Below are 53548 nucleotides of genomic sequence, written 5' to 3' on the forward strand. Positions count from 1 at the left end.
GCTTCTCGCGCAGTTCCCCGCGCCCCTGAAGCATGCGCTGCGCGCAGCTTCCCCTGGAGCGAGCGGAGCTCGCTTTCAGGGGCGCGGGGAACTGCGCGAGAAGCCACGACGCACCCGCAGCCCGCATCGCAAGGGAGCCACCTCATGACCCCACCGATCACCGACATCGAAGCGAGCAGCACCGACAGCACGGCCTCCTGCGCCGTCACCGGCCTGCGCGTGGTGCTCGGCCGCACCGGCCCCGACGTCGTCGACGACATCGCCTTCGACGTCGCCGCCGGCGAGATCCTGGCCCTGGTCGGCGAGTCCGGCAGCGGCAAGACCACCATCGCCACGGCCCTGCTCGCCCACACCCGCCGCGGCGCCCGCGTCGACGCCGGAGAGGTCGTCCTCGACGGACGCGAACTGCTCGGCGCCCCGCCCGCGGAGGCCCGCAGGCGCCGCGGCTCCGAGGTCGCCTACGTCCCCCAGGACCCGGCCGCCTCCCTCAACCCCGTGATGCGCATCGGTAGCCAGATCCGCGAAGTGCTCGACGTCCACCACGCGGGCACCCCGCCCGAGCGCGACGCCCGCGTCCGCGAGGTCCTCGCCGAGGTCGCGCTGCCCGACGACGACGCCTTCCTGCGCCGCTACCCGCACCAGCTCTCCGGCGGGCAACTGCAGCGCGTCGGCATCGCCATGGCGTTCGCGCTGCGCCCCAAGGTCCTCGTCCTGGACGAGCCGACGACCGGCCTCGACGTCACCACGCAGGCCCATGTCCTCGCCACGGTGCGGGAGTTGTGCGCCCGGCACGACGTGGCGGCCGTCTACGTCACCCACGACCTGGCCGTCGTCGGCGAGTTCGCGCACCGCGTCGCGGTGATGTACGCGGGCCGCATCGTCGAGATCGGCCCGCGCGAGACCGTCTTCGCGACGCCCTCGCACCCGTACACCCGCGCCCTGCTCACCGCCGTGCCCAGCGTCAACGAGGCGCGCGTGCTCACCGGCATCCCCGGCAGCACGCCCTCGCCGGGCCGCCGCCCCACCGGCTGCCGGTTCCGCGACCGCTGCGACTTCGCCGAGGAGGCGTGCGCGGAACGGGAGCCGGAGCTGACCGCCGTCACCGGCGGCGACGTGCGCGCCCGCTGCCGCCGGGTGGACCACGTCCGCGCCCGCCCGCTCACGTTCACCGTCGCCCCGTCGGCCGGCACCGAGCGCCCCGCCCCCGTCCTCACCGTCGAGGGACTGACGGCCCACTACGGCTCCCGGCAGATCCTCCACGGCATCGACCTGACCGTCGGCCGCAACGAATGCGTGGCCGTCGTCGGCCAGTCCGGCAGCGGCAAGTCGACCCTGTCGCGGGCCGTCGGCGGACTGCACGACGAGTGGACGGGCACCGTCACCTTCCAGGACGAGCAGATGCCGCCCGGCGCCCGGCAGCGCGGCCGCGAGCTGCGCAAGGCCGTCCAGTACGTGTTCCAGAACCCGTATCTCGCCCTGAACCCCCGGATGACGGTCGGCAAGATCATCCGACGGCCGCTGGAACTGTTCGGCCTCGCCCGCGGCGCGGCCGCCACCGAGCGCGTGCACGAACTCCTCGCCCAGGTCATGCTCTCGCCCGGCGTCGCCGACCTGCGCCCCGACCGGCTCTCCGGCGGTGAGCGCCAGCGCGTCGCGATCGCCCGCGCGCTCGCCTGCGAGCCCGAGCTGCTGATCTGCGACGAGGTGACCTCCGCGCTCGACGTCTCCGTGCAGGCGTCGATCGTGACCCTGCTCGACGAACTGCGCACCAGCCGCGGCCTGTCGATGCTGTTCGTCACCCACAACCTCGCCCTCGTCCGCTCCCTCGCCACCCGGGTCGCCGTCCTCTCCGACGGCCGGATCGTGGAGGAGGGCCCGACCGCCGAGGTCCTGGACCGCCCCTCGCACCCGTACACCCGGCAACTGCTCGCCGACACCCCCGGCAGGGAATCCGACGACACCCTTGAACCCGTAGGAGAAGGCGCCTGATGGCCACCGCACCCGCGGGCCCCCGGCCCCGCCCCGACGTCGAGTCGCTGCGCGAACCGCAGCGGCTGATCCCCTGCACCACCGAGATCGCCCGGGCCGACGACCCGCAGCCCTGGCCCCGGGCAGAGCGCCCGCTCTCCGCCCGGATCGCGGGCGCCGGCCGGACCATGGACCTCGACGAGTTCCTCGACCTCACCTGCACCACCTCGCTCGTCGTGATCGTCGACGGCACCCTGGTGCACGAGCGCTACTTCCACGGCGTCACCCCCGAGGACCGGCTGCTCGGCAACTCCGCCACCAAGTCGGCGCTCGCCCTCCTGGTCGGGAACATCCCGGACCTGGACATCGACGCGCCCGCGCGGTCGTACGTCCCCGAACTCGACGATCCGGCGTGCGGCTACCGCGATGTGACGATCCGTCACCTCCTGGCGATGACCACCGGCGTGGACTGGGCGGAGGACCACCGCGACCCGGCCTCGCCCGCCGCCCGCCTGGTCGCCCCGGTCCGCGAGGGCAAGGGCGGTCTGCGCGCGCAGCTCACGTCCGTCCCGCCCGGCAGGGCACCGGGCACCGCCTTCACGTACTGCACCGCCGACTCCCTCGTCCTCGACTGGGTCCGCGAGCGCGCCACCGGCCTCGACTTCGCCACCCATCTCTCCCGCCTGTGGAACGCCGTCGGCGCCGAACACCCCGCGGTCGTCGGCCACGACCCGCACGGCGTCGCCATGGCCGGCGGCTCGCTCGCGGCGACGGCCCGCGACTGGGCCCGCATCGGACAGCTCCAGCTGGACGGCAGTTGGGGCGGCCACGCCGTCGTCCCGCGGGAGTGGACCGACACGTCGAGCCGCCCCGGAGCGCCGTTCCTGCACCCGGGCCGGCTGCCGGTCACGATCACCGCGCACGCCGGGTTCGGCCACCACTGGTGGCCCCTGGACGCGACGGGACGCCGCGTCACCGCGGACGGCATGCGCGGCCAGTTCGTGTACGCCGACCGGGACCGCCGCGTGGTCGTCGTCAAGACCTCGGCCTGGCCGCACGGGGACGCCTGGGCCGACATGCAGTACCGCGACCTGTGCTACCTGGCGCTCCCGGCCATCGCGGAGGCGGCGCTGCGGGCCTGACCCCGAGACGCTCTTGCCGGTGCTAGCGCACCGGCGCTAGCGTGAAGGCATGCCGAAGACGCAGCTGAACGTGCGGGTGGACGCGGACACCGCGCGCGCCGCCCGGGAGCGGGCGCTGGCCCGTGGGATGAGCGTGAACCGCTACATCGAGGAGCTCGTCCGGCGGGACGCGGGCGAGCAGGGCCGCATGTTCGTCGACGCCGCCGCCGACTTCATGCAGCGGTACGAGTCGGTCTTCGCCGAGGAGTTCGGCCCGGACACCGAAGGCCGGCGCCGCCCCGTTGAGTGACGCGAGCGGCCCTCCGCACTTCACGGTCGACCTCGCCTGGCTGCTGATGGTCGCCGAACAGAAGACCCCCGGCGACCCGCAGGTCACCGACTGGGGCGCCCTCGTGGCGGCGGTGTCCCGCCACTCCGCGCGCATCCTCGACCTCCCGGTCTACGACAGCCCGCAGGCGCGCGCCGCCGCACTGCTGCAACTCCTCATCCACGTACCGGCGTTGGAGCGGTCGAACGCGATGTACGCCACCGCCGTCGCGTACGCCTATCTGGTCGCCAGCGGCGTGCCGGTGACCACCTCCCCGGAGCAGGTCAGGGAACTCGCCCGCCTGGTGAAGCACGACGGCGCGAGCGTCCACGACATCGAGAAGGAACTGCACGGCTGGAGCCGGTGAGCCCTGCCTCAGGGGAGCCGGGCCGTGCCGAGCACGCAGTACGAGGTGGGCAGCCGCGGCCCGCGATCCGGCACGATCAGCTCCCGGTGCTGCCCGATCTCGAACCCGGCGTCGCGCAGCTCCGCCACCGTGTCGCGCCCGGTGTGACAGCCGCCGAAGAGCAGCGGCCACACCGTCCGGTCGAGTCCCGTCTGCACCCCGCGCATCGCCCGCCCCGGTGCCCGCCCGTGCTCGAAGAACCGCACCTCGCCGCCGGGCCGCAGCACCCGCCGCGCCTCACCCAGCGCCCGCGCCACATCGCGGACACTGCACAGCACGATGCAGAGCACGACGGCGTCGTACCCCTCGCTCTTGACCGGCAGCGCCTCCGCGGCCCCCGGCGCCACATCCACCGGAACCTCCGCCCGCCGTGCCGCCTCGACGGCCAGCCGGCGCAGCCCCCGCTCCGGCTCGATCGCGACGACCTCGGAGACGGCGGCGGGATAGTGGCCGAAGTTCAGCCCGTTCCCCGCCCCGACCTCGAGCACCCGGCCCGAGAGCCCGGCGAGCAGCTCGCTCCGGACCGGGCCCATGAACGGCTCGGCCCGCTCACTGAGCCCGGCGTAGAACCGGGCGAACACCGGGTGCCGTACGGTGTCCCCCGCCGCTTTCCGAGGCCGATCCGTCATCGCGCGCCTCCTGTCGTGTCGTGACGGGAGTCTTCCCCGACGGAGCCGCGCGCCAACGCGCCGCGCGGTTTCGCCCGGTGGCGCGCGCAGCGCATGCCTTCAGGGGCGCGGGGAACCGCGCGACCAGCCACGACGAGAGGCGCGCTCTCAGAACCGGCCCGCGGAACCCCAACGGCGAGCGAACGCGGCCCCGTCCCACACCCCGCCCAACTCAGGCGCCAGCCAGCCCTCGGCCGCCCCCCGGAACTCCGCGACCCCAAGCACCCCGGACGCCTCAGGCACCGCTCCGAGCAGCGCGGCCCCGGCGACCTTCGGCAGGTCCGCCACATTGCAGCGCTCGGCGAGGTCCGGCTCCCGGGGCCAGCTGCCGATGACCACCCCGGCCTGCGTCAGCCCGCGCGCCCGCAGAGCCTCCGCGGTCAGCTGCACCGAGTTCAGCGTTCCCAGCCCGGCCCGCGCCACGACCAGGACCGGCGCCCCGATCAGCCGCGCGGCGTCCGCGAGCGTGGCCCCCTGCCCGTCCAGGTGCACGAGCAGCCCGCCCGCGCCCTCGACCAGCACCAGATCGTGCGACGCCGCCAGCTTCCCGGCCGCCTCGGCGATCTCGGCGGGCCGCACCGGCGGCAGCCCGGCCCGGGCCGCGGCCGTCCCCGGCGCCAGCGGCTCCGGATACCGGGCCAGCTCCATCCCGGTCACCCGGTCACCGGCCAGCCGCACCACCTCGGCGACATCGCCCGGCTCGTCCGGCGCGACCCCGGTCTGGGCGGGCTTGAGCACCGCCACCGAACGCCCGGCCCGCACGGCGACCGCCGCCAGCGCCGCCGTCGTCACGGTCTTGCCGATCTCGGTCCCCGTCCCGGTGACCACCCATACGGTCATGCCCGCTCACCCTTCCCGCGCGGCGGCGCACACCGCACGCGTGATCCGCGCCAGATCCTCGTCGTCCGTGACGTACGGCGGCATGGTGTAGACGAGGTCCCGGAACGGCCGCACCCACACCCCCTCCGCGACCGCGGCGCGCGTGGCCGCGGCGACATCCACCTCGTGGTCCAGCTGTACGACACCGATCGCGCCGAGCACCCGCACGTCCCGGACCCCCGGCACGTCCCACGCCGCCGACAGCCCCTCACGCAGCCCGGCCTCGATCCGCTTCACCTCGGCGAGCCAGTCCTGCCCGAGCAGCAGATCGATCGAGGCGCAGGCCACGGCGGCGGCCAGCGGATTGCCCATGAACGTGGGCCCGTGCGCGAGCACCGGCACCTCGCCGCGCGAGATGCCCTGAGCCACCCGCGCCGTGCACAGCGTCGCGGCCAGCGTCAGATACCCGCCGGTCAACGCCTTGCCGACACACATCACGTCGGGGGTGAGCGCGGCGTGCTCCGCCGCGAACAGCGCGCCGGTGCGCCCGAAGCCCGTAGCGATCTCGTCGAACACCAGCAGCACGTCGTGCGCGTCGCACGCCTCCCGCAGCACCCGCAGATAGGCGGGGGAGTGGAACCGCATCCCGCCGGCCCCCTGGACCACGGGCTCCACGATGACGGCGGCCAGCTCGTGCGCGTGCTCCGCGACGGTCCGCCGCAGCTGCTCCGCGTACGACTCCTCGTACGCGCTCGGCGGCGCGTCCGCGAACACCTGCTCCGGCAGCACACCGGCCCACAGGCCGTGCATCCCGCCCTCGGGGTCGCACACGGACATCGGCTGCCAGGTGTCGCCGTGGTAGCCGCCGCGCCAGGTGAGCATCCTGCGTTTTTCCGGGCGCCCGAGCGAGCGCCAGTACTGCAGGCACATCTTGAGCGCCACCTCGACCGACACGGATCCCGAGTCGGCGAGGAACACGTGCTCCAGGCCGGCCGGCGACATGTCGACGAGCCGCTGCGCGAGCCGGACCGCCGGCTCGTGGGTGAGCCCGCCGAACATCACATGGCTCATCCGGTCCAGCTGCCCGCGCGCCGCCTCGTTGAGGACCGGGTGGTTGTAGCCGTGGATCGCCGACCACCACGACGACATCCCGTCCACCAGTTCGCCGTGCCCGGCGACCCGCAGCCGCACCCCGGCCGCGGACTCCACGACCAGGGGCTGCTGCCGTCCCGGCATGGGACCGTACGGATGCCAGACGTGATCCCGGTCGAGCCGGAGCAGTTCCTCGATGTGCGGATCAGGCATTGGGCGCGAGATCCGTCCCGGCACCCCGGCGGCGTACGGCGACCAGATCGGTCCGCGCCTCCGTCGCCTCGGGCGCCTCCGGGGACCCGGCCTCCTCGGACCCGCAGACCGAACCGCAGCCGCCCGCGCGGTGCTCCGGCAGCGTCACCCGGTCGGTGCCCTCCACCTCGAACCCGGCGTCGGCGATCATCTCCAGGTCCGCCCGGCCCGCCTGGCCCTCACTGGTCAGGTAGTCGCCCAGGAAGATCGAGTTGGCGATGTGCAGGGCGAGCGGCTGCATCGTGCGCAGGTGCACCTCGCGCCCGCCCGCGATCCGCACCTCCACGTCCGGGCAGACGAACCGGACCATGGCCAGAATGCGCAGGCAGCGCTGCGGCGTCAGGTTCCACTCCTTGGCCAGCGGCGTCCCCTCGAAGGGGATCAGGAAGTTCACCGGGACCGAGTCCGGGTCCAGTTCGCGCAGCCCGAGGACGACGTCGACCAGGTCCTCGTCCCTCTCGCCCATCCCGGCGATCAGCCCGGAGCACGCGGACAGACCGGCCGCGTGCGCCTTCCGCACGGTGTCGACCCGGTCGGCGTAGGTGTGCGTCGTGGTGATGTCGCCGTACGTCGCCTCGGACGTGTTCAGGTTGTGGTTGTAGGCGTCGGCGCCCGCGCCGCGCAGCCGTTCCGCCTGCCCGTCGGAGAGCAGCCCGAGACAGGCGCACACCTCGACGCCCTCGTTCTCCGACTTGATCGCGTCGATGGTCGCCGCGACCCGGTCCACGTCCTTGTCCGTGGGACCGCGCCCGCTCGCCACCAGACAGACCCGCTTGGCTCCGCCCGCGACACCCGCGGCGGCCGCCTGCGACGCCTCGTCCGGCTTCAGCCAGGTGTACTTGAGGATCTCCGCCTTCGAGCCGAGCCGCTGGGAGCAGTACGAGCAATCCTCCGGGCACAGGCCCGACTTGAGGTTCACCAGGTAGTTCAGCTTCACCCGGCGCCCGAACCACTGACGGCGCACCTTGCCGGCCGCGGCCACCACGTCGAGCAGTTCGTCGTCCGTCGTCGCCAGCACGGCGAGCGCTTCTTCACGGCTCGGCGTCTCGCGCCGAAGCCCCTTGTCCACCAGCGTGTTCAGCAGGTCCATGAGCCCTGATCCTGGCTCATCGGAGTGTTCCTGCGAAAGGAGAGTTCGTACAAAGGACGGTGCTCGACGTGTGGGTATTGCCACATCCTGGGCCGGTGGCGCGGCGACTAAGGTCTGTGCATTACCTACAAACAGAGGGAGTCATGGCTCCAGCGCACAGCACCCCCGCCCCCGCCCTCGCCCCGGCCTTCGGCTGGCTCGGTGAGCAGCGCCGCGCCCGCGAGGCCGCCGGACTCGTCCGCACCCTGCGCCCGCGTCCCGCCGACTCCCCGCTGCTCGATCTGGCGAGCAACGACTATCTGGGCCTCGCCCGGCACCCCGAGACCGTCGCGGGCGCGGTCGAGGCCGCCCGGAGCTGGGGCGGCGGTGCCACCGGCTCCCGGCTGGTGACCGGCACCACCGAGCTGCATACCCAACTGGAGCGGGAACTCGCGGAGTTCTGCGGATTCGAGGCCGCGCTCGTGCTGTCGTCCGGCTACGCGGCGAACCTCGCGGCCGTCACCGCGCTCGCCCCGCACGGCTCGCTGATCGTCTCGGACGCGGCCAACCACGCCTCCCTGATCGATGGTTGCCGGCTGGCCCGTGCCACCACTCAGGTCGTACCGCACGCCGATCCCGCGGCGGTCCGCGCGGCGCTCGGCGCGCACGACGGCCCGGCCGTGGTGGTCAGCGACACGGTCTTCTCGGTCGACGGGGACCGGGCGCCTCTGGCCGAACTGGCCGGGGTGGCAGGAGAGTTCGGGGCCGGGCTGATCGTCGACGACGCGCACGGGCTCGGTGTTCTCGGCGCGGGCGGACGCGGCGCCCCGCACGCGGCGGGCCTCGCGGGCGACCCCGGCACCGTCGCCACCGTGACCCTCTCGAAGTCCTTCGGCAGTCAGGGTGGTGCCGTCCTCGGACCGGCGTCGGTCATCGAGCATCTCGTCAACACGGCCCGTACGTTCATCTTCGACACCGGCCTCGCACCGGCCGCCGCCGGCGCCGCGCTCGCGGCGCTGCGTCTGCTGCGCCGCGAACCCCGGCGGGCGACACGGGCCCGCGAGGTCGCGGCGACGCTGCATCATCTCCTCGCCGATGAGGGCCTGTCGGCCGTTCGCCCGGAAGCGGCGGTGGTCTCGGTGCGCGCACCCTCGCCCGACGAAGCGGTGCGCTGGGCCGCTGCCTGCCGGGCGGCGGGACTGGCGGTGGGCTGTTTCCGTCCGCCGTCGGTGCCGGACGGCGTCTCACGGCTGCGGCTGACCGCCCGTGCCGACCTCACCGACGAGCAGCTCGCCGAGGCGGTGCGGGTGATCAGTCGAACAGCTCCCCGGGGCGCGGTCAGCGCAGGGAGCCGATGAACCCTTCCCAGGCGGAAGGAGCGAAGAGCACGGCGGGTCCCGCCGTGTTCTTGGAGTCGCGGACGGCCAAGAGGCCGGCCGCGGGCCCCGAGGGCACGGGGGCCGTCTCCACGCAGTTGTTGGCGCCTGTGCTGTAGCTGCTGCGCAGCCACCGCGCGCCGCTCAGCGACGTGCTGTCGGAAACGTACCGAGGCAGTGCATTCATGGTGCCTCCCTGACGCAGTGCCGGTGCGTGACGGAGTGTCGGCGACCCCGCACACCCGGCTATCCGGCGATCTGTGCGATGAACTCGAGCGAGTCCTCGGGCGAAAGAGCGAGTCCTCGAAGAGATTCGAAGGCGTCCGTGTACGCCGTGAGGTCTTCTTTCCGCTCGAGGTAGAGACTACTCGTCAAATGGTCGAGAACAACCACATCCAGATCAGTTGTGTTCGGAAATGAGAACACAACGAAAGGCCCGGTGATGCCGAGGTGCCCACCTGCCGAGAAGGGAAGCACCTGAATCAGGACATGCGGCAGCCGCGCCACCTCGACCAAATGTGCCAATTGCCTTTGCAGAATGTCTTTTCCGCCCACTTCGCGCCGGAGTACCGCCTCGTCGAGGATGGCCGTCAACTGCAGGGGCGTCTGTGAACGCAGCACCTCCTGTCGCGCGAGACGCACTTCCACCAGTGCCTCGATATGCCGCTCGGACATGCCGGAGAGAACGGATCGCGTCACCGCGTAGGCGTACTCCGGCGTCTGCAGCAGCCCCGGCACGACACTGTTCTCCAGCGTCCTGATCTGGCAGGCCTGTGACTCCAGGCTGATGAAATCGCGGTACGCGGGCGGCAGCAGACTGCGGTACGCGTGCCACCAATGGTGCCCGCCGGCGTCCTCGGCCCCTGCCAACGCCACCACGAGTTCCCGTAGTTGGGGGTCCTTCGCGTCGAAGGCGTCGAGCAGACGGAGTACGTCCGAGGCCTTCGCGCCGCTCCGTCCTGTCTCGATCCGGCTCACCTTCGACTGGTGCCATCCGACGAGTCGCGCGGCCTCACCACTGGTGAGCCCGGCGCCCACCCGCAGTGCGCGCAATTCGGCACCCAGCTTGCGGCGACGTACCGCGGGACCGTACTTCATGCTGACTCCTCTGCCCCTCGGGCCGCGCGGCCGTTCTCCCTCCCGGCCCGGTCGGGGACGGCTCCTGAGCAGACGGTAGAGGAACCGGCGTGCGCTCGCCCAAATACGGTCTACCGTCGCAGAGTTCACCGCTTCGGGCGACAGATATATGCATATCTTGGGGGATCGCCACCTTGGAAGCGCATCCAAGTGGTACGCTGGCGCGAAGCAGTAGCCGGGGCCGGTGAAGTGAAGTATCCGCGGCGGGCGGTCGAGCGGCCCCGACAGGAAAGGGACGACTTCGCCATGGCAGACCACCAGGAAGCATCCGTCACACTGCCGAGCGACCCCGCGTCGGTCTCCACGGCCCGGAGGTACGTGAGCAACGTGCTGGCGGAGTGGGGCATGCCGGGTGACGGGGACATCGCCGACACGATCCGGCTGATCGTCTCCGAGCTCGCGACGAACGCGGTGCAGCACACGCGCGGTCTCTCCCCCACGTTCACCGTCGAGCTGGAACTGGAGCGGGACGAGCGGCTGCGGATCGGCGTCACCGACAGCCACCCCCGCTACCCCAAGCGGCTGCCCGCCGCGGTGCAGCAGGACAACGGACGGGGAATGGTCATCATCCGCTGTCTGACGGCGGAGTGCGGCGGCAGACTCTCGGTCTGCCCGACCCCCGAGGGCGGCAAGACGGTCTGGATCGCCCTGCCCTGGAAGAACGCCGTGTCCGACGGGGGAGTCCAGCCGGCCCCCGCCGGCTGAGCACGGTCAGCCGGACGCCCCGTCGTCCGCGGACCCGGTCCGCTCGGCCCGCCCGGTCAGGGAGCGCCGCAGCAGTCCGGGCAGCACACCCCACAGCCCCGCGCACACCAGGAACGTTCCTGCGCCCGCGGCGATGCCGCCGCCCCGGCCGACCGTCACATCGACCACCAGCAGCACCGAACCCGTGAGCGCGAGGGAGAGCGCGGCCATGCCGCAGGCGGCGAGCCGCGACGAGACCCGGACGATCCGGGACTTCGCCCCCATCTGGAACAGCACCCGGTGCACCGCGGCCGGCGCCATCAGCAGCGCGGCCGCGACGACCGCGAGGAGCAGCGTCGTCACATAGGTGGCGCGCTGCACCGAGTCGAGCGTGGGAAAGCGCTGCGTGAACGCGAGGGTCAGGAGAAAGGCGAACAGGAACTGCACGCCGGTCTGGGTGACCCGGAGTTCTTGCAGCAGTTCGCCGAAGTTCCGGTCGGCCCGCTGCAGCGGCGTCTCGTTCCGTTCGTCCATGCGGTGCGAGTACCCCTTCCGGCCGATCGAGACAGGGCGGCGGGCCCGGCGCCGGGCCCGTCACCACATCGTGGCCGAGGGTGGGCGTCAGCGCACGCGGCCGTACCAGACGCTCTTGGTCCAGATCTTCTGCAGCCGCACCACGTCCCCGGTCTTCGGGGAGTGCCAGATCCGCCCCTTACCGGCGTAGATGCCGACGTGGTAGACGCTCCGGCCGGAGTGGAAGAACACCAGGTCGCCCCGCTTGCGATGGGACCCGGAGACATGGCGGGTCTTGTTGTACTGCTGCGCGGCGGTGCGGGGCAGCTTCTTGCCCGCCCGCTTGAACGAGTAGAGCGTGAGCCCCGAGCAGTCGAACCGGTGCGGTCCGGTGGCGCCCCACTTGTACGGCGCCCCCTTCTTCGAGGCCGCGACCTGGAGGGCCTTGGACGAGGCCACGGCCGCCGACGCCTCGGACGCGGCGCCGGGGACCATCAGCCCGGCGCCCGCCACGGCGAGGGTCAGGACCGAGGCGGTCCCGGCCCGGGTCAGCAGCGAGGGGACACGATTGAGCGCGGTCATGCGCAACCCTTCGTCAGCCGCCTGCGAAGGATGACCTGTCGGGTTCGGGCTGGCGAAGATGCCCGGCCGCGGTACGCGGCTTCACCCCAAGGACTGCTCGCAACGGCTGCTGCGGCGGCCCGTCGTGCCTGGGTCCTCCACTCCTGCCGATGCACTCCTGTCGACCTGGCATCCGGGCGGCGGCAGGACTCGGCGTCCGCACGGACCGCCCCGCCGCGGCGGCGGGGGCTTGTCGTCGGAAGGGATCTTGACCCACCTCTGCGGTGAAAACCGAGCTGAACCGGCGGTAAGTGAGGCTCCTCACGCTTGACCCGTTCAGGTGGACAGTGCGGCTTTCGGGGACCGGTGGCCACCCCAGACCACGCCCGCACCAGGCACGGAACCGTAAATTCCGGTGTTCGCCTACCGTCGTCGCGCAACTCTTGCGGTCACGGGGGTCTACTCATATCTACGCCATCCGGCGGTAGCCCGTCTGGCCCGTTTCGCCGCGGGTGCGGACGATGTGGTCGCCGAAGAGCGCCGAGCGACTTCAACTGTCCATCAGGTGACTTTTTCCGGCGGCAATGTGACTGCCTGTGTCCGCCTCTCGCCGTCCAGGACGCGCAGCGCCCGTGCCAGGGTCTCCGCGTGCACCCGGCTCTCGCCCCGCTGGTGCATCAGGGTCAGGGCGTCCCGGAGCGCCGTCGCCCGGGCGACGAGGGCCTGGGCGGCCCGCAGGCCCCGATAGGTGTCGTCGCCGCGCGCCGGGTTGATGCGCGCCAGCAGGTCGACCACGGCCAGATAGTTGTCCACCAGCTCGCACTCGGCGCGGGTCAGCGCGGGCAGCGGCGGCAGTTCGGGTGGGTACACGGCCGCCTCACCTGGAGCCCTGGGCGCCGTGCGTGTTCTTGCGGCTCTGTGTGACGTGGTCCACCAGGCCGTACTCCAGGGCCTGCTGGGCCGTGAGCACGGTGTCGCGCTCGATGTCCGCGGCGATCCGCTCCGCCGGTTGCCCCGAGTGGCGCGCGAGCAGTTCCTCCAGTCGCTCCCGCGTGCGCACCATCTCCCGGGCCTGGATCTCCAGGTCGCTGGGCTGCCCCTGGGCCGGCTCGGGCAGCGCGGGCTGGTCGAGCACCACCCGCGAGCCGGGGAGCATCATCCGCTTGCCCGGCGCTCCCGCGGCCAGCAGGACCGCGGCGACGGACGCGGCCTGCCCCAGACAGGTCGTCGCCACCTCGCACGTGACGTACTGCATCGTGTCGTAGATCGCCGTCATGGCGCTGAACGAGCCGCCGGGGGAGTTGATGTACAGCGCGATGTCCTGCTCCGGTGCGGTGTGTTCGAGGTGCATCAGCTGCGCCATCACATCGTTCGCCGACGTGTCGTCGACCGGTGTTCCGAGGATGATGATGCGCTCCTCCAGGAGCTTGGAATAGGGGTCGAGGGTGCGCTGCCCCGACGTGGTGCGCTCGGTGAACTCGGGCAGGACATAACGGCCGGACGGGCGGTTCATGGAGCCTCCAATGGCGATGCGGGCGCTGTCGGCGCCGCCCCTGTAAAAAATGTACAGGATGTACATCACGTACCCTGGGGAGCATGGCCTACGAGATTCCGGTGACGCAAGCCAGGGCTGAGCTCGCCGAATTGATCAACCGCGTGGTGTACGGCGGCGAGCGCGTGGTCGTCACCCGGCACGGCAAGCCGCTCGTCGCCCTGGTATCGGCGGCTGACCTGGAGCGACTCGAGAAGATGGGGTCCCAGGCCGAGGAGCCGGTGATCACTTCCGTCTCCCGTGTGGGCACCCTGTCGTCCGCTCCGGGCGAACGGCAGCGGTTCGGCATCGCGGCCGAACACCGCGGCCCCGACATGAGGTAGCCGCCCCCTCCCGCACCCCGCTCCGCCGAACAAGAAGACCGCGCGTCCCCGTCCGCTACAGCGGGGACGCGCGGTCGATCGGTGTCCGCCCGGTCCCGGGCGGCGGGGGCCTCAGCCCACCGGCTGAGGTGTCGGGGCGGGGGCGGGTGCCTCCTGCGCCGCCGGTGTCCGCCGGCCGCGCAGCCCTCCGAGAGTCACGGCGACCAGGCCGAGCCCCGCCCACAGTGCGAGCGTGAGTGCCGGTGCCCCGGCGCGCGCCCCGTCGAAGTAGGCGACCGAGCGGAGCAGTGAGCCGCCGGCGCCGGGCGGCAGCAACTGGCCGAGGGCTCCCACCGGTTCGGGCAGCAGCTGCGGCGCCGAGGCCACCCCGGAGAACGGGTTGCCGAGCAGCACCATCAGCAGGGCGCCGACCCCGATCCCGGCCGGACCGAGCAGCGCGGCCAGTCCGGCGACCGTGGCGCCCACCGCGAGCGCCGACAGGCCCAGCACCCCGGCCTCCGTCCACCAGTCGCCGGTCAGCACCCCGAGCCAGCTGTCCGCGAGCGCGGCCCCGGCGATGCCCACGAGGGCCGCGGCGAGCACCAGCGTGAGTGCGGCCCGCGCCCCGCGCAGCCGCATCATGGTCACGAGAGTGCCACCCGCGACCCCCGCGATGGCGAGCGGCAGCACGCTCGAACTCAGGGCGGAGCCACGGGGATCGGCGGCGGGCGCGGGCACCACGTCGACCGTGCTCACCTTCGTCCCCGCCGGCGCCCCGGCGGTCACCGCCTGCTCCAGCAACTGCGCGACGACCGGGCTCGCCGCCGACGCGGTCAGCAGCTTCGGCCCGCCCGGGGCCACCACCACCGCCCCGTATACGGCCCGGTCCTCGACCGCGGCCCGCGCGGCGGCCTCGTCGGCGTACCGGTGAATCTCGAACGCGCCCTTCCGCGCGTCCAGTTGCTGAAGGACCGGGGCCATCGCGGCGGCCGACCCGGCGACTCCGAGCGGCAGATCGCGCGGTGCCGTCCGGACCGCGGGCCAGGCGAACGCCCACAGGGCGAGGGCGGCGAGCACCGGCACGAGCAGGACCGCCGCGGCGGATTTCCGGGTCAGGGCTGACATGTCTCTCCCAGGAGAGCCGGTGACGGCTCAGAGAATGATCGTTCGTTTTACGTGATGCCCCCACTGTCGCGAGCCGGATCGCGGCTTGTCAAGAATGAATGTTCGTTTTAACTTGAGCCGCATGGCCCGTGTATCCCAGGAGCACCTCGACGCCCGCCGCCGGCAGATCATGGACGGGGCCGCGCTCTGCTTCGCCCGCAACGGCTTCCACGCCACGTCGATGCAGGACGTCCTGAAGGAGGTGGGCCTCTCCGCCGGAGCGGTCTACCGCTACTTCAGCGGCAAGGAGGAGCTGATCCACGCGATCGTCACCGAGGCGCTCGACGACGTGGGCGCGGTGTACGAGGAGGCCGCCCGGCAGGTTCCGCCCGCCCTGCCCCATGAACTGGTCCACCGGGTCATGCGGGAGGTGCAGGGGCTGCGGCCGGGGCTGCGCGACGAGGGGGGCAGGCCGGTCTTCGGCCGGCTCATGGTCCAGGTCTGGACCGAGACCCTGCGTGACCCGGCGCTCGCGGTGGCCATCCAGGACGGCTTCGACCGGATCTGTGCGACCTGGGTGGCGATCGTCGAGGGGTATCAGGAGGCGGGTGTCATGCCGGCCGAGGCCGACGTGGAAGCCGTCGCGCGCACGATGATCGCGGCGGTCCAGGGTTTCATCGCCCAGCAGACCCTCTTCAGGGACGTACCGGCGGAGGCGCTCCAGGCGGGGCTGTGGGGTCTGATGAGCATGCGTGAGGTCAGCTGATCACCATGGCGCGGTCAAGGCACGGTTAACGTCGTTGAAACTCCGCAGCATTAGCCTGCGGCCCACGCCACCAGGGGTTTTCGTAACCGGGGTGCGCAAGATCATGCGCATTCCTTGTGTGTTACATCTATATCCGTCGCGGTGGCCGCGGCAGCCGGGCCCCGCACGGCCCGGGTGAAGGACTGTGAGGTGGGACCGTGCAACTGACCCCGCACGAGCAGGAAAGACTGCTCATCCATGTGGCCGCCGACGTGGCCGAGAAGCGGCGGGCCAGGGGGCTGAAGCTCAATCACCCCGAAACCGTCGCCCTGCTCACCTCCCACATCCTCGAGGGCGCCCGCGACGGTCGCACCGTCGCGGAACTCATGGCGTCCGGGAGGAAGTTGCTCACCCGCGACGACGTCATGGAGGGCATCCCCGAGATGATCCACGACGTGCAGGTCGAGGCCACCTTCCCCGACGGCACCAAGCTGGTCACCGTCCACGAGCCGATCGTCTGACGGGGGAGCGGCAGCCATGATTCCCGGAGAGATCCTCTTCGCCGACGCGCCCGTCGCCTACAACGAGGGCCGCGACGTCACCCGTGTGACGGTCCTCAACGCCGCCGACCGCCCCGTCCAGGTCGGCTCCCACTACCACTTCGCCGAGGCCAACCCCGGTCTCGACTTCGACCGCGCCGCCGCCCGCGGCAAGCGGCTGAACATCGCCGCGGGCACCGCCGTCCGCTTCGAGCCCGGCATCCCCGTCGACGTCGAACTCGTACCCCTGGCGGGCCGCCGGATCGTCCCCGGCCTGCGCGGCGAGACCGGAGGTCCCCTCGATGCCTGAGCTGTCCCGCGCCGCCTACGCCGATCTGTTCGGCCCCACCACGGGCGACCGCATACGGCTCGCCGACACCGACCTGTTCGTCGAGATCGAGGAGGACCGCTCCGGTGGCCCGGGCCGCTCCGGCGACGAGGCGGTCTTCGGCGGCGGCAAGGTCATCCGCGAGTCCATGGGCCAGTCGCGTGCCACCCGCGCCGAGGGCACCCCGGACACCGTCATCACCGGCGCCGTGATCATCGATCACTGGGGCATCGTCAAGGCCGACATCGGCATCCGCGACGGTCGGATCACCGGGATCGGCAAGTCCGGCAACCCGGACACCATGGACGGCGTCCACCCGGATCTCGTCATCGGGCCCGAGACCGAGGTCCTCGCCGGCAACGGCAAGATCGTCACCGCCGGCGGCATCGACACCCACATCCACTTCATCTCGCCGACCATCGTCGACGAGGCACTGGCGTCCGGCGTGACCACGCTCGTCGGCGGCGGCACCGGACCGGCCGAGGGCTCCAAGGCCACCACCATCACGCCCGGCTCCTGGCACCTCGCCCGGATGTTCGCCGCGATGGAGAACAGCCCCGTCAACATCGGCTTCCTCGGCAAGGGCAACACCATGTCGAAGGAGTCCATGCGCGACCAACTGCGCGCGGGCGTCTGCGGTTTCAAGATCCACGAGGACTGGGGATCGACCCCGGCCGTGATCTCCGCCTGCCTCGACGTCTGCGAGGAGTCCGGCGCCCAGCTCGCCGTCCACTCGGACACCCTGAACGAGGCCGGCTTCGTCCAGGACACCTTCGACGCCGTCGGCGGCCGTACCCTGCACGCCTTCCACGTCGAGGGCGCGGGCGGCGGTCACGCCCCCGACATGATCACCGCCGTGCAGCTGCCCAACATGCTGCCGTCCTCCACCAATCCGACCCGGCCGCACACCGTCAACACCGTCGAGGAACACCTCGACATGCTGATGGTCTGCCACCACCTCAACCCGGCGGTCCCCGAGGACCTCGCCTTCGCCGAGTCCCGCATCCGGCCCACCACCATCGCGGCCGAGGACGTCCTGCACGACATGGGCGCCATCTCGATCATGTCCTCGGACTCGCAGGCCATGGGCCGCATCGGCGAGGTCATCATGCGCACCTGGCAGACCGCGCACGTGATGAAGCGCCGCCGCGGACTGCTCCCCGGCGACCTGCGCGCCGACAACCGGCGCGCGCGTCGCTATGTCGCCAAATACACGATCAACGCGGCGATCGCCCAGGGCATCGAGGGCGAACTCGGCTCCGTGGAGAGCGGCAAGCTGGCCGACCTGGTCCTCTGGGACCCGCGCTTCTTCGGCGTGAAGCCGCAGGTGGTCATGAAGGGCGGCCAGATCGCCTACGCGCAGATGGGCGACGCCAACGCCTCCATCCCCACCCCGCAGCCGGTGCTGCCGCGCCCGATGTTCGGCGCCCACGGCAAGGCCCCGGCCGCCAACTCCCTCAACTTCGTGACGGAGGCGGCGATCGAGGACGGGCTCGTGGAGCGGCTCGGGCTCGACCGGTCCTTCGTCCCGATCCGGTCCACCCGCGGCCGCGGCAAGTCGGACATGATCAACAACGATGCCCTGCCGCGCGTCGAGGTCGCCCCCGACTCGTTCGCCGTGACCATCGACGGCGAACTCGTCGAACCCGCCCCGGCCGCCGAACTGCCGCTCGCGCAGCGGTACTTCCTGTTCTGACCATGGGACGGGTACGTATCTCATGACACGCGCGACCCTGCTCGTCCTGGCCGACGGCCGCTTCCCCGCCGGAGGGCACGCCCACTCCGGCGGGGCGGAGGCCGCGGTCAAGGCGGGCCGCATCACCGGCGGCGCGAGCCTGGAGGAGTTCTGCCGCGGCCGCCTGCACACCAGCGGGGCCGTCTCGGCGGCCCTCGCCGCAGCGGCGGCGCTCGGCGTCGATCCGGTCGCCCTCGACGCGGGCGCCGACGCCAGAACCCCGTCCGCCGCACTGCGGGTCGCGGCCCGCAAGCTGGGGCGGCAGCTCATGCGGGCCGCTCGCGCCACCTGGCCCCACCCCGAACTCGACGCCCTGGCCGCCCGGTTCCCGAAGGGCGCCCACCAGCCGGTGGTGCTCGGACTCACCGCCCGGGCCGCCGGGCTCGGGCCCGAGGACGCCGCGTACTGCTCCGCGTACGAAGGGATCAGCGGGCCCGCGACGGCGGTCGTGCGGCTGCTCAGCCTCGACCCGTTCGACGCGACCGGGGCTCTGGCGCGGCTCGCGCCGGAGCTCGACCGGGTGGTCGCCGACGCCGTGGACGCGGCGGGGCGGGCCGTCGACCTCGGGGTCGACGCGTTGCCCGCCGCGAGCGCGCCGCTGCTGGAGATCGGCGCGGAGGCGCATGCCGCTTGGCCTGTGCGGCTCTTCGCGTCCTGAACCCCGGGGGCTGCGCCCCCGGACCCCCCTATCGGCCTGAACGGCCTCGTCCTCAAACGCCGGACGGGCTGAATAGACCTTCCCTCTGGAGCCGTGATCGTTATGCACCTCGGACACACCCACGACGAAGCCTCCGCCGTCTCCGCCGACGCCCGGCGGCCCGACGGGACCCGGCGCGCCCTGCGCATCGGGCTCGGCGGACCCGTCGGGTCCGGCAAGACCGCCACCGTCGCCGCGCTCTGTCGGACCCTGCGCGACGAACTGTCCCTCGCCGTCGTCACCAACGACATCTACACGCGCGAGGACGCCGAGTTCCTGCTGCGCGAGGCCGTGCTGCCGCCCGAGCGGATCACCGCCGTGGAGACCGGCGCCTGCCCGCACACCGCCATCCGCGACGACATCTCCGCCAACCTGGAGGCCGTCGAGGACCTGGAGGACGAGGCCGGGCCGCTCGACCTCATCCTCGTGGAGTCCGGTGGCGACAACCTCACCGCCACCTTCTCCAAGGGGCTCGTCGACGCCCAGATCTTCGTGATCGACGTCGCGGGCGGCGACGACATCCCGCGCAAGGGAGGCCCCGGCGTCACCACCGCGGACCTGCTCGTCATCAACAAGACCGACCTCGCCCCGTACGTGGGCTCCGATCTGGGCCGGATGGCCTCGGACGCCAAGGCTCAGCGCGCCGAACTGCCGGTCGTCCTGCAGTCCTTGCGCTCCGAGGGCGGTGTCGGCGACGTGGCCGCCTGGGTGCGCGGCCGGCTCGCGGCCTGGACGGCGTGATGTCGGCGGGTGTCCGGTCCACCGCCCGGATCGCCGCCCGCGGCGACAACCGGGGCGGCACCGCCCTGCCGGTCCTGGAGGGCGAGGGCTCGCTCGCCGTGCGCCGCACCCGGGCCGCGCACGCCGACGAGGCGCGCGTGATGCTCGTCGGCGCGATGAGCGGCCCCCTCGGCGGCGACCGCTTCACCGTCGAGGCCCGCGCGGACGAGGGCGCCCGGCTGCACGTCGGCTCCGTCGCCGCCACGCTCGCCCTGCCGGGCCAGGCCAAGGGCGAGGCCCGCTACGACGTCCGGCTCACCGTCGCCGACGGCGCCCGCCTCGACTGGCTGCCCGAGCAGCTGATCTCGGCGCACGGCAGCGACCTGCGCGTCACCACCCGCGCCGAGCTCGCCCCGGGCGCCCGGCTCGTGCTGCGCGAGGAGCAGGTGCTCGGCCGGGTGGGGGAGGAGCCGGGCCGCCTGACCAGCCGGCTGACCGTCCACCACGCCGGCCGCCCGCTCCTGGACCAGGAACTGGCCTGCGGTCCCGGCGCACCCGGCGGCTGGGACGGTCCCGCGGTCCTCGCCGGGCACCGGGCCCTGGGCCAGCTGATCGTCGTACGGCCGGAGTTCGAGAAGGACCGGCCGGCCGCCGCGGTCCTGGACGAGCGGGGCACGGCCGCGCTCACCCCGCTCGCGGGCCCCGCCGTCCTCGTCACCGCGGTCGCCCCGGACGCCCTGCGGCTGCGGCGGACACTCGACGCGGCATTGCTCCATCTGGCCGACTGACCGCTCACCGGGGCGAGTTATCCCGTTTATCGGATTGGTAAAGATCGGACGTCGCGACTGTCCTCAGGGTGCTCACAGCCGACAGGATCCCGGTACCGGTCGGCAACCCGATCGACGTAATGATCGAATCCATGTACGGGAGGGCTCTCTTGAGACGGACTCGACAGACGGGAAGCGGCAGACGGCGGGTGGCGGCCGGTTCCGCCGGTGCCGTCGCCGTGGCGGCGCTGATAGCGGGAGCGGTCACCGCCCCGTCCGCCAGCGCCTCGGCGCCGCACTCGAAGGGCGCGAGCAGCTTCGACCGCGAGGCGGTGGGCGCGGCGATCGCCGCGGCCAGGGCGGCCAAGCACGGCATCGACTGGCAGGACTGCCCCGCCGACTGGGGTCTGGCCAAGCCGATCCAGTGTGGCTACGTCACCGTGCCGCTCGACTACGCGAAGCCCCTCGGCAAGCAGATCAAGCTCGCCGTCGACCGCGCCGTCAGCACCGGCACCAAGGACGAGCGCCAGGGCGCCCTCGTCTACAACCCGGGCGGCCCCGGCGGCTCCGGCATGCGCTTCCCGACCCGGGTGACCACCAAGAACCCGCTGTGGGCGAAGACCTCGAAGGCGTACGACTTCGTCGGCTTCGACCCGCGCGGCGTCGGCCACTCCGCGCCGATCTCCTGCGTCGACCCGCAGGAGTTCGTCAAGGCCCCCAAGGCCGACCCGGTCCCCGATTCCGAGGCGGACAAGCGCGCCCAGCGCAAGCTCGCCAAGGAGTACGCGGACGGCTGCTACGAGAAGAGCGGCGAGATGCTGCCCTTCATGACGACGCCGAACACCGCGCGCGACCTCGACGTCATCCGGGCCGCGCTCGGTGAGAAGAAGCTCAACTACCTGGGCGTCTCCTACGGAACCTACCTGGGCGCCGTCTACGGCACGCTCTTCCCGGGCCACGTCCGCCGCATGGTCGTGGACAGTGTCGTCAACCCCGAGAAGAGCAACATCTGGTACCAGGCCAACCTGAACCAGGACATCGCCTTCGAGGGCCGCTGGAAGGACTGGCAGGACTGGGTCGCCAAGAACGACGCGACCTACCACCTCGGCGACACCCGCGCCAAGGTCCAGCAGCAGTGGTTGACGCTGCGCGCCGCCGCGAAGAAGAACCCCATCGGCGGGGTCCTCGGCCCGGCCGAGCTGATCGGCTTCTTCCAGAGCGCGCCCTACTACGACTCCGCGTGGGCGCCCACCGCCCAGGTCTGGAGCAAGTACGTCGCCGGCGACACGCAGGCGCTGATCGACGCCGCCGCCCCCGACATGTCGGACACCGCGGGCAACGCGTCCTCGGAGAACGGCAACGCGGTCTACACCGCCGTCGAGTGCGCCGACGCCAAGTGGCCCACCAGCTGGTCGAAGTGGGACAAGGACAACACCGAGCTCCACAAGAAGTACCCGTTCATGACGTGGGCCAACGCGTGGATGAACCTGCCGTGCGCCACGTGGAAGACGAAGCAGCAGACTCCGGTCGACGTGAAGACGGGCAAGGGCCTGCCCTCCGTCCTCATCGTCCAGTCGGAGCGCGACGCCGCCACCCCGTACGAGGGCGCCGTCGAGCTGCACAAGCGTTTCAAGGGCTCCCGCCTGATCACCGAGAAGGACGCGGGCTCGCACGGTGTCACCGGTCTGACCAACCCCTGCATCAACGACCGGGTCGACACGTACCTGCTCACCGGCAAGGTCGACGCCAAGGACGTGACGTGCACCCCGCACGCCACCCCGAAGCCCTGACCGTCGCCTGACGAACGGCCCGGCCCGCCGAGGGCCGGGCCGTTCCGCTATCCGCGCGTCGCCAGCCAGGCGTCCTCGGCCGCGTAGTCGAAGATCCCGGTCGTGTACGAGGCCACCATCTTGGGGAAGCCCTCCTGCCAGTCCCGCTCCCGCAGCCGCGCGGCCAGCCACTCCACCGTCTCGGGCAGGGCCTCGGCGTACGTCGTGACCGGCTTGTACCCCAGTTCGCGCTCGGCGGCGGACATGTCGAGGAGCAGCGGGCGGGGCACCGACCACGGGGAGTCCCCGACGTTCGGCGCCGGGGGAGGCCCGTCGACGAGCACGGTCTCCGTCTCGACGTCCATCAGAGTGTCGATCATCGCGCCGATCTCGCCGACCGTGGGGTGGTCGGGATCCGCCCCGTTCAGCACCCGGGAGCCGGGGCGGGCCGCCGCGAGCCGCACCAGCTCCGCCAGGTTGTGCACGCTCGCCGGGTGGAAGCGGCTCTCGCCGTCGTACGCGAGCACGCGCGTCCGGCGCCCGTCCAGGTTCCGCTTCACGAAGTAGAGCTCGCGCGGGGTGCGGCAGTGCGGGCCGTACACGGCGGACGCGCGCAGCACGGTCGTCGGAAGCCGGTCACCGAGCGCCAGCAGATCCTGCTCGACCCGCACCTTGCGCGCCCGCGACCCGTCCCCAGGCGCCGCCGTCCGGCAGGTCTCCGGAATCGGCACGGGATAGTGCGGCCAGCCGTCCGGCTGGTCCTGCGTGTGGAAGCCGCGGCCCTGCTCGTCCTCGTACACGGCGGCGCTCGACATCAGGACCGCCGAACCGATCCGGCCGGCGAGCCCCACGAGCTGCCGCCCGTGGGCCGGGGTGAAGGCCACCAGGTCGGCGACGAGGTCGACCCCGTCCCCGACGAGCGCGGCCACCGCCGCGTCGTCGTCACGGTCCAGCCGCACCGACCGCACCTCGTCCGGCCAGTCCGCGTCCCGGCCGCCGCCGAGCGAGGCGGCCGTCACCGCCCATCCGTCCCGCGCGAGCGCCCGTACCGCCGGTCGCCCGATCTGTCCCGCCGCACCGATCACCAAAGCCGTCTTCATGCCCGGACCGTACGGTGACCGGGCCGCCGGTGCCCACGGTTTTCTGCTCACCGCAGAGCGGCCCGGCGGCGCGATCCGGACTCAGCTGAGGGGCATCCGCGGGAACTTCCGGGCCTTGGCCTCCTCGGCCTCCGCCTTCACCTGCGCCGCGTACTTGTCGACGTACTCCTGTCCGGACAGCTCCAGGATCGCGTACATGATCTCGTCGGTGACCGCCCGCAGGATCGCCTTCTCGCCGTCCATGCCGGCATAGCGGGAGAACTCCAGCGGCTCGCCGAAGCGGATGGTGATCCGGCGCATGCTGGGGATCTTCTGGCCCGGCGGCTGCGCCTCGAACGTGCCGATCATCGCGCACGGGACCACCGGGACTTGCGCCTTCAGGGCCATCGCGGCGACCCCGACCTTGCCCTTGTAGAGGCGGCCGTCGTGCGAGCGGGTGCCCTCCGGATAGATGCCGAGGAGTTCGCCGCGGCGCAGCACCCCGAGCCCCTCGCGGATCGCGGCCTGCCCCGCCTCCTTGCCGGAGCGGTCGACCGGGATCTGCCCGGCGCTGCGGAAGAAGGCGGCGGTGAGCCGGCCCTTCACCCCGGGCCCGGTGAAGTACTCGGCCTTCGCCAGGAACGTGATCCGCCGCTTGAGGATCGCCGGCATGAGGAAGTGGTCCGAGAACGACAGATGGTTCCCCGCGACGATCGCGGCGCCCTCGTCCGGAACGTGTTCCAGCCCCTCGATGCGCGGCCGGAACATCAGCCGCAGCAGCGGCCCGAGGATCACGTACTTGAGCAGTCGGTAGAACATGGCCGTCGCCTTCCCCCATGCAGCATTTACGGGCGCGAACGCACAGTAACCAATGCTCGGCCCGGGTGTCAGGGGTTGTGCGAGGCCACCATCGCCACCGTGATCAGGCCCAGCACGATCCAGCCGAACCAGAGCCAGCCATTGCTGCCGAGCGCCACCGTGTAGGCGGTCACGGCCACCAGGCCACCGACGGTGAACACGCCCATCGTCTTCGTGGATCCGGGCATCACACACCCTCCTCCCGGCAGCCGGGACGCCGTACGGCGGTGTTGTGCGGCGCCCGTGCCGCGGCCAGAAGGCCATCCTCACCCGGGAACGGCCTGTGGCGCTACTGCCCGCGTGCGTTCAGCGAGGCCAGGTAGGCGTTGTACGCCTCCAGCTCCTTGTCGCCGTCCCGGTCCGCGGCACGGTCCTTGCGCCGCGCCTGGCGCTCCTCGGACTTCTTCCACTGGAACAGCAGGGCGAGCAGGACCAGGACCGACGGCACCTCGCTGAACGCCCACGCGATGCCGCCGGCGGCCGTCTGGTCGGACATCGGATCGAGGCCCAGGGAGGCCGGCGGGTTCTCGAAGGTGCCGACCATCGTGGTGCTGGCCATCATCAGCGCGATCCCGAAGAACGCGTGGAACGGCATGCCCGCGAACAGCTCCAGCATCCGCATCACGTAGCCGGGCCGGTGCGGCCCCGGGTCCACGCCCATGATCGGCCAGAAGAACACCACGCCCACGGCGAGGAAGTGGACCATCATCGCGAGGTGACCGACCTGCGACCCCATCAGGAAGTCGAAGAGCGGGGTGAAGTAGAGGACGTACAGGCTCGCGATGAACAGCGGAATGGTGAACGCGGGATGCGTGATGATCCGCATGTAGCGGCTGTGCAGCAGCATCAGCAGCAACTCGCGCGGGCCCTTGCTGCCGCGCTTGGACGCCACCGGCAGTGCGCGCAGCGCGAGCGTGATCGGGGCGCCCATCAGCAGCAGGATCGGCGACAGCATGCTGATCACCATGTGCTGCACCATGTGCACGCTGAACATGACCATGCCGTAGTCGTTGAGCTTGGTGCACATCACCAGACCGATGGTGAGCACGCCCACGACGAACGAGAGGGTACGGCCCACCGGCCAGGCGTCCCCGCGTCGCGCCAGCCGGACGACGCCCCACCCGTAGAGCGCGAGGGCGAGGAGGCAGCCGACGAGGAAGAAGGGGTCGGCCGACCATTGAAGGCCGTTCCCCAGCGTGAACGGCGGCAGATCCATGCCGTCCATGCCGTGCCCGCTGTGATCCATCGGCCGGCTCCCGGTGCTCGATTCGTACGGATTGTGCGCCACCAGACTAGAACCGCCCCCGGCCGTGACATCGGCCGGGGGCGGTTCTCTGACGGGGTGGGGTCTTTCGGCACGCGCCCTAGAGGACGCACTCCGCCTCGGCGTACCGCTCCTCGGGAACCGTCTTGAGGGTCTCCACGGCCTCGGCCAGCGACACCATGACGATGTCGGTGCCGCGCAGGGCGGTCATGTGCCCGAACTCGCCGCGGTGCACGGCCTCCACGGCGTGCCAGCCGAAGCGGGTGGCCAGGACCCGGTCGTACGCGGTCGGGGTGCCGCCGCGCTGCACGTGACCGAGGATCACCGGCCGCGCCTCCTTGCCGAGCCGCTGCTCCAGCTCGATGGAGAGCTGGCGGGCGATCCCGGCGAAGCGCTCGTGGCCGTACATGTCCTTGACGCCCTCGTCGAACGCCATCGAGCCGGCGCGCGGCTTGGCGCCCTCGGCGGCGACGACGATCGCGAACTTCTTGCCCGCGTCGAACCGCTCGCCGACCTTCGCGGCCAGCTCCTCGATGTCGAAGGGGCGCTCCGGCACGACGACGGCGTGCGCGCCGGCGGCCATGCCCGAGTGCAGCGCGATCCAGCCGGTGTGCCGGCCCATGACCTCGACGATCAGCACCCGCTGGTGCGACTCGGCGGTGGTCTTCAGCCGGTCGAGGGCCTCGGTCGCGACCCCGACGGCGGTGTCGAAACCGAAGGTCACGTCCGTGACGGCGATGTCGTTGTCGATCGTCTTCGGTACGCCGACGATCGGCAGCCCGTTGTCGGAGAGCAGCCGGGCCGCCTTGAGCGTGCCCTCGCCGCCGATCGGGATGATGGCGTCGAGACCGAGGTCGGCGACATGCCCCTTGGCCCGGTCCACGCCGTCACGCAGATGGGCGGGCTGGACGCGCGAGGAGCCGAGGATGGTGCCGCCGCGGGCGAGGATGCCGCCCACCGCGTCCAGGTCCAGCTTGCGGTAATCGCATTCGAGGAGACCCTTCCACCCGTCGTGGAAGCCGATGACCTCGTCGCCGTGGTCGACGACGGCCCGGTGCACGACCGAACGGATCACCGCGTTCAGGCCGGGACAGTCGCCGCCTGAAGTGAGGACACCAATACGCATAAGCCCGGAATACCTTTGCAAACGTGGCCCGATGACCGGACCACGTCGTCCGGCGGGAATGCCCGTACCTTAGCGGCGCCCGGGGTGCCGCCCGTATGGGGCGTCCGCCAGGTGGACAGCCCCGCTCATATGGGCGCGGAAGCGCCCTTCAGGGGCGCGGGACAGTGTCCGTCGGCGGCTGCGCCGCGGGGCGCGATCAGCCACAGCGCACCCGCACACGCCTGACGGCAGAAGAGACCAGACGGTCAGGCGGGCTGCGCGGCGGTCGCGGAAGCGATCCGCTCGTTGCGGAGCGCCTCGTACCACCGGTCGTCGACGGGCGGCAGCGCGTTGACATCCAGGGCCAGCTTCAGCAGCAGGTCGGCGATCTGCGGGTTCCGCGCGAGCACGGGCCCGTGCATGTACGTGCCGAACACCGTGTCGTTGAAGGCGCCTTCGGTGCCGTCCCCCGTGCCGTTGCCCTTGCCGATGCGGGTGCGGGCGAACGGCCGGGCCGACGGACCGAGGTGCGTGATGCCCTGGTGGTTCTCGAACCCGGTCAGCGGCGGCAGCCCCAGCTGCGGGTCGATGTCGCCCAGCACGTCACCGACGCACCGCTCGCCCTCGCCGCGCGTCGAGACGACGTCGAGCAGGCCGAGGCCCGGCTCCCGCTCACCGAGGTCGTTGATGAACTCGTGGCCGAGGATCTGGTATCCGGCGCACACGGAGAACACGATGGCGCCGTTGGCCACCGCGCGCTGCAGGCCGCCGTCGCGGCGCAGCCGCTCCGCGGCCAGCCGCTGCGGCCGGTCCTCGCCGCCGCCGATCAGGTAGATGTCGCCGGAGGTCGGCACCGGCTGGTCGCTGCGGACGTCGGCCCGCTCGACCTGGAGGCGGCGCTGGTTGGCCCGGCGCTCCACCACCAGGGCGTTGCCCTGGTCTCCGTACGTGCTGAGCAGGTCGGGGTAGACCCACACGAGACGCAGGCTGCTGTCACTCATGCTCATGATCCTTCGCTGGCTCTCGTCGTCGGCCGGGGTCAGTTGCCGACGCGGCGGCGGACGTCCTGGAACGCGGTGTAGTTGGCGATCAGCTCGATCCGTCCGGGCGGCGACGCCTGCACGGCCTGGTCGATGGAGTCGCATACCTGGAACTGCAGGCCGGCCACCTCCAGACGCACCGCGAGGTCCAGCTTGCGGTCGCCGATGACGGCGATCGGGTGTCCGGCCAGCCGGGTGTAGTCGACGTCCCACAGCCAGGAGGTGTCGGTGCCGTCCGCGCCCCGCGCGTTCACCGAGAGGATCACCGGGGTCGGCGGCGGGTCGATCAGAGTGAACGTTTCGAGCCAGCCCGCCGGGTTCTTGGCGAGGAGCAGTCGCAGGTCGCGGCCCTGGAACTGCACGACGTCGTAGCGGCCGGCCACGGCCTGCACCTGGTACATCCGCTCCAGGGCGACCTGCGGCGGGACCCCGAAGCAGGCGGCGACGGCGGCGGAGGTGGCCGCGTTCGCCTTGTTGGCCCGGCCCGGGAGCTGGAGGTGGATCGGCCAGGCCGAGCCGTGCGGGTCGAGGACGTAGTCGCCCTGGAGGGCCCAGCTCGCCGTCGGGCGGCGGAAGCCGCACTCGCCGCAGAACCAGTCGTCGCCGGGGCGCTGCATCACACCGCCGCAGGCCGGGCAGGACCAGGCGTCGTCCTTCCACTCCTGGCCCGCGGCGACCCACACCACGTTCGGCGAGGAGGAGGCGGCCCAGACGACCAGCGGGTCGTCGGAGTTGGCGATGATGATGGCCTTCGAACCGGCCAGTCCCTCGCGCCACTTCTCGGCCAGCATGCGGGTCTCGGCGGCGCGGTCGAGCTGGTCGCGCGAGAGGTTGAGCAGCGCGATCGCCTTGGGGGTGACATCCCGGGCGACGCCGGCGAGGTACTTCTCGTCGACCTCGATGACGCCGAACTTGGCTTCCGAGCCGCCGGCCAGCGCGGAGGTGATACCGGCAGGCATGTTCGCGCCCAGCGCGTTCGAGACGACCTCGCCGCTCGCGCGCAGGGCCTCGGCGATGAGGCGGGTGGTGGTCGTCTTGCCGTTGGTGGCGGAGACGAGCACGGTGTCCAGGTGCTGGGCGAGCCGTCCGAGCAGCTCGGGGTCGAGCCTGAGCGCGACCTTGCCGCCGATCACCGAGCCGCTGCCGCGGCCTGCCGCGCGCGACACCGCGGCCGCCGCCTTGCCCGCCGTCACGGCGAGCTTGGCCCGCGGAGTCATCGACTCCGAGTTGCCTGCCATCTTCTTGGGTCCTCCTTGCGTACGGCGCCGCGCCTGCCCCCGGCATCGCTTTCCTGGCCCAGCCTATCGAGATCCCCTGACAAGCCCGAACTGCGGCTCGGGGTACCGGTCGACCGTACCCTTGCGCTCATGCGACACGGCTCTGTACCGGGCGCCTCCGGGCGCGTAAGACCCCTGACCCTGCTCGGTGACCCCGTGCTGCACCGCCCGTGCGCGGAGGTGACGGACTTCGGGCCGTCGCTCGCGGAACTCGTCGAGGACATGTACGCGACAATGTACGCGGCCGAGGGGGTCGGCCTCGCCGCGAACCAGATCGGTGAATCCCTGCAGGTCTTCGTCTATGACTGCGAGGACGACGACGATGTCCGTCATGTCGGTCACCTCGTCAACCCGCGCCTGGTCGAGGCGGACGGCGTGGTGATCCGCGGCCCCGAGGGCTGCCTGTCCCTGCCGGGCCTGGAGGCGGGCACCCCGCGCTTCGACCACGCGCGCGTGGAGGGCCAGAACCTGAAGGGCGATCCGGTGGTGGTCCACGGCACGGGCTGGTTCGCCCGGTGCCTGCAGCACGAGTGCGACCACCTGGAGGGCCGGATCTACGCCGACCGGGTCACGGGCTGGCGCCGCCGCCGCGTCCTGAGGCGGGCGTCGAAGGCGCCCTGGGCGAAAACGCCCCGCTAGGGGCGCGGGGAACGGTGCGGCGCCGCTCTGTCGGGGGCAAGTGGAATCGCCCCGCCAGGGGCGCGGGGAACTGCGCGACAAGCCACGACGGACCGGTACCCGGCGACGCACCGCACAGGCAACGGCGCCGTCCGGATCAGAACCCGGGCCCGCCCGCCTTGTCGCCCGCGGCGGCGAGTCGCCCCCACAGCAGATCGGCGAGCCCCCGCACCAACTCGGCCCGCGAGCACGGCCTTTCGCCGAGCCACCAGTCGCCGGCGGCGTGCATCATCCCGACGATCCCGTGCCCCCACACGCGCGCGAGCTGCTGGCTTCCGGGGCCGAGGTCGACCCGCTCCTCGATGACCTCGGCCAGTTCCTCGCCCATCCGGCGCAGCAGCGGTGCGGAGTGCCGCCCGACGTCGAACCCGGCCTCGACGGGGGCGCCCTCCGCCGGATGCATCAGGAAGCGGTAGACCTGCGGCCTGGCCTCGATCGCCGCGAGGTAGGTGTCCAGCGTGGCCTCGACCCGCTCGCGCCGCTCCGCGGGGGCGTCCAGGGCCGCCCGCAGCGAGGCGAGCAGGGCGTCGGTGTGCCGCGTGGCCAGGGCCGCGTACAGTCCGCCCTTGTCGCCGAAGTGCCGGTACAGGATCGGCTTGGTGATCCCGGCCTCCGCGGCGATGGCGTTCATCGAGGCACCGGGACCGTCCCGGAGCACCACGCGGTCCGCGGCCTCCAGCAGCTCGCGCCGCCGGCGCTCGGCGGCGGACTGCTGCTCCGCGCGCTGGTCGGTCCGTTGCCTGGTCTCCATGACGCTCTCCCCGCCCGTGCGAATGCTTGACGCACGCGAAAGGTAACACCCGCCGCCCGAGCGGGATCGAACGCTCGCTCGGAGGTTGACAGGGGCTACTGGCGAGTAACAGACTCTCGTTACCGCAAGTAACATATGCAGTGCACGCAGCCCTGGAGGGGTCATGGCCGAGTTCACGATGGATCTCAACGACGAGCAGAAGGAAGTCCGTGACTGGCTGCACGGCTTCGCCGCCGATGTGATCCGCCCCGCGGCCGCCGAGTGGGACGAGCGCGAGGAGACCCCCTGGCCGGTCATCCAGGAAGCGGCCAAGCTCGGAATCTACTCCCTCGACTTCTACGCGCAGCAGTTCTTCGACCCGAGCGGCCTCGGCATCCCGATGGCCATGGAGGAGCTGTTCTGGGGCGACGCGGGCATCGCGCTGTCGATCGTCGGCACGGGCCTCGCCGCGGTCGGCGTCCTCGCCAACGGCACCGAGGAGCAGATCGGCACCTGGATCCCGCAGATGTACGGCGATGTGAACGACGTGAAGGTGGCCGCCTTCTGCTCCTCCGAGCCGGACGCCGGCTCGGACGTCGCCGCCATGCGTACGCGTGCCGTCTACGACGAGGCCAAGGACGAGTGGGTGCTCAACGGCACCAAGACGTGGGCGACCAACGGCGGCATAGCCAACGTCCACGTGGTCGTCGCCTCCGTCGACCCCGCGCTCGGCTCCAAGGGCCACGCGTCCTTCATCGTGCCGCCGAACACCCCGGGCCTGTCCCAGGGCCAGAAGTTCAAGAAGCACGGCATCCGCGCCTCGCACACCGCCGAGGTCGTCCTGGAGAACGTGCGGATCCCCGGCTCCTGCCTGCTCGGCGGCAAGGACAAGCTGGACGAGCGTCTCGCCCGCTCGCGCGAGAAGGCCCAGAAGGGCGGCGAGCGCGTGAAGAACGCCGCCATGGCGACCTTCGAGGCCTCCCGCCCCGCCGTCGGCGCGATGGCGGTCGGCACCGCCCGCGCCGCCTACGAGGAGGCGCTGGAGTACGCCAAGACGCGCGAGCAGTTCGGCCGCCCGATCATCGACAACCAGGGCGTCGCGTTCCAGCTGGCCGACATGCGCACCTCGATCGACGCCGCGCGCCTCCTGGTGTGGCGCGCCTCCTGGATGGCGACCACCGGCAAGAAGTTCGAGAACGCCGAGGGCTCCATGTCCAAGCTGTTCGCGAGCGAGACCGCCAAGAAGGTCACCGCCCAGGCGGTCCAGATCCTGGGCGGCAACGGCTTCACGCGCGAGTACCCCGTCGAGCGCATGCACCGCGACGCGGCGATCTACACGATCTTCGAGGGCACGAGCGAGATCCAGCGCCTGGTCATCGCCCGCACCCTGTCCGGCATGCCGATCCGCTAGCGGCCCCCGGTCAGAAGTCGACCAGCGCCCCGCACGAGACGTTCACCGTGGCGGACGTCATCGTGCGGGCGCGGTCGCTGGCCACGAACGCGGCGACCTCGCCCACGTCGTCGAGGGTCGCCGCCCGGCCCAGCAGCGTGGGCTCGGTCAGCAGCTCGGTCAGCTCCGCGCGCCCCTCGAAGTCGGCCGGCAGGCTCTCCGGGATGCCGCCCGTCTTCAGGGTCACCACGCGGATCCCCGAGGGGCCCAGCTCGCACGCCCACTGCCGGCGCAGCCCCTCCAGCGCGTCCAGGGAGACCTTGAAGCCGCCCAGGCCCGGTTCCGTCTGCGTGCCGGAGCCGCCGAAGGCCAGCACCACGCCCGACCGCTGGGCCACCATGTGCCGGGCCGCCGCCCGCGTGGTCAGGAACTGGGTGCGCATCGTGTTCGCGATCGGAGCCAGGAACTCGTCGACCGTCAGCTCCGTCAGCGGCTTCTGCACGTCGCCGACGCCGATGAGGTTGAACGAGATGTCGATCCGGCCCGCCCGCCGCGCGACGTCGTCCACGAAGCCCTGTACGGCGCTCTCGTCGAGCGCGTCGACCTCGAAGGCCTCCGCGTTACCCCCGGCCTCCCTGATCGCGGCAGCGGCCCGCTCGGCGGGTGCCAGGGACCTCCCCGCGAGGAACACCGACGCCCCCTCGCGGGCGAAACCGCGCGCCGCCGCGCCTCCGATCGCTCCGCCACCGCCGTAGACGAGCGCGACTTTCCCGTCGAGCAACACTGGCCTCAACTCCTTCTGGTGGACCCGTCGTCGAGGTGTCCACCATGGCGCAACGGCGTCAGCTGTTCGATGTCGTAGCGCGAACGCAGCTCGGCGATGGCCGCGTGATCGGGCGGACCGCCCGCCGAGAGGATCTCCAGCAACTCCTCGAAGTAGCGCTCGTGATCCGGCGGGGGAGAGGCCTGGAAGAACATCTTCGCCGGGGCGCCCGTCGGATTGGCGAACGCGTGCGGACAGCCCGGCGGCACCACGATCACCGTGCCCGGCGTGGCCCGCACCACCGTGTCGCCCGAAGAGGACTGCCAGCGCCGCCAGTTGTCGGGAGTGCGCACCCGCGGCTCGAAGGCGAGCACGTCCAGCTCCCCTTCGAGGACGTAGAACAACTCCTCGCTCCGCGTGTGCACATGGGCCCCGACGTCGAATCCCGGCGGCACCACGACCTCGAAACTGGACGCGCTGCGCGAATGGTCCCCGGTGACCTTGAAGGTGACCTGCTGGGCGGCCGTCTGCACGGTGCGGCCGTGCCCGGGCGGCACCAGCAGCCCCTGCGCGGGTGTCAGCGCCGTCATCCGGTCGCCGACCAGGTCACCGGAAGGGCCTCGGGGCCGCGGATCAACGCGCCCTTGCGGAAGGGGACCTGCTCCGGGGGCACGTCGAGACGCAGCCCGAGGAATCGGTCGAGCAACGCCCCCACCAGCAGCTCCGACTCCAGCTTCGCCAGCATGCCGCCCACGCAGTAGTGCGGTCCGAAGCCGAAGGAGACGTGCGGATTCGCGCCCCGGTCGAAGTCGATGCGGTCCGGGTCCGGAAAGACGTCCGGATCGCGATTGGCCGCGAGGTACGACACGTAGACCGGGTCGCCCTCACCGATGCGCACCCCGGCCACGTCCACGTCCTCCAGGGCGATCCGGGAGAGGCCGACGGCGCTGCGGTGCGGAATGTAGCGCAGCAGTTCGTCGATGGCCCGGGGGCGCAGCGCCGGTTCGGCACGCAGCCGCTCGGCGAGATCGGGACGCGTGAGCAGGATGTAGACCATGTTGCCGCAGTTGTTCGTGACGGCCTCGCCGCCGATCTGCACGAGGACCGCGAGGCCGACCGCCTCGTCCTCCGTCAGCTCGCCCGCCCCGACCGCCGTGCCCAGCAGAGACGTGACGTCCTCGCCGCTGCCGTCGTCCCGCGAGCGGATCAGCCGGGCGAAGTAGGCCGACATCTCGTTCTTGGCGCGCTCACTGACCTCGGCCCCGTGGGCCGACGACAGGATCAGCTGCGTCCAGGTGTGCATCAGCTGCCGATCGTCCGCGGGCACCCCCATCAGCTCGCAGATGACGGCGATCGGGAACGGCGCCAGCAGCCGCTCGGTGAGATCGGCGGGCGGGCCGTCGCGCAGCAGGCCGGTCACCATCTCGTCGAGCATCTCCTGCGCGCGCGTGCGCAGACTCTCCACCCCGCGCGCGGTGAACGCCGCCGCCACGGCCCGCCTCAGCCGCGTGTGGTCGGGCGGATCGGCGAAACCCACGGCTCCCGCCTGCGGGATGAAGTGCGGTGCGAGCCGAGTGACTTGGCGCCCCACGACGGCCTCGCGGCTGAAGCGCGAATCGTTGGTCACGGTGCGCACGTCGTCGTAGCGCGTGACCAGCCAGGCCCAGCCCTCGCCGTTGGGCAGCTGGATGCGGGTCACCGGGCCCTCGGCCATCAGCTCGGTCAGCACCGGGTCGAAGTCGACCCCGTGCAGGTCCAGGGACGGCCACTGGCGGACCGGCGGCCTGATGGTGGTGTCCTCGGTCATACGGCGGCCTCCACGAGCGCTCCGCGGTCCTCCGAGCGCCGCCAGCGGCCCAGTGACATCTCCGCGGTGATCCCGGGCCCGAACCCGGCGAGCATGCCGCGGGCCGTGTCGTGCGCGCCGCCCTCGTCGAAGAGCCGGCGCAGCGCGTCCAGAACCACGGCACTGGCGATGTTGCCGTACTCCGTGAGCGTCGCCCGACTGAAGCGGAATGCGTTCGGCGGGACCTGGAGGAACTTGCTGAGGTCGTCCAGGATGCGCGGACCGCCCGCGTGAATGATGTAGAAGTCCAGCTCAGAGGCGTTCCAGCCATGCAGCCCCGCCAGTTCCTGGAGCGCCGGAGCGAGCGGTTCCATGGTGGTGGGCACCCGCTTGTCCAGCAGGAAGTGGAATCCGGTGGCGCGGACGTCGTACGCGATCCAGTCCTCGGTCTTCGGGATGAGGTACGAGCCGTTGCGCTCCAGGGTGATGCCGGTTCCGCCGCGCCCGCGCACCACGGCGGCCGCGACACCGTCGCCGAAGAGCCCGTTCGACAGCAGGGAGCCGATGCCCAGGTCGGTCGGCTGGTAGCACAGGGAGCAGAACTCGCAGGCCACGATCAGCGCGTTCGCGTCCGGATAGGCCGTGCAGAAGTCGTGCGCCCGGTTCACCGCCGCACCGCCCGCGGCGCAGCCCAGCTGGGCTATGGGTATCTGCCGGGTGTCACTGGAGAAGTCCATCTCGTTGATCAGCCACGCGGTCAGCGACGGCATCATGAAGCCCGTGCAGGACACGTAGATGATCACGTCGATGTCGGCGGCCCTGAGCTGCGCGTCGTCCAGCGCCCGCCGCACCACCGCGGGCACCCGGGCCTTGGCCTCCGCCTGATAGAGCGCGTTGCGGTCCTCGAACCCGGGGTGCTTCAGCGTCTCCTCGATGGGCTGCACGAGGTGCCGGGTCTGCACGCCCGTGTTCTCGATCAGGCGCAGAGCCAGCGGAAGCTGCGGGTGGTCGGCGTGGTGGGAGCGTGCCAGAGCGAGCGTCTCTTCCATGGTGATGACGTGTTCGGGCACGGAGACAGCGGGTCTGCACAAAGTGGCCATGAGCCTGCGCCTTCTGGTCGCCCCCCGACTGAAGGGTGGTCTCCCCGTCGCAGGGAGGTCCATTCACGATCACCCGCCGCGCGCCGTTCGTCCCGTCGGACTACTCCATGCCGGTCGCGCGGCGCCTGCCGCGACCCGCCCGCGCCCGCCGTCTCGTGCCTAGCCCTGTCCGGTGCCCAGCGCGCTGGCGAGGGCGGCCGCCGGATCGGACGCGGCGGGTCCCGCGGGGGCCCAGCGGCCCCGCTCCTTGCGGTACGGCCACCACCGACCGTCGCGCCCCAGCCGTAGCTGGCCGGTCCCGTCCGGAACCGTCCAGCGGCCGCGCGCGCCCTTGAGCATTGGCCGCTCGTCCTCCTCCCAGGCCGCTTCCAGTGCGGCACGCGCGCGTGCCGCACTCTTCGCGTCGGGAGTCCACGCGTCCTCCAGGACGGCCAGCGCGGCGGCGCCCCCGTGCTCCCAGGCGCGGGCGGCCAGCGCGAGGCCCTCCCGGTCCCGGCCCGTCGCGCGCGCGAGCCGGACGGCGATGTGCTCAGGCGGCGCCGCCGCGGCCAGCCGCGCGGCATCCGACGAGGGCGTCAACTCCTCCGCTATGGGCCGCTGCTGATGACCTGTGGCGAGTGCGTCGGCCAGCAGTCGGTGGGCCTCGGCGGCGGCCTGCGCCGCCAGGAACTCCAGCGCGTCGACGTCCGTGTCCCCGGGCGGCGCCGTCTCGGTGTCCAGGGCCGGCGGCAGCCCGGGCTCGGCCGGCAGGGGCGGCGGCGCGGGCAGCGGCGGCAGGACGATCGCCGACGCGTAGGCATCGGCGGCGTCCACGCCCTCGGCCCCACCGTCCTCCCGGCCGGGCGGCGCGGGGTCGGCGGCGGCCGCGCTGCGCACCTGGAGCTCGTCGAGCAGGGACCGCTCGGACCGCCCGCGCAGCAGAAGCAGCACGAAGGGATCCTGGTCGAGGAGCCGGGCCACCTGGTAGCTCAGCGCCGCCGTGTGCGCGCAGTGGTCCCACGCGTCACAGTCGCACCGTGGCTCCAAGTCGCCGATCCCCGGCAGGAGTTCCACGCCTGCCGCCGCCGCGTCCTCCACCAGGTGCGGCGGCATCTCACGGTCGAGCAGCGCGGCGATGTGCCCCGACCGCTCGACGGCCATGCCCAGGAGGCGGTCCCAGTCGTCGCCGTCCAACTGGTTCAGCAGCACGTCGGAGCGGTGCTGCGCGCCGCCCCGGTCCCGCACGACGGCGGTGATCCGCCCCGGCCGCACCGACACCGCGCCGACCGCCCCGGCCCGCGCCAGCCTCCGGCCCGCCTTGAGCTGGGCGAGATCGAGCGCGGTGTCCTCCAGGGCCTTCAGCCACGCCTGGCCCCACCAGGTGCCCGCGAAGCCCCGGCCCTGGGCGGGAGGCAGGGCGGCGAAGATGCGCTCCCCGGCATCGTCGGCCGCGCCGCCCTCGTCGAACGCGTCCTGGTCGTCGTACAGGTCACTCATCGGGATCCCCCTCGCAGCTCCACCAGATCGGCCAGTTCGGCATCGCTGAGCTCGGTGAGGGCCGCCTCGCCCGCCCCCAGCACGGCGTCCGCCAGCGCCCGCTTGCGGACGAGCATCTCGGCGATGCGGTCCTCGATCGTGCCCTCCGTGATCAGCCGGTGCACCTGGACGGGACGCGTCTGCCCGATCCGGTACGCGCGGTCGGTGGCCTGCGCCTCGACGGCCGGGTTCCACCAGCGGTCGTAGTGCACGACGTGTTCCGCGCGCGTGAGATTCAGACCGGTACCGGCCGCCTTCAGGGAGAGCAGGAAGACCGGCACCTCGCCGTCCTGGAAGCGCCGCACCATGTCCTCGCGCCGCGCGACCGGGGTGCCGCCGTGCAGGAACTGGCTCGCGATGCCGCGGTCCGCCAGGTGCCGCTCCACCAGGCGGGCCATCTGCACGTACTGCGTGAAGACCAGCACGCCCGCGTCCTCGGCGAGGATCGTGTCCAGGAGTTCGTCCAGCAGCTCCAGCTTTCCGGAGCGGCCCGCGATGCGCGGGCGGTCCTCCTTGAGGTACTGCGCGGGGTGGTTGCAGATCTGCTTCAGGGCCGTCAGGAGTTTGACGACGAGGCCGCGCCGCTCGAAGCCCTCGGCGCCCGAGATCTCCGCCAGCGTCTCGCGCACCACGGCCTCGTACAGGCCCGTCTGCTCCTTGGTCAGCGACACCGCCCGGTCCGTCTCGGTCTTGGGCGGCAGTTCGGGCGCGATGCCCGGATCCGACTTGCGGCGTCGCAGCAGGAAGGGCCCCACCAACCGGGCGAGCCGTTCGGCCGCCGCCGGGTCCTTGCCGCCCTCGACGGCCTGCGCGTAGCGGGTGCGGAAGGTGCCGAGCCGGCCCAGCAGGCCGGGGGTGGTCCAGTCGAGGATCGCCCACAGCTCGGAGAGATTGTTCTCCACCGGGGTGCCGGTGAGCGCCACGCGCGCGCGTGCGCCGATGGTGCGCAGCTCCCGTGCCGTCGCCGAGAAGGGGTTCTTCACGTGCTGGGCCTCGTCGGTGACGACCATTCCCCAGGACGCGGCGGCCAGTTGGGCGGCGTCGAGGCGCATCGTCCCGTACGTGGTGAGGACGAACTCGCCGTCCGCCAGGTCCTCCAGCGACCGGCGCCCGCCGTGGAACCGGCGCACCGGGGTGCCCGGCGCGAACTTCTCGATCTCGCGCTGCCAGTTGCCCATCAGCGAGGTCGGACACACCACCAGCGTCGGCCCCGCGGTCTCGGGCGCGGACTGCCGGTGCAGGTGCAGCGCGATCAGCGTGATCGTCTTGCCGAGGCCCATGTCGTCGGCGAGGCAGGCCCCCAGTCCCAGCGAGGTCATCCGGGCCAGCCAGTTCAGGCCGCGCAGCTGATAGTCGCGGAGTTCGGCGGCCAGCGCGGCGGGCTGCTCGATCCGCTGGGCCGGATCCGTCCCCTCGGGGTCCGCGAGCCGGTCCCGCAGCCCCTCCAGCCACCCCGTAGGGCGTACCTCGACCCGGCGGCCGTCCATCTCCGTCGAGCCCGTCAGAACGGCGCTCAGCGCGTCGACCGGGGTGACCTTGCGGTCCTGGTGGGCGCGGGCCCGCCGCGCCTCGTCCGGATCGATCAGCACCCACTGGTCGCGCAGCCGCACCACCGGCCGGTTCGCCTCGGCGAGCCGGTCCAGCTCGGCGCGGCTCAACTCCTGGCCCCCGAGGGCGAACCACCAGTCGAACGCGAGCAGCGCGTCGGCGGACAGGAACGACGGCGCGGCCGACGTGAGCCGGTCCGTGCCGGCGTCGTCCGGCGGCCCGATCACCGCGCGTGCCGTCAGCTTCCGGGCGAGTTCCTTCGGCCAGTGCACCTCGACGCCCGCCGCCGACAGGGCACGGGCCCCGTCCCCGAGCAGTTCGGTGACCTCCTCGTCGGCCAGCTCGACCGCGTCCGGAACGGCGGCCGACAGCAGTGGGGCGAGCGGCGCCCACGCGCGCGAGGCGCGCCGCAGTGCCAGGAGCGCGTCCATCCGGGCCTGCGCGCCGAAGGCCCGCGCGGCCGGGCCGCCGCCCGCCCAGACCTCCGCTGCGTCCGCCATCAGCGTGGGATCGGCGACGCTGTGCAGCTGCGGCACGGCCCGGAACGTCGGCCGCGTCTCCTCGTCGGCGGCCTGCGCCAGGCCCAGCACCTCCACCCGCAGCGAGATCCGCACCCCGGCGTCGTGTCCGGCCGCGACGTCCGCCGCCCACGGACGCAGCTCGGGCACCCGGCGCGGACTCCGCGCGGCGAACGCGGCGGACCCGGCGGCCGCCTGCGCGGCGGGGGAGCGCGGCAGCGTGTCGGCCACCGCGTCCAGGAAGACCCGCAGCAGCCGCTCCGGCGCGTGCAGCCGGGGCGGCTCGTACCCCTCCAGAGGGACGGCGTGCGCCTGCGGCGGCATCGCGGCGGCCAGCTCGCGCACCCGCTCCAGATCCTCCGCGCCCAGCGGGCCGGACCGCCACGCGTCGTGCTCATCGGCGCTCAGCCCGGGCAACAACAGGCCCCGGGCGGCGAGTTGCAGCGCCAGCAGAGCGGCGGCGCCCCAGAACGCCGTCGTCGGGTCCGCGTGCGTGGCCGCCCGCGCGCGCGTGAGCACCGGAAGCGCGGCCCGCACCGGCAGGGCCACGGCGGGCACCGTGAGTTGTTCGCCGGGCAGCACGAGGGGCACCTGGACCCGGGAGCCCGCCGCCGGCAGGGGCACCTCGTCGCCGTCGGGGTGCCAGAAGGCGACGGTCGAGGCGCGCGCCGGATCGGCGGGCAGGAACAGGGCGCCGCAGCGCACGAGTTCCGCCGTCTCGGCGGGAGTGGGTGCGGGATGCGTGTGCTCGGAGATGGCTGCTTCCTCGTTCTTCCGTCTCGGAGGGCTCGGACTCTCGCCTGGTCATCAAATTTGACTACCCGCTCTGGAGGCGCCGAGAGTACACCGCGCGACCCGCCGGACGGACATCCTCCAGTCGTGACCTGGATCACCCCACCCCTAAGGGTGTGGCTAACCCCCGGCTCACGGTGGGCCTGCCCCCTGCGGCAGTCGGGTGGTGGCGCCATGGCCGCCCAAGTCCCCCGATCCGTACGTTTTTCGAGGCCGGGCCGACGCGTAGCCCGCCGCGTCGCCGTCGCCCACCACAGACCGGAGAACAGCCATGTCGCTGGCCGTCGCCGTACCGCCGTCCCCGCCTGAAACCAGCAGCGAATTCACCCCTCTGCTGAGAGACGTCAAGGGGCAGGGACTGCTCGACCGGCGCACCGGCTGGTACGTACGCACCATCGTGGGCAACGCCCTCGCTCTCGCCGCCGTGGTGACCGGTGTGGCACTCGTCGGCGGCTCCTGGTGGGTGCTTGCGCTCGCCCCCGTCCTCGCCGTCCTCGGCGCGCGCGCCGCGTTCATCGGACACGATGCAGGACACTCCCAGATCACCGCGAACCGCTCCGTGAGCCGCGCCATCGGTCTCGTCCACGGCAACCTGCTGCTCGGCATGAGCTACTCGTGGTGGAACCAGAAGCACAACCGCCACCACGCCAACCCGAACCACATCGACAAGGACCCCGACGTCGCCGCCGACGTCCTCGTCTTCACCAGCGGACAGGCCGCCGTGCGCACCGGCTTCCGCGGCTGGCTCACCCGCCACCAGGCCTGGCTGTTCTTCCCGCTCACCCTCCTGGAGGGGCTGGCCCTGAAGGTGTCCGGCTTCCAGGACCTGCGCCGCCAGCGCGGACGCGAGCGCCTGGTGGAGGGCACGCTCCTCGTCGCCCACGTCGTCGGCTACGTCACCCTGCTGCTGACGCTCATGCCGCTCGGCCACGCCCTCGTCTTCGCCGCGCTGCACCAGGCGCTGTTCGGGCTGCACCTGGGGATGGCCTTCGCGCCCAACCACAAGGGCATGGAGATGCCCGACCCCGACGGCGACAAGTGGGGACACCTGCGCCGCCAGGTCCTCACGTCGCGCAACATCAAGGGCGGCACACTGACCGACTGGTTCCTCGGCGGCCTGAACTACCAGATCGAGCACCACCTGTTCCCCAGCATGCCCCGCCCGCACCTGCGCCTCGCGCAGCCCCTGGTCAAGGCACACTGCCGGGAACTCGGCGTCCCCTTCACCGAGACCGGCCTCATCGACTCCTACCGCCAGGCACTGCGGCACATGTATGAAGTGGGAGAGCCGCTGAGGGCCGACATCTGATCCGCCCCCGCCCGCAGGGCGCGGGATCAGGGACATCTCAGGGTCGTCCACAGGAACCGTGGACGACGCGGGCCCGTTTCTCACAGGAGAGGCGAGCCCGCTCCACCCATCCGAGGGCGAGCCGCCCCGAAGGAGGCCAGACACATGTCGAGGAACGCGAAGATCGCCGTGGGAGGCGTGGCGGCCGGGATCATCCTGCTGATCTGGCTGCCCTGGTGGGCGGCCCTGCTCATCGTGCTGGGCGTGCCCACCGCGGCCTACCTGATGCTCGACCCGTCGCAGCGGCGCAGGCTCCGCCGCGTGTCACGCAAGGAGATCGGGCGATAGCGCGACAGAGGCGGCCACGACCTAGGAAGCGCCGACGGAGCAGGAGTTGACGACGTCACCGCTCGCGGGCCGCGCCACCGTGTGGTCCGCGGGCGCCTTCGTGCCGTGCTCCACCCACCGGGTCAGCGTGTCGAAGGCGTCCCGGTAGCACGGCAGGATCGGCCGCAGCCGGTCCGGATACGTGTCGTACAGGCCGTCGGTGTGCGTACCGTCCTGGATCCGGTACGTGCGATGCAGTCGCCCGCGCCCCTGCGTGGCCGTCATCCGCGCGTACACGTCGGCGTCCGTGGCGATCGGCAGCAGTGTGTCCAGATCGCCCTGGAGCGTCACCAGCGGCCTGCCGATGCGCCCGGTCAGCGCCACGCGCCCGACGGCCCGGCGCACCGACGCGGGGCGGTCGGCGTAGCGGTAGGAGGCGTCGGAGGCGCAGGGCGCGAGGATCTCGTCCAGCGTCGAGCCGGCCGAGGCGCCCGGGCACGCCGGGTCGTACCGGGGGTCGAACGCGGCGCGGTACACCTTCTGCGTCAGACCCCAGTACGCCTTCTGGTGGTAGGGCCACAGGAACTCGGAGCCGCGGGCGAATCCGGCCGCGTACATGTCGTCCGCGTCGGCCGTGCCCCGGCCGTACGCCACGGCGGTGGGCAGCGAGGTGAGCAGGCCGGGACCGTGCGCCGTCCACAGCACGCCCTCCCAGTCGACGCCGCCGTCGTACAGCTCCGGGTGGTTCTCCAACTGCCAGCGCGTGAGATAGCCCGCGTTGGAGATGCCGGTCATGTAGGTGCGCCGGGGGGAGTGGCCGTAGCGCAGGGCGACGGCCTTCTTCGCCGCTCGCGTGAGCTGTGTGGTGCGGTCGTTCCACTCGGCGACGGCGTCGCCGGCGCGCGTACCGTCACGGTAGAAGTCCGGGCCGGTGTTGCCCTTGTCGGTGGCCGCGTAGGCGTATCCCTGGGCGAGGACGCGGTCGGAGACGGCCGTGTCGGTCGAGTACTGCTTGCGGTTGCCGGGCGCGGCGGTCACCACCAGGCCGCCGTTCCAGTGGTCGGGCAGCCGGATCACGAACTGCGCGTCGTGGTTCCAGCCGTGGGTGGTGTTCGTGTGCGAGCTGTCGCGGAAGTAGCCGTCGAGCTGGATCCCCGGCACGCCGGAAGGGTTCCGGGTGCCCTTGGCGGTCAGCCCGGCCTGGTCGGCCATGTCGGTGTACCGGGTGCCCGCGAGACCCGCCGTGGTCAGATCGTCGAGGCAGGCCCGCTGCTGGAAGGCGGCGCCCGGCACGCGCGTGAGCTCCTGCCGTGCGCACTGCGCGACCTGGGGCGTGGCCGCACTCGCGAGATGCGACCCGGAAGCGGTCAGCACCACAAGAGCGGCGGCCAGCAGGGGAACGGCTCTGGGCGTACGCATCGAACGGCCTCCTCGTGAGGGGATGAAGAGGCCTCATCGTCGGCGCGGGACACGCGCGTACCTATGGGGCGGGGCCACATCGAGCGTCAACGTCCTGTGTGGCCCGGCGGTTCAGACCGGACGCACCGCCATCTTGTCGAGCGCCTCCAGCAGTCCGGGCAGTTCGGCGCCCCGGCCGACCGGGAGCACTTCGCCCGGTTCGTCGTCGAGCAGGACGAAGGCGATGTCGTCCGTCCGCGCCACCATCGACCAGCCGGGCCCGTCGGCCCGCAGCGTCCTGGCGTCGCCGGACGCGAACGCCGAACGTACGCGGCCCAGCGGAGGCGGCGAGTCCACGTAGCCGCGGACCTCGGCCAGCACCCGGCGGATGCCCTCGTGGGCCTCGCCCGGGGCCGGTGCGTCCGGTGCGCCGTCGCCCGCAGCGGGCGCGTGGTCCGGTTCGCCCACGGCGGCGCCGTCCACCGAGCCGCCGGGCTTGTCGCCGTCCGCCGCGTCCGCCGCATCCGGCTCGTCCGACGGCTCCGCGGCGCCCTCCGTGGCGAACTGGTCGTCGCCGATCTGCGCGCGCCACACGGCCCACTGGAGGGCTATCTCGTCCGCTCCCAGACGCCGCTGGGCCGGCCCCCAGGTCTCCGTGTCGGGCGGCGTGAGCGGTGGTCCGTCGTCCGCCTCGGGGTCGGGCGCCGGGTCGTGCGGCGCGGGGACACCCGGCGCGGACACCGCGAGCGCCAGCGGCCAGCCGGGCAGCGCCGACACCATGCTGTTCTCGTCGGGGGAGAGGTCGTACTCCATGCCGCAGTCCCAGGACGCGATGGCGACGGCGACCAGGGACACGTCGTCGACGACGACCGTCCAGCGCGCGCCGTCCCCGTCCTGGCCGAGCACCAGCCCGTACCCGTCGGCCAACGGCGCGAGTCCCAGCGCGCCGCACGCCTCCGGGTAGTCGTCGCCGAGCACGCTGGGGAACTTCGCGGGTGTCAGCAGCACCGCGGTCAGTACGTACAGCGCGTCGTCCCCGGTGGCGACAGCGTCGTCCGTCCCGGCCATGCCAGCCTCCCCTGAGCTACTTTCCGTCGGCGTGACCTTAGTCAGTCGCGGACGATGTCGTACAGGGGCGATGACCAGGAAAATCAGTCACCGGGACGGACGTGTACGCGGCTCGTGGACGGCATGTCGACAAGGCGTGTGCACTTTGTGTGCCTCACGTGCCTCACGTGCCTCACGTGCCTCACGTGCCTCACGTGCCTCGCGTGCCTCGCGTGCCTCGCGTGTCGAGAGGGGGCGGGGCGTGTTCGGCGATGTCAGCCGGCAGGCAGCCCGAGGAGGCTGCGTGCGACGACGCGGGGCGATTCGTCGCGCTCCCGCGCGAGCGCGATGAGCGCCCGGCACGCCAGTTCGTTGACCCCGAAGGCGAGGGCGTTGGGGTCCACCCAGCTCGCGGCCTCGTCGACGCGGTCCTGGTCGTCCTCGGCACACGCGGTCACGTAGGCGGCCGCCGCTTCGAACAGGTTGGGCGTCCGTCGCGGTCCGCTCGCCGTCGGCCGGGCCCCGGGCGCCGACGGGGCCTCGTCCCGGCGCCGTTCGTCGCGCCGTGCGGACCTCTTGCGCCACGTGCTCCATGCCTTGCGGACTCTGTCGAGCATGAGGGCCACCGTCCCCAGTCGATCGTCATCGGTCGATCAAGCGCCTCGATGCGGCGTCGAGTTGAAGCCATGGTGGCAGAAGGCGGCCGGTCCGGCTCCTGGGCGTCGACCGTCAACTCGCCTCCGGTGCGAGGGAGGTGAGCATCTCGCGCAACCATGCGAGTTCGGTACGGCTGGTGGCTCGCGCGATGGTCAGGATCCCCCGACGGAAGGGGTCGTCCAACTCCTCGGCGCGCAGCGGTCGTTCGCCCGCGTAGAAGAAGCTCGCGGGCTCCTCCAGGAAGTCGAGCCGCTGACGCAGCACGTCCGCCTGTTCCCGCGGGTCCGCCAGGTGCCGCAGGAACGCGAGCACGGTGAACCAGCGGTTCTCGTCGGTGATGTCCGCGCGGGCCGGCGCCCGGAGCCTGCGCCGCAGCTCCTCGCGACCCGCCTCCGTGAGGCTCAGCGTGTGCCGGGGCGCCGCCACCGCGCCGGGTTGCGTCTCCCGCGTGAGCAGCCCCGCCTTCTCCAGGCGCTTGATCGCCGGGTACAGCGTGCTCTCGGCGACGGGCCGGACGTGACCGGTGAGCGCCGTGATGTGTTTGCGCAGCTCGTAGCCGTGCAGCGGGGCGTCGTAGAGGAAACCGAGAATGGCGAGCTCCAGCATGGCGACATTGTGACGCACGGAGGCCGCCGCCGGTGTACATCACATTCCGAGTACCTCGCATCCGCAATACTTCGACACCGATGTATTGTCGGAGATCCAGGAAGTGACGGTCGAAGGGATCGGGGGACCGATCCGGGTGAGGAGTGCCTCATGCGGCAGGCGTCGTTCGATGCGCGGGGGAGCCGTGTCCGATGGACGGAGGTGGCGGGCGCGGAGCCGGCCCGGGTGTACGTCCACGGCCTCGGCGCCGCCTCGACCGTCTATCACGCCCATGTCGCGGCCCGGCCCGAACTGGCCGGACGCCGCTCGCTGTTCGTGGACCTGCCCGGGCACGGCATCAGCGACCGGCCCGCCGATTTCGGCTACACGCTGGAGGACCACGCGGACGCGCTGGCCGCCGCACTCGACGCCGCGGGAGTGAGCGGGGCGGAGATCGTCGGGCACAGCATGGGCGGCGCCGTGGCGATCGTCCTCGCGCACCGGCGGGGCGATCTCGTGTCACGGCTCGTCGTCACCGAGGCCAACCTCGACCCGCACCCGCCCCGCACCGCGGGCAGCAGCGGCATCGCGTCCTACGAAGAGGACGCGTTCGTGACCGGGGGAGGCCACGCGCGCGTGCTGGAGCACGTCGGTCCCTTGTGGGCGGCCACCATGCGTCTCACTGACCCGCTCGCCCTGCACCGCAGCGCCGTCGGCCTCGTGCGCGGCACCGAGCCCACCATGCGCGACATGCTGGAGACCCTGGAGGTCGACCGCGTCTACCTGCAGGGAGCGCTCAGTGGCGAACTGCCGGGCGCGGAACGCCTGACGGCGTCGGGTGTCCGGGTCGTCGACGTGCCCGGCGCCGGGCAAAACGTCATGTTCGACAACCCGGACGCCTTCGTGGCCGCCGTGTGCGGGTGACGAGTCCCGACCGGGTCCGGCCGGCTCAGCCCGCGCGCACCGCCAGTGCGAGGAAGCGCGTGTCCTCGTCGACGTACGACGTCAGCCGCCAGCCCGAACCGGCAAGCAGCGGGCTCAGCTGAGGCTCCGCCCGCAGGTCGTCCGGGGTGAGCTGCCGTCCGTGGCGCGCGGCCAGGGCGGCCCGGCCGATCGGATGGAAGAGGGCGAGGACCCCGTCCGGCCGCACCACACGCGCGAGTTCGCGCAGGTTCTCCTCCGGATGCGGCAGGTGGGAGATCAGCCCCGCGCCGAAGACCGCGTCCAGGGCGCCCGTCCGCAGCGGCAGCCGGGACACGTCCGCCAGCAGCAACTGCCCGTCGCCGTCCCGGCCCGCACGCACGGCCGCGGCCAGCATCGCCGGTGTCAGATCGGCGCCGAGCACCGTCCCCGAGGGACCCACGGCCGCACGCAACGGAGGCAGCGCACGGCCCGTCCCGCACCCGGCGTCGAGCACTCTGCCGCCGCGCCGCAGCCCCAGCGCGGACACCGCGGCCGCGTACGCCGGACCGTCGTCGGGAAAGCGCGCGTCCCAGTCGGCGGCCCGGGCCGAGAAGAACTCCTGCACGCGTGTGGGGTCATCGCTCATGCGCACCATGATTGCGCAGCCCACTGACAGCGAAGGCGGCACGACAGGGGGACGCGAGGTCGAAAGGTCCCTATCCGAACCGAAAGTGTCGCAAGCGCGTACGGTGCACACGTTCGACCCTGGCGCGATCGTTCAGTGCCGCATCTCAGTCATCTTCCAGCACCTTTCGAAATGCGCCCCAGCCGTGCGCCCCCGGCGGGGCTAGCGTCCCTGGGCCATGGGACACCTGGACCACGCCACCTTCGGCTGGCTGACCCCCGTGCTGTCGTATCTGATGGCCTGCATCGGCGCGGCGCTCGGCCTGCGCTGCACCGTGCGCGCCCTCAACGCGACCGGGCGCACCCGGCGCAACTGGCTGATCACGGCCGCCTCGGCCATGGGCACCGGGATCTGGACGATGCACTTCGTGGCGATGCTCGGCTTCGGCGTCACCGGGACCGAGATCCGCTACAACGTGCCGCTCACCATCCTGAGCCTCGTCGTCGCGATGGCCGTCGTCGGCGCCGGGGTCTTCGCCGTCGGCTACAGCCGCGAGCGGAACCGGGCCCTCGCCCTGGGCGGCCTCACCACCGGGCTCGGCGTCGCGAGCATGCACTACCTGGGGATGGCGGCCCTGCGCCTGCACGGCAGCGTCGGCTACGACCCGCTCCTGGTGGCGCTGTCCGTCGTGGTCGCCGTCATCGCCGCGACCGTGGCGCTCTGGGCGGGCCTCAACATCAAGTCACCCGCGGCGGTGGCGGTCGCCTCCCTGGTCATGGGCGGCGCGGTGAGCAGCATGCACTACACCGGCATGCTCGCCGTGAGCGTGCGGGTGGCGCCCGCCACGACGTCCCTGCCCGGCGCCTCGGTGATGCAGTTCGTCTTCCCCCTCGCGGTGGGACTGGGCTCGTACCTCTTCCTGACCTCGGCGTTCGTCGCGCTGTCCCCGACCGCGCACGAACAGCGGGCCTCCGCGTCGGCCCAGCAAGCACTGGAGGGCAGCACCACCCGCTGACCATCGGCCGCGACGCGTCCGCCGACCCCCATCCCGATCGAGGAGCCCATGCGCCCGTCCCGCAGTACTTCCGGCTCAGGCCCGCCACCGATGTCCGCGCCCAGGACACGCGGACGGCGCGCGCACGCCGGGCCGCCCGCTGCCGAGGACGCCGCCACCGATGCCGGGCTCGCGCCGAACGGCCGACCCACGCGCGCGGGCCGGCACCTGCGTCCCCGTACGGTCCGGGCGAAGATCATCTGCCTGCTGATGGTGCCCGTCGTCTCCCTGCTCGCCCTGTGGGGTTACGCGACCGTGGCCACCACCCAGGACGTCGCACGGATCCGGCAGGCGCAGCAGGCCGACTCCACGGTGCGGGGGCCCGTCACCCGGGCCGTGGCCGCGCTCCAGGCGGAGCGGGAGGCGGCGGTCGGCTACGCCACCGCGCCCGCGGCCGACCGCGGCGACGTGCTCAAGCGGCTCGGCACCGCCAGCGACCGTGCCGTCGGCGCCCTGCGCCCGGGCCGGGGCACCACCGTGGCCGACGGCGTGGACCTGCCGCACGGCGTGGCCGACCGGCTCGCCGCCTTCGTGGTGGGCGCCGAGGAACTGCGCACCGTGCGCACCGCGGTCCTGGAGCGCCGCACCGGCTGGGACGCCGCCTACGCGCAGTACACCAGGAGCATCGACACGGCCTTCACGACAGTCGGAGCACTCACCGGCATCCAGGACCCGGCGGCGGGCACCGACGCGCGCGTGCTGCTCGAATTCGGCCGCGCGGCCGAGATGCTGTCCCGGGAGAACGCGCTCCTGACGAGCGCCCGCCTCACCGGAGACCTGGACGACACACGGCTCCGGCTGTTCATCGGAGCCGCCGAGACCCGCAGGACGCTGACCGACACGGCCGCCACCGATCTGCGCGGACCCGCGCGAGCCACCTGGAACCGCCTCGTGGAGGGGAGCGCGTACGGCGACGTACGCACCGTCGAGGACCGGACGCTCGTCGCGCGGCCCGGGCGCAAGGCGCTCACCGGAGCCTCCGCGGACACCTGGGTCGTGGCGCACGCGACCGTGCAGGACGGCATGCGCGCCGTCGGGGCCGACGGCGCCACGTCGAGCGCCGACCCGTTCACCAGGGGGCTGTTCTCACCCGCGGGAGCGGCCGTGATGTTCGGTCTCGTCGCCGTGGTCGCCTCGCTGGTGATCTCCGTCCGGATCGGCCGCGGCCTCGTCGTCGAACTGATCAGCCTGCGCAACACCGCCCTGGAGATCGCCCGGCGCAAACTCCCGCAGGCCATGCGCAAACTGCGGGCCGGCGAGGAGATCGACGTGACGGCGGAGGCACCCCAGGGGCCGCCCGCGGAGGACGAGACCGGACAGGTCTCGGAAGCGCTCACCACGGTGCACCGCGCGGCCCTGCACGCCGCCGTGGAGCGCGCCGAACTCGCCAACGGCATCTCCGGTGTCTTCGTGAACCTGGCCCGGCGCAGCCAGGTCCTCGTCCACCGTCAACTCGGGCTCCTGGACACCATGGAACGCCGCGCCGAGGACCCGGGCGAACTGGGCGACCTCTTCCGTCTCGACCACCTCACTACCCGGATGCGACGCCACGCGGAGAGCCTCATCATCCTCTCCGGAGCCGCACCGGGCCGCGCCTGGCGCGTGCCCGTCCCGCTGACGACCGTCTGCCGCGCCGCGGTCTCCGAGATCGAGGACTACGCGCGCGTGGAGGTACGCCACCTCGCTGCCGTCGACGTCGCGGGCGCTGCCGTCGCCGACCTCACCCACCTGCTGGCCGAACTCGTCGAGAACGCCGCCCAGTTCTCACCCCCGCACACCAAAGTGCGCATCAGCGGTGAGCCCGTCGCCAACGGCTACGCCATCGAGATCGAGGACCGCGGTCTCGGCATGGGCAGGGAGGCCCTCGACGAGGCGAACGAACGCATCCAGCAGTCCGAGACACTCGCCCTGTTCGACAGCGACCGGCTCGGCCTCTTCGTGGTGAGCCGCCTGGCCCGCCGGCACGACATCAAGGTGAACCTGCGCACTTCCCCCTACGGGGGCACCACCGCCGTGGTCCTCATGCCGACCTCCTTGCTGCACAAGAGCGGCACCGAGACCTCCGACGCCCCCCGTCCCCCGTCCGAAGAAGAGCGCCGCTACGCGCGCGTGCCCGAGCCCGAAGCAGCGCCCATGAACGGAAAACCCGTCCCCGCACCCACGTCCCGCCCGGCACTCGCCCCCTCGGCGGGACCGGCTCCCGACGAGACGCCGCACCCTCCCGGTGTCACCGCGCTCCGTCTGCGCGTCCCCCAGGAACCGGACGGCGAGGAGGCTGTGGACTCGAAAGGCCTGCCGCGCCGGGTGCGCCAGGCCAGCCTCGCGCCCCAATTGCGTACGCGCCCCGAGGACCGGCCCTCCTCCGTGCACAGCGTTCCGGAGCCGGGGGAGCGCACCCCCGAACAGGTCCGGGCCCGGATGGCGTCCTTCCGGGACGGCTGGATCCGGGGCGGCGGACGTCCACCAGGCAGTGAAAGCAGCGGAGGAGACCTCACATGATCAAGGAACCGACCACGGGCACGTCCCACGGCTCCGGCGAACTCGACTGGCTCCTCGACGACCTGGTCACGCGGGTCACGGAACTCCGGCACGCCGTGGTGCTCTCCAACGACGGCCTGGCCGTCGGCGCCTCCAACGGTCTCGGCCGCGAGGACGCCGAACACCTCGCCGCCGTCGCCTCCGGGTTCAACAGCCTCGCCAAGGGCACCGGCCGGCACTTCGGCACCGGCGGCGTGCGGCAGACCATGGTGGAAATGGACGACGGGTTCCTGTTCGTGGCCGCAGCCGGGGACGGCTCCTGCCTCGCGGTCCTGAGCACCGCCATGGCCGACATCGGGCTCGTCGCCTACGAGATGGCACGCCTGGTGCGGCGGGTCGGCGAACACCTGCGGTCACCGGCCCGCTTCGGCGGACCGTCGCCCACCGCGGGTTGAGGGAGGCGGCTGACGCCCCATGGACAACGACCTGGACGACACGCCCCACCCGGACGACGACCTGTTCGACGCGCCCCACCAGGGCGCGGAAGCCCGCACGGGTCCACAGGAGCGTGGCAGTCCCGAGGCGCCGGGCAGTCAGTGGTTCGACCACGAGGCCGGACCGATGGTCCGCCCCTACACGGTGACCGCCGGCCGAACCTCGGCGGGCCCCCGGGGAGCGCAGTGCGACCTGATCGCCCTGGTGTCGCTGGACTCCGCCGCGCCGGACGGCCCCGACGACACCGGGCTCGGGCCCGAGCACCGGTCGATCATCGAGCTGTGCCGCGCCGAGACACAGACCGTCGCCGAACTCGCCGCCGGCATCCAGGTCCCCGTGGGAGTGGTCCGGGTGCTCCTCGGCGACCTGCTCGAACTGGGCTGCGTCAAGGTCAGCAGCCCGGTTCCGCCCGCACGGCTACCGGCCGAAACGATCTTGAGAGAAGTCATCGATGGACTCCGAGCACTCTGACGCCACGGCCGACAGCGCCGCCCTGGCCCTGAAGATCCTGGTCGCGGGCGGCTTCGGGGTGGGCAAGACCACCCTGGTCGGCGCGGTCAGCGAGATCCGGCCGCTGCGCACCGAGGAACGCCTCAGCGAACTGGGCCAGTCGGTGGACGACACCGCGGCCGTGGCCCGCAAGACCACCACGACCGTGGCCATGGACTTCGGCCGCATCACCATCAGATCCGGTCTGTCGCTCTACCTGTTCGGCACGCCGGGCCAGGACCGCTTCTGGTTCCTGTGGGACGAGCTGTCGCAAGGGTCCCTCGGCGCCGTCGTCCTCGCGGACACCCGGCGGCTCGAGGACTGCTTCCCCGCTGTGGACTACTTCGAGCACCGCCGTATCCCGTTCGTCGTGGCGGTCAACTGCTTCACCGGCGCCAGGGCGTTCGGGGCGCACGAAGTGGCACAGGCCCTCGACCTCGACCGCGGGACCCCCGTGGTGCTGTGCGACGCGCGCGACAAGGACTCGGGGAAGGAGGTGCTGATCCGGCTCGTCGAGTACGCCGGGCGCATGTACACCGCCCGGCTGCTCGACTCGGTCGGCTGACCGGACCGGCCCGCTCAGTCGGCTACGTCACCGAGCGCCACGACCTTGTCGACACGGACCCGGACGACGAGTTCGCCGGGTACGCCGTTGCGTCTGCCGAACTCCTCGGCACGGTCCGCGCCCATGTACCGGCCGCCGATCCGGGTGGCCGAATCCACCAGCTCGACCGGGTCCTCGCTGAGTTCGGCGTGCCCCTGGATCGTCACGAACGAGAACGGCGGCCGTTCGTCGTCCACGCACAGGGCGACGCGGCCGTCGCGGGCCAGATTGCGGCCCTTGACCGTGTCCTTGCCGGTGTTGAAGACGATGTCGTCGCCGTCCAGTACGAACCAGACCGGCGCGATGTGCGGACTGCCGTCCGCCCGCACCGTGGACAGCTTGGCCGTGCGCGTGCCCTCGGAGACGAAGGCATGCCATTCCTCATCGGTCATCTTGTGTGCCATGCGCCCATCCTGCTTGCCCGGAGAGCAGCCGTGGGGAAGGCTTGCGAGGCAGATCCCCCGGGCAGGGGAGCGCCGTGCCCGGGGACGGGGAGTCACAGGGGAGCGGGGAGACAGGAACATGGCGGAGAACACGGGACTCGGTTGGCTGCTCGACGACCTGACGGGGCGCGTCGAACACGTGCGGCACGCCCTGGTCCTGTCCAACGACGGCCTGGTCACCGGTGCCAGTTCGGATCTGGGCCGCGAGGACGCCGAGCACCTCGCCGCTGTCTCGTCCGGACTGCACAGCCTCGCCAAGGGATCGGGGCGGCACTTCGGCGCGGGCGGCGTACGGCAGACGATGATCGAGTTCGACGACGCCGTCCTGTTCGTCACCGCAGCCGGGGACGGCAGCTGCCTGTGCGTGCTCAGCGACGCGGAGGCCGACATCGGCCAGGTCGCCTACGAGATGACCCTTCTGGTCAACCGGGTCGGCGAACACCTCGGGGTCGGCAAGCGGCAGCCGGAGAGGACGCCCGCAGGAGAGTTCTGACCTGCGGGTTTGCGGCGCCGGAAGAGTTATCCACAGGCTTGCACGGGCTGGATCGATCCGCGCTACGGTTTTCCCGGGTGGTCACGGAGAGTGACCATTTCGTATCGTTCGACGGGGGAGAACCATCGTGCAAGGCAACACCATGACCAGGCCCCAGGGCAGCGCGGCGCGCGAACTGGGTCTGAAGCGAGGCGAGTTCGATCTGGCGGTGCGGCTCGGCCGGATCCGCACCGTCGCGGCACCCGACGGCGGCCTGCGCCGGGTCCCGCGCGAAGAGATCGACCGCATTCGCGAAGCCGAAGGATTTCCGGACGCCCTGCGTGAGCAGGTCCGCGTGGTGGGCACCGCGCAGGGCGCGTCGATCATGGACATCTCGTCGAGCCGGTTCACCCGGCTCGCGCGCGCCGGGATGCTGACGCCCGCGAAGTTCTATGTGAACCGCTACCGGACCGTGGTCTGGCTCTACCTGGCTCAGGACCTGAGGGAGTTCGCGCGGTCCGAGGTCCACGCCCCGCTCCTGACCGGCCGGGCGCCGGCCGCGATGCGCGCCCGGATCGCGGCCGGTGAGGACCTGCGGCCACGGACCTGGCGGTCCCGGCACGCCCGATACCTGCTCGGCCAGTGCGGCGATCCCTGGGAGCGGGCCGCCGCGATCACCACGTTCCTCGACGCGGACCTGGTCGCCGAGCTGGTCGAGTGCCCCCACGAGCGGACCCACCTGCTGCGGCTGCGGCCCCACGAGAGCTGGTACGGAGCCCCGGATTCGCCCACCGCGCAGGTCGTCGAGCGGATCCTCGTCGCCGACGCCCCGGACGAGATCAGCTGGCTGCGGGCCCATCTCTTCCTGAGTCTGGAAAGGGCCCGCCGACTGCGACCGGCGCCGCCCCTCGCCGCTCCACGGCCCGCACCCGGCGGACCGCACGCGCCGACACCCCCGAAGGGCCCCGACAACTTCACGGTTCCGGCC

At 72.2% G+C, this 53548-nt stretch carries 58 protein-coding genes and 1 riboswitch (1 of these 59 cut by a window edge); of the genes, 27 read left to right on the forward strand and 31 right to left on the reverse strand.

The features are described from left to right. Window positions 1-144 precede the first annotated feature (144 nt). The 4 genes from ABZ930_RS21900 to ABZ930_RS21915 are packed head-to-tail and all read left to right on the forward strand — an operon-like array spanning window position 145 to window position 3784. Window positions 145-1989, forward strand: a complete 1845-nt coding sequence (locus ABZ930_RS21900; protein WP_361550178.1) for an ABC transporter ATP-binding protein — start codon at window positions 145-147, stop codon at window positions 1987-1989. After that, entirely contained in the window at window positions 1989-3110 is a 1122-nt protein-coding gene (locus ABZ930_RS21905; protein ID WP_361550180.1) for a serine hydrolase, read from the forward strand. The genes ABZ930_RS21900 and ABZ930_RS21905 overlap by 1 nt, the downstream gene beginning before the upstream one ends. A gap of 49 nt (window positions 3111-3159) precedes the next feature. After that, entirely contained in the window at window positions 3160-3399 is a 240-nt protein-coding gene (locus ABZ930_RS21910) for a toxin-antitoxin system HicB family antitoxin (RefSeq protein ID WP_361550182.1), read from the forward strand. A 46-nt stretch (window positions 3400-3445) separates the two neighbouring features. Beyond that, window positions 3446-3784, forward strand: a complete 339-nt coding sequence (locus ABZ930_RS21915) for a fic family toxin-antitoxin system, toxin component (protein ID WP_361550372.1) — start codon at window positions 3446-3448, stop codon at window positions 3782-3784. 8 nt (window positions 3785-3792) lie between these two features. Here ABZ930_RS21915 and ABZ930_RS21920 read toward each other — a convergent pair whose 3' ends face one another. From ABZ930_RS21920 to bioB, 4 genes are all read right to left on the reverse strand, one after another. Then, window positions 3793-4452, reverse strand: a complete 660-nt coding sequence (locus ABZ930_RS21920) for a class I SAM-dependent methyltransferase (protein ID WP_361550184.1) — start codon at window positions 4450-4452, stop codon at window positions 3793-3795. A 147-nt stretch (window positions 4453-4599) separates the two neighbouring features. Next, complete coding sequence (bioD, locus tag ABZ930_RS21925; protein WP_361550186.1) at window positions 4600-5331, reverse strand: dethiobiotin synthase; 732 nt, start codon at window positions 5329-5331, stop codon at window positions 4600-4602. 6 nt (window positions 5332-5337) lie between these two features. Continuing rightward, a complete protein-coding gene (locus ABZ930_RS21930) occupies window positions 5338-6615 on the reverse strand; it encodes an adenosylmethionine--8-amino-7-oxononanoate transaminase (RefSeq protein WP_361550188.1) in 1278 nt (425 codons plus the stop codon). Further along, window positions 6608-7744, reverse strand: coding sequence for a biotin synthase BioB (gene bioB / locus ABZ930_RS21935; protein ID WP_361550190.1), 1137 nt, complete (start codon window positions 7742-7744; stop codon window positions 6608-6610). Before bioB ends, ABZ930_RS21930 begins: the two co-directional genes overlap by 8 nt. A 143-nt stretch (window positions 7745-7887) precedes the next feature. Here bioB and ABZ930_RS21940 point away from each other — a divergent pair, with 143 nt between their 5' ends. Further along, window positions 7888-9081 (forward strand): 8-amino-7-oxononanoate synthase, encoded by a 1194-nt coding sequence (locus ABZ930_RS21940; RefSeq protein ID WP_361550192.1) that lies wholly within the window; start codon window positions 7888-7890, stop codon window positions 9079-9081. On the opposite strand, the gene ABZ930_RS21945 is transcribed toward ABZ930_RS21940, so the two are convergent. Both ABZ930_RS21945 and ABZ930_RS21950 read right to left on the reverse strand, forming a co-directional pair. Next, window positions 9062-9286 (reverse strand): DUF397 domain-containing protein, encoded by a 225-nt coding sequence (locus ABZ930_RS21945; RefSeq protein ID WP_361550194.1) that lies wholly within the window; start codon window positions 9284-9286, stop codon window positions 9062-9064. The two genes, ABZ930_RS21940 and ABZ930_RS21945, sit on opposite strands and share 20 nt — an antisense overlap. A 59-nt stretch (window positions 9287-9345) precedes the next feature. Beyond that, complete coding sequence (locus tag ABZ930_RS21950; protein ID WP_361550196.1) at window positions 9346-10197, reverse strand: helix-turn-helix transcriptional regulator; 852 nt, start codon at window positions 10195-10197, stop codon at window positions 9346-9348. Window positions 10198-10482: 285 nt separating this feature from the next. Here ABZ930_RS21950 and ABZ930_RS21955 point away from each other — a divergent pair, with 285 nt between their 5' ends. Further along, window positions 10483-10941 carry an ATP-binding protein gene (locus tag ABZ930_RS21955; RefSeq protein ID WP_361550198.1) on the forward strand — a complete coding sequence of 153 codons (459 nt, stop codon included), beginning with the start codon at window positions 10483-10485 and terminating at the stop codon, window positions 10939-10941. 6 nt (window positions 10942-10947) lie between these two features. Here ABZ930_RS21955 and ABZ930_RS21960 read toward each other — a convergent pair whose 3' ends face one another. The 4 genes from ABZ930_RS21960 to ABZ930_RS21975 all read right to left on the reverse strand — a co-directional run bounded on the left by ABZ930_RS21960 (window position 10948) and on the right by ABZ930_RS21975 (window position 13507). Then, window positions 10948-11454, reverse strand: a complete 507-nt coding sequence (locus ABZ930_RS21960) for a DUF6328 family protein (RefSeq protein ID WP_361550200.1) — start codon at window positions 11452-11454, stop codon at window positions 10948-10950. Window positions 11455-11541: 87 nt separating this feature from the next. Next, the gene (locus ABZ930_RS21965; protein WP_361550202.1) at window positions 11542-12015 is read right to left on the reverse strand and encodes a C40 family peptidase; all 474 of its coding nucleotides are present in this window, start codon (window positions 12013-12015) and stop codon (window positions 11542-11544) included. 3 nt (window positions 12016-12018) lie between these two features. Next, window positions 12019-12220, reverse strand: a riboswitch (cyclic di-AMP (ydaO/yuaA leader). 335 nt (window positions 12221-12555) lie between these two features. After that, on the reverse strand, window positions 12556-12864 hold the full coding sequence (locus ABZ930_RS21970; protein WP_361550204.1) for a hypothetical protein: 309 nt from the start codon (window positions 12862-12864) through the stop codon (window positions 12556-12558). A 7-nt stretch (window positions 12865-12871) separates the two neighbouring features. Continuing rightward, entirely contained in the window at window positions 12872-13507 is a 636-nt protein-coding gene (locus tag ABZ930_RS21975; RefSeq protein WP_361550206.1) for an ATP-dependent Clp protease proteolytic subunit, read from the reverse strand. Window positions 13508-13590: 83 nt separating this feature from the next. On the opposite strand from ABZ930_RS21975, the gene ABZ930_RS21980 reads away from it, so the two are divergent. Beyond that, window positions 13591-13869 carry a type II toxin-antitoxin system Phd/YefM family antitoxin gene (locus tag ABZ930_RS21980; protein ID WP_361550208.1) on the forward strand — a complete coding sequence of 93 codons (279 nt, stop codon included), beginning with the start codon at window positions 13591-13593 and terminating at the stop codon, window positions 13867-13869. A 111-nt stretch (window positions 13870-13980) separates the two neighbouring features. Here ABZ930_RS21980 and ABZ930_RS21985 read toward each other — a convergent pair whose 3' ends face one another. Beyond that, on the reverse strand, window positions 13981-14973 hold the full coding sequence (locus ABZ930_RS21985; RefSeq protein ID WP_361550210.1) for an ABC transporter permease: 993 nt from the start codon (window positions 14971-14973) through the stop codon (window positions 13981-13983). A gap of 121 nt (window positions 14974-15094) precedes the next feature. Here ABZ930_RS21985 and ABZ930_RS21990 point away from each other — a divergent pair, with 121 nt between their 5' ends. The 8 genes from ABZ930_RS21990 (at window position 15095) to ABZ930_RS22025 (ending at window position 22273) form a co-directional block, all read left to right on the forward strand. Then, window positions 15095-15718 (forward strand): helix-turn-helix domain-containing protein, encoded by a 624-nt coding sequence (locus tag ABZ930_RS21990; RefSeq protein ID WP_361550212.1) that lies wholly within the window; start codon window positions 15095-15097, stop codon window positions 15716-15718. A 197-nt stretch (window positions 15719-15915) separates the two neighbouring features. Then, complete coding sequence (locus ABZ930_RS21995) at window positions 15916-16218, forward strand: urease subunit gamma (RefSeq protein ID WP_111663529.1); 303 nt, start codon at window positions 15916-15918, stop codon at window positions 16216-16218. Between the two features lie 16 nt (window positions 16219-16234). Then, the gene (locus tag ABZ930_RS22000; protein WP_361550214.1) at window positions 16235-16546 is read left to right on the forward strand and encodes an urease subunit beta; all 312 of its coding nucleotides are present in this window, start codon (window positions 16235-16237) and stop codon (window positions 16544-16546) included. Continuing rightward, window positions 16539-18260: an urease subunit alpha gene (locus ABZ930_RS22005; RefSeq protein ID WP_361550216.1), complete on the forward strand. Its 1722-nt coding sequence runs from the start codon at window positions 16539-16541 to the stop codon at window positions 18258-18260. Before ABZ930_RS22000 ends, ABZ930_RS22005 begins: the two co-directional genes overlap by 8 nt. 22 nt (window positions 18261-18282) lie before the next feature. Further along, window positions 18283-18957, forward strand: coding sequence for an urease accessory UreF family protein (locus ABZ930_RS22010; RefSeq protein WP_361550218.1), 675 nt, complete (start codon window positions 18283-18285; stop codon window positions 18955-18957). A gap of 102 nt (window positions 18958-19059) precedes the next feature. Next, entirely contained in the window at window positions 19060-19737 is a 678-nt protein-coding gene (gene ureG / locus ABZ930_RS22015) for an urease accessory protein UreG (RefSeq protein ID WP_361550374.1), read from the forward strand. Then, the gene (locus ABZ930_RS22020) at window positions 19737-20504 is read left to right on the forward strand and encodes an urease accessory protein UreD (RefSeq protein WP_361550220.1); all 768 of its coding nucleotides are present in this window, start codon (window positions 19737-19739) and stop codon (window positions 20502-20504) included. Before ureG ends, ABZ930_RS22020 begins: the two co-directional genes overlap by 1 nt. Before the next feature lie 131 nt (window positions 20505-20635). Next, window positions 20636-22273 carry an alpha/beta hydrolase gene (locus ABZ930_RS22025; protein ID WP_361550222.1) on the forward strand — a complete coding sequence of 546 codons (1638 nt, stop codon included), beginning with the start codon at window positions 20636-20638 and terminating at the stop codon, window positions 22271-22273. Between the two features lie 47 nt (window positions 22274-22320). On the opposite strand, the gene ABZ930_RS22030 is transcribed toward ABZ930_RS22025, so the two are convergent. The 7 genes from ABZ930_RS22030 to ABZ930_RS22060 all read right to left on the reverse strand — a co-directional run bounded on the left by ABZ930_RS22030 (window position 22321) and on the right by ABZ930_RS22060 (window position 28836). Further along, window positions 22321-23352 carry an NAD(P)-dependent oxidoreductase gene (locus ABZ930_RS22030; protein ID WP_361550224.1) on the reverse strand — a complete coding sequence of 344 codons (1032 nt, stop codon included), beginning with the start codon at window positions 23350-23352 and terminating at the stop codon, window positions 22321-22323. A gap of 81 nt (window positions 23353-23433) precedes the next feature. After that, a complete protein-coding gene (locus ABZ930_RS22035; RefSeq protein WP_361550226.1) occupies window positions 23434-24150 on the reverse strand; it encodes a lysophospholipid acyltransferase family protein in 717 nt (238 codons plus the stop codon). A gap of 68 nt (window positions 24151-24218) precedes the next feature. Further along, entirely contained in the window at window positions 24219-24377 is a 159-nt protein-coding gene (locus ABZ930_RS22040; protein ID WP_181512557.1) for a hypothetical protein, read from the reverse strand. Window positions 24378-24478: 101 nt separating this feature from the next. Further along, window positions 24479-25435 carry a cytochrome c oxidase assembly protein gene (locus tag ABZ930_RS22045; RefSeq protein ID WP_361550228.1) on the reverse strand — a complete coding sequence of 319 codons (957 nt, stop codon included), beginning with the start codon at window positions 25433-25435 and terminating at the stop codon, window positions 24479-24481. A gap of 118 nt (window positions 25436-25553) precedes the next feature. After that, the gene (locus ABZ930_RS22050) at window positions 25554-26579 is read right to left on the reverse strand and encodes a 6-phosphofructokinase (RefSeq protein ID WP_111663521.1); all 1026 of its coding nucleotides are present in this window, start codon (window positions 26577-26579) and stop codon (window positions 25554-25556) included. Window positions 26580-26824: 245 nt separating this feature from the next. Next, complete coding sequence (locus ABZ930_RS22055; RefSeq protein WP_111663520.1) at window positions 26825-27559, reverse strand: glutamine amidotransferase; 735 nt, start codon at window positions 27557-27559, stop codon at window positions 26825-26827. A 38-nt stretch (window positions 27560-27597) separates the two neighbouring features. After that, window positions 27598-28836, reverse strand: coding sequence for a MurT ligase domain-containing protein (locus tag ABZ930_RS22060; RefSeq protein WP_361550231.1), 1239 nt, complete (start codon window positions 28834-28836; stop codon window positions 27598-27600). Window positions 28837-28965: 129 nt separating this feature from the next. Here ABZ930_RS22060 and def point away from each other — a divergent pair, with 129 nt between their 5' ends. Beyond that, window positions 28966-29514, forward strand: coding sequence for a peptide deformylase (def, locus tag ABZ930_RS22065; protein WP_361550233.1), 549 nt, complete (start codon window positions 28966-28968; stop codon window positions 29512-29514). 136 nt (window positions 29515-29650) lie between these two features. Here the strand turns inward: def and ABZ930_RS22070 are convergent, their stop codons facing one another. Next, complete coding sequence (locus ABZ930_RS22070) at window positions 29651-30304, reverse strand: TetR family transcriptional regulator (RefSeq protein ID WP_361550235.1); 654 nt, start codon at window positions 30302-30304, stop codon at window positions 29651-29653. Between the two features lie 163 nt (window positions 30305-30467). On the opposite strand from ABZ930_RS22070, the gene ABZ930_RS22075 reads away from it, so the two are divergent. Further along, the gene (locus ABZ930_RS22075; RefSeq protein ID WP_111663516.1) at window positions 30468-31694 is read left to right on the forward strand and encodes an acyl-CoA dehydrogenase family protein; all 1227 of its coding nucleotides are present in this window, start codon (window positions 30468-30470) and stop codon (window positions 31692-31694) included. Between the two features lie 10 nt (window positions 31695-31704). Here ABZ930_RS22075 and ABZ930_RS22080 read toward each other — a convergent pair whose 3' ends face one another. The 6 genes from ABZ930_RS22080 to ABZ930_RS22105 form a co-directional block, all read right to left on the reverse strand. Then, window positions 31705-32457, reverse strand: coding sequence for an SDR family oxidoreductase (locus ABZ930_RS22080; protein WP_361550237.1), 753 nt, complete (start codon window positions 32455-32457; stop codon window positions 31705-31707). Between the two features lie 5 nt (window positions 32458-32462). Then, complete coding sequence (locus ABZ930_RS22085) at window positions 32463-33026, reverse strand: cupin domain-containing protein (RefSeq protein ID WP_361550239.1); 564 nt, start codon at window positions 33024-33026, stop codon at window positions 32463-32465. After that, on the reverse strand, window positions 33023-34243 hold the full coding sequence (locus ABZ930_RS22090) for a cytochrome P450 (RefSeq protein WP_361550241.1): 1221 nt from the start codon (window positions 34241-34243) through the stop codon (window positions 33023-33025). The genes ABZ930_RS22085 and ABZ930_RS22090 overlap by 4 nt, the downstream gene beginning before the upstream one ends. Continuing rightward, window positions 34240-35322, reverse strand: coding sequence for a type III polyketide synthase (locus tag ABZ930_RS22095; protein WP_361550243.1), 1083 nt, complete (start codon window positions 35320-35322; stop codon window positions 34240-34242). Before ABZ930_RS22095 ends, ABZ930_RS22090 begins: the two co-directional genes overlap by 4 nt. Before the next feature lie 159 nt (window positions 35323-35481). Then, window positions 35482-36798: an SWF or SNF family helicase gene (locus ABZ930_RS22100; protein ID WP_361550245.1), complete on the reverse strand. Its 1317-nt coding sequence runs from the start codon at window positions 36796-36798 to the stop codon at window positions 35482-35484. Then, a complete protein-coding gene (locus ABZ930_RS22105; protein ID WP_361550247.1) occupies window positions 36795-39608 on the reverse strand; it encodes a DEAD/DEAH box helicase in 2814 nt (937 codons plus the stop codon). Before ABZ930_RS22105 ends, ABZ930_RS22100 begins: the two co-directional genes overlap by 4 nt. A 358-nt stretch (window positions 39609-39966) precedes the next feature. Between ABZ930_RS22105 and ABZ930_RS22110 the strand changes: the two genes are divergently transcribed. Continuing rightward, window positions 39967-41004 (forward strand): acyl-CoA desaturase, encoded by a 1038-nt coding sequence (locus ABZ930_RS22110; protein ID WP_361550249.1) that lies wholly within the window; start codon window positions 39967-39969, stop codon window positions 41002-41004. Window positions 41005-41148: 144 nt separating this feature from the next. Further along, the gene (locus tag ABZ930_RS22115; protein WP_361550251.1) at window positions 41149-41331 is read left to right on the forward strand and encodes a hypothetical protein; all 183 of its coding nucleotides are present in this window, start codon (window positions 41149-41151) and stop codon (window positions 41329-41331) included. A 21-nt stretch (window positions 41332-41352) separates the two neighbouring features. Here ABZ930_RS22115 and ABZ930_RS22120 read toward each other — a convergent pair whose 3' ends face one another. From ABZ930_RS22120 to ABZ930_RS22135, 4 genes are all read right to left on the reverse strand, one after another. Continuing rightward, window positions 41353-42729: a tannase/feruloyl esterase family alpha/beta hydrolase gene (locus ABZ930_RS22120; protein WP_361550253.1), complete on the reverse strand. Its 1377-nt coding sequence runs from the start codon at window positions 42727-42729 to the stop codon at window positions 41353-41355. 111 nt (window positions 42730-42840) lie between these two features. Then, window positions 42841-43776, reverse strand: a complete 936-nt coding sequence (locus ABZ930_RS22125) for a hypothetical protein (protein WP_361550255.1) — start codon at window positions 43774-43776, stop codon at window positions 42841-42843. Window positions 43777-44030: 254 nt separating this feature from the next. Beyond that, a complete protein-coding gene (locus ABZ930_RS22130; protein WP_361550257.1) occupies window positions 44031-44372 on the reverse strand; it encodes a hypothetical protein in 342 nt (113 codons plus the stop codon). Between the two features lie 112 nt (window positions 44373-44484). Then, window positions 44485-45018, reverse strand: coding sequence for a PadR family transcriptional regulator (locus ABZ930_RS22135; RefSeq protein ID WP_361550259.1), 534 nt, complete (start codon window positions 45016-45018; stop codon window positions 44485-44487). Between the two features lie 150 nt (window positions 45019-45168). Between ABZ930_RS22135 and ABZ930_RS22140 the strand changes: the two genes are divergently transcribed. Further along, window positions 45169-45921, forward strand: coding sequence for an alpha/beta hydrolase (locus ABZ930_RS22140; RefSeq protein ID WP_361550261.1), 753 nt, complete (start codon window positions 45169-45171; stop codon window positions 45919-45921). Window positions 45922-45946: 25 nt separating this feature from the next. On the opposite strand, the gene ABZ930_RS22145 is transcribed toward ABZ930_RS22140, so the two are convergent. Then, window positions 45947-46546, reverse strand: a complete 600-nt coding sequence (locus ABZ930_RS22145) for a methyltransferase domain-containing protein (protein WP_361550263.1) — start codon at window positions 46544-46546, stop codon at window positions 45947-45949. Between the two features lie 217 nt (window positions 46547-46763). On the opposite strand from ABZ930_RS22145, the gene ABZ930_RS22150 reads away from it, so the two are divergent. The 5 genes from ABZ930_RS22150 to ABZ930_RS22170 all read left to right on the forward strand — a co-directional run bounded on the left by ABZ930_RS22150 (window position 46764) and on the right by ABZ930_RS22170 (window position 51606). Beyond that, window positions 46764-47540 (forward strand): MHYT domain-containing protein, encoded by a 777-nt coding sequence (locus ABZ930_RS22150; protein ID WP_361550265.1) that lies wholly within the window; start codon window positions 46764-46766, stop codon window positions 47538-47540. Between the two features lie 48 nt (window positions 47541-47588). Beyond that, entirely contained in the window at window positions 47589-50078 is a 2490-nt protein-coding gene (locus ABZ930_RS22155) for a nitrate- and nitrite sensing domain-containing protein (protein WP_361550267.1), read from the forward strand. After that, complete coding sequence (locus ABZ930_RS22160) at window positions 50075-50512, forward strand: roadblock/LC7 domain-containing protein (protein WP_361550269.1); 438 nt, start codon at window positions 50075-50077, stop codon at window positions 50510-50512. Before ABZ930_RS22155 ends, ABZ930_RS22160 begins: the two co-directional genes overlap by 4 nt. 166 nt (window positions 50513-50678) lie before the next feature. Beyond that, window positions 50679-51023 (forward strand): DUF742 domain-containing protein, encoded by a 345-nt coding sequence (locus ABZ930_RS22165; protein ID WP_361550376.1) that lies wholly within the window; start codon window positions 50679-50681, stop codon window positions 51021-51023. After that, complete coding sequence (locus ABZ930_RS22170; RefSeq protein WP_361550271.1) at window positions 51004-51606, forward strand: ATP/GTP-binding protein; 603 nt, start codon at window positions 51004-51006, stop codon at window positions 51604-51606. The genes ABZ930_RS22165 and ABZ930_RS22170 overlap by 20 nt, the downstream gene beginning before the upstream one ends. A 14-nt stretch (window positions 51607-51620) precedes the next feature. Here the strand turns inward: ABZ930_RS22170 and ABZ930_RS22175 are convergent, their stop codons facing one another. Further along, window positions 51621-52049: a PPOX class F420-dependent oxidoreductase gene (locus ABZ930_RS22175; RefSeq protein WP_361550273.1), complete on the reverse strand. Its 429-nt coding sequence runs from the start codon at window positions 52047-52049 to the stop codon at window positions 51621-51623. Between the two features lie 118 nt (window positions 52050-52167). Here ABZ930_RS22175 and ABZ930_RS22180 point away from each other — a divergent pair, with 118 nt between their 5' ends. Both ABZ930_RS22180 and ABZ930_RS22185 read left to right on the forward strand, forming a co-directional pair. Beyond that, on the forward strand, window positions 52168-52581 hold the full coding sequence (locus ABZ930_RS22180; protein WP_361550275.1) for a roadblock/LC7 domain-containing protein: 414 nt from the start codon (window positions 52168-52170) through the stop codon (window positions 52579-52581). 142 nt (window positions 52582-52723) lie between these two features. Continuing rightward, on the forward strand, window positions 52724-53548 hold the 5' portion of the coding sequence (locus tag ABZ930_RS22185; protein WP_361550277.1) for a DUF6397 family protein. The gene runs 54 nt beyond the window's last position; 825 of the gene's 879 nt are visible here — the first part of the coding sequence; the start codon lies at window positions 52724-52726; the stop codon falls past the right edge of the window.

It is taken from the genome of Streptomyces sp. NPDC046716 (genome assembly GCF_040645755.1).
GTDB lineage: Bacteria > Actinomycetota > Actinomycetes > Streptomycetales > Streptomycetaceae > Streptomyces.

Coding starts and splice junctions, on each gene's coding strand:
- ABZ930_RS21900 (WP_361550178.1), top strand. CDS start 145: ATGACCCCACCGATCACCGACATCGAAGCGAGCAGCACCGACAGCACG.
- ABZ930_RS21905 (WP_361550180.1), top strand. CDS start 1,989: ATGGCCACCGCACCCGCGGGCCCCCGGCCCCGCCCCGACGTCGAGTCG.
- ABZ930_RS21910 (WP_361550182.1), top strand. CDS start 3,160: ATGCCGAAGACGCAGCTGAACGTGCGGGTGGACGCGGACACCGCGCGC.
- ABZ930_RS21915 (WP_361550372.1), top strand. CDS start 3,446: ATGGTCGCCGAACAGAAGACCCCCGGCGACCCGCAGGTCACCGACTGG.
- ABZ930_RS21920 (WP_361550184.1), bottom strand. CDS start 4,452: ATGACGGATCGGCCTCGGAAAGCGGCGGGGGACACCGTACGGCACCCG.
- bioD (WP_361550186.1), bottom strand. CDS start 5,331: ATGACCGTATGGGTGGTCACCGGGACGGGGACCGAGATCGGCAAGACC.
- ABZ930_RS21930 (WP_361550188.1), bottom strand. CDS start 6,615: ATGCCTGATCCGCACATCGAGGAACTGCTCCGGCTCGACCGGGATCAC.
- bioB (WP_361550190.1), bottom strand. CDS start 7,744: ATGGACCTGCTGAACACGCTGGTGGACAAGGGGCTTCGGCGCGAGACG.
- ABZ930_RS21940 (WP_361550192.1), top strand. CDS start 7,888: ATGGCTCCAGCGCACAGCACCCCCGCCCCCGCCCTCGCCCCGGCCTTC.
- ABZ930_RS21945 (WP_361550194.1), bottom strand. CDS start 9,286: ATGAATGCACTGCCTCGGTACGTTTCCGACAGCACGTCGCTGAGCGGC.
- ABZ930_RS21950 (WP_361550196.1), bottom strand. CDS start 10,197: ATGAAGTACGGTCCCGCGGTACGTCGCCGCAAGCTGGGTGCCGAATTG.
- ABZ930_RS21955 (WP_361550198.1), top strand. CDS start 10,483: ATGGCAGACCACCAGGAAGCATCCGTCACACTGCCGAGCGACCCCGCG.
- ABZ930_RS21960 (WP_361550200.1), bottom strand. CDS start 11,454: ATGGACGAACGGAACGAGACGCCGCTGCAGCGGGCCGACCGGAACTTC.
- ABZ930_RS21965 (WP_361550202.1), bottom strand. CDS start 12,015: ATGACCGCGCTCAATCGTGTCCCCTCGCTGCTGACCCGGGCCGGGACC.
- ABZ930_RS21975 (WP_361550206.1), bottom strand. CDS start 13,507: ATGAACCGCCCGTCCGGCCGTTATGTCCTGCCCGAGTTCACCGAGCGC.
- ABZ930_RS21980 (WP_361550208.1), top strand. CDS start 13,591: ATGGCCTACGAGATTCCGGTGACGCAAGCCAGGGCTGAGCTCGCCGAA.
- ABZ930_RS21985 (WP_361550210.1), bottom strand. CDS start 14,973: ATGTCAGCCCTGACCCGGAAATCCGCCGCGGCGGTCCTGCTCGTGCCG.
- ABZ930_RS21990 (WP_361550212.1), top strand. CDS start 15,095: ATGGCCCGTGTATCCCAGGAGCACCTCGACGCCCGCCGCCGGCAGATC.
- ABZ930_RS22000 (WP_361550214.1), top strand. CDS start 16,235: ATGATTCCCGGAGAGATCCTCTTCGCCGACGCGCCCGTCGCCTACAAC.
- ABZ930_RS22005 (WP_361550216.1), top strand. CDS start 16,539: ATGCCTGAGCTGTCCCGCGCCGCCTACGCCGATCTGTTCGGCCCCACC.
- ABZ930_RS22010 (WP_361550218.1), top strand. CDS start 18,283: ATGACACGCGCGACCCTGCTCGTCCTGGCCGACGGCCGCTTCCCCGCC.
- ureG (WP_361550374.1), top strand. CDS start 19,060: ATGCACCTCGGACACACCCACGACGAAGCCTCCGCCGTCTCCGCCGAC.
- ABZ930_RS22020 (WP_361550220.1), top strand. CDS start 19,737: ATGTCGGCGGGTGTCCGGTCCACCGCCCGGATCGCCGCCCGCGGCGAC.
- ABZ930_RS22025 (WP_361550222.1), top strand. CDS start 20,636: ATGTACGGGAGGGCTCTCTTGAGACGGACTCGACAGACGGGAAGCGGC.
- ABZ930_RS22030 (WP_361550224.1), bottom strand. CDS start 23,352: ATGAAGACGGCTTTGGTGATCGGTGCGGCGGGACAGATCGGGCGACCG.
- ABZ930_RS22035 (WP_361550226.1), bottom strand. CDS start 24,150: ATGTTCTACCGACTGCTCAAGTACGTGATCCTCGGGCCGCTGCTGCGG.
- ABZ930_RS22040 (WP_181512557.1), bottom strand. CDS start 24,377: ATGCCCGGATCCACGAAGACGATGGGCGTGTTCACCGTCGGTGGCCTG.
- ABZ930_RS22045 (WP_361550228.1), bottom strand. CDS start 25,435: ATGGATCACAGCGGGCACGGCATGGACGGCATGGATCTGCCGCCGTTC.
- ABZ930_RS22050 (WP_111663521.1), bottom strand. CDS start 26,579: ATGCGTATTGGTGTCCTCACTTCAGGCGGCGACTGTCCCGGCCTGAAC.
- ABZ930_RS22055 (WP_111663520.1), bottom strand. CDS start 27,559: ATGAGTGACAGCAGCCTGCGTCTCGTGTGGGTCTACCCCGACCTGCTC.
- ABZ930_RS22060 (WP_361550231.1), bottom strand. CDS start 28,836: ATGGCAGGCAACTCGGAGTCGATGACTCCGCGGGCCAAGCTCGCCGTG.
- def (WP_361550233.1), top strand. CDS start 28,966: ATGCGACACGGCTCTGTACCGGGCGCCTCCGGGCGCGTAAGACCCCTG.
- ABZ930_RS22070 (WP_361550235.1), bottom strand. CDS start 30,304: ATGGAGACCAGGCAACGGACCGACCAGCGCGCGGAGCAGCAGTCCGCC.
- ABZ930_RS22075 (WP_111663516.1), top strand. CDS start 30,468: ATGGCCGAGTTCACGATGGATCTCAACGACGAGCAGAAGGAAGTCCGT.
- ABZ930_RS22085 (WP_361550239.1), bottom strand. CDS start 33,026: ATGACGGCGCTGACACCCGCGCAGGGGCTGCTGGTGCCGCCCGGGCAC.
- ABZ930_RS22090 (WP_361550241.1), bottom strand. CDS start 34,243: ATGACCGAGGACACCACCATCAGGCCGCCGGTCCGCCAGTGGCCGTCC.
- ABZ930_RS22095 (WP_361550243.1), bottom strand. CDS start 35,322: ATGGCCACTTTGTGCAGACCCGCTGTCTCCGTGCCCGAACACGTCATC.
- ABZ930_RS22100 (WP_361550245.1), bottom strand. CDS start 36,798: ATGAGTGACCTGTACGACGACCAGGACGCGTTCGACGAGGGCGGCGCG.
- ABZ930_RS22110 (WP_361550249.1), top strand. CDS start 39,967: ATGTCGCTGGCCGTCGCCGTACCGCCGTCCCCGCCTGAAACCAGCAGC.
- ABZ930_RS22115 (WP_361550251.1), top strand. CDS start 41,149: ATGTCGAGGAACGCGAAGATCGCCGTGGGAGGCGTGGCGGCCGGGATC.
- ABZ930_RS22120 (WP_361550253.1), bottom strand. CDS start 42,729: ATGCGTACGCCCAGAGCCGTTCCCCTGCTGGCCGCCGCTCTTGTGGTG.
- ABZ930_RS22125 (WP_361550255.1), bottom strand. CDS start 43,776: ATGGCCGGGACGGACGACGCTGTCGCCACCGGGGACGACGCGCTGTAC.
- ABZ930_RS22130 (WP_361550257.1), bottom strand. CDS start 44,372: ATGCTCGACAGAGTCCGCAAGGCATGGAGCACGTGGCGCAAGAGGTCC.
- ABZ930_RS22135 (WP_361550259.1), bottom strand. CDS start 45,018: ATGCTGGAGCTCGCCATTCTCGGTTTCCTCTACGACGCCCCGCTGCAC.
- ABZ930_RS22140 (WP_361550261.1), top strand. CDS start 45,169: ATGCGGCAGGCGTCGTTCGATGCGCGGGGGAGCCGTGTCCGATGGACG.
- ABZ930_RS22145 (WP_361550263.1), bottom strand. CDS start 46,546: ATGAGCGATGACCCCACACGCGTGCAGGAGTTCTTCTCGGCCCGGGCC.
- ABZ930_RS22150 (WP_361550265.1), top strand. CDS start 46,764: ATGGGACACCTGGACCACGCCACCTTCGGCTGGCTGACCCCCGTGCTG.
- ABZ930_RS22155 (WP_361550267.1), top strand. CDS start 47,589: ATGCGCCCGTCCCGCAGTACTTCCGGCTCAGGCCCGCCACCGATGTCC.
- ABZ930_RS22160 (WP_361550269.1), top strand. CDS start 50,075: ATGATCAAGGAACCGACCACGGGCACGTCCCACGGCTCCGGCGAACTC.
- ABZ930_RS22165 (WP_361550376.1), top strand. CDS start 50,679: ATGGTCCGCCCCTACACGGTGACCGCCGGCCGAACCTCGGCGGGCCCC.
- ABZ930_RS22170 (WP_361550271.1), top strand. CDS start 51,004: ATGGACTCCGAGCACTCTGACGCCACGGCCGACAGCGCCGCCCTGGCC.
- ABZ930_RS22175 (WP_361550273.1), bottom strand. CDS start 52,049: ATGGCACACAAGATGACCGATGAGGAATGGCATGCCTTCGTCTCCGAG.
- ABZ930_RS22180 (WP_361550275.1), top strand. CDS start 52,168: ATGGCGGAGAACACGGGACTCGGTTGGCTGCTCGACGACCTGACGGGG.